Source organism: Marinobacter sp. B-21 (genome assembly GCF_056857895.1).
The window spans coordinates 342,810-394,752 of record NZ_JBSXNZ010000088.1 but is presented as its reverse complement, the minus strand read 5'-3'; the positions used below and the strand labels follow the sequence as shown (position 1 = coordinate 394,752).

42 protein-coding genes, 4 tRNA genes and 1 pseudogene (1 of these 47 running past the window's edge) are annotated in these 51,943 nt (G+C 59.6%); 32 read left to right on the top strand and 15 right to left on the bottom strand.

Translation table 11 applies throughout. The features are described from left to right. Positions 1-137: 137 nt before the first annotated feature. Both AC13C0_RS19950 and gspD read left to right on the top strand, forming a co-directional pair. A pseudogene (locus AC13C0_RS19950) lies at positions 138-677 on the top strand (type II secretion system protein N); the annotation flags it as partial. Between the two features lie 32 nt (positions 678-709). After that, positions 710-2,665, top strand: a complete 1,956-nt coding sequence (gspD, locus tag AC13C0_RS19945; protein WP_341582233.1) for a type II secretion system secretin GspD — start codon at positions 710-712, stop codon at positions 2,663-2,665. Between the two features lie 5 nt (positions 2,666-2,670). Here the strand turns inward: gspD and AC13C0_RS19940 are convergent, their stop codons facing one another. From AC13C0_RS19940 to purE, 6 genes are all read right to left on the bottom strand, one after another. Next, complete coding sequence (locus AC13C0_RS19940) at positions 2,671-4,668, bottom strand: M48 family metallopeptidase (RefSeq protein WP_482954912.1); 1,998 nt, start codon at positions 4,666-4,668, stop codon at positions 2,671-2,673. Positions 4,669-4,679: 11 nt separating this feature from the next. Then, a complete protein-coding gene (locus tag AC13C0_RS19935) occupies positions 4,680-5,267 on the bottom strand; it encodes a LemA family protein (RefSeq protein ID WP_341582231.1) in 588 nt (195 codons plus the stop codon). Between the two features lie 22 nt (positions 5,268-5,289). Then, positions 5,290-7,350 (bottom strand): putative bifunctional diguanylate cyclase/phosphodiesterase, encoded by a 2,061-nt coding sequence (locus tag AC13C0_RS19930; protein WP_482954911.1) that lies wholly within the window; start codon positions 7,348-7,350, stop codon positions 5,290-5,292. Between the two features lie 265 nt (positions 7,351-7,615). Beyond that, positions 7,616-8,194, bottom strand: coding sequence for a superoxide dismutase [Fe] (gene sodB, locus AC13C0_RS19925; RefSeq protein ID WP_117617646.1), 579 nt, complete (start codon positions 8,192-8,194; stop codon positions 7,616-7,618). Between the two features lie 71 nt (positions 8,195-8,265). After that, positions 8,266-9,384, bottom strand: coding sequence for a 5-(carboxyamino)imidazole ribonucleotide synthase (locus AC13C0_RS19920; protein ID WP_117617645.1), 1,119 nt, complete (start codon positions 9,382-9,384; stop codon positions 8,266-8,268). 395 nt (positions 9,385-9,779) lie between these two features. Beyond that, complete coding sequence (gene purE, locus AC13C0_RS19915) at positions 9,780-10,271, bottom strand: 5-(carboxyamino)imidazole ribonucleotide mutase (protein ID WP_117617644.1); 492 nt, start codon at positions 10,269-10,271, stop codon at positions 9,780-9,782. Between the two features lie 312 nt (positions 10,272-10,583). Here purE and AC13C0_RS19910 point away from each other — a divergent pair, with 312 nt between their 5' ends. The 6 genes from AC13C0_RS19910 to AC13C0_RS19885 all read left to right on the top strand — a co-directional run bounded on the left by AC13C0_RS19910 (position 10,584) and on the right by AC13C0_RS19885 (position 13,416). Beyond that, positions 10,584-11,564: a hypothetical protein gene (locus tag AC13C0_RS19910; protein ID WP_482954910.1), complete on the top strand. Its 981-nt coding sequence runs from the start codon at positions 10,584-10,586 to the stop codon at positions 11,562-11,564. Between the two features lie 141 nt (positions 11,565-11,705). Then, entirely contained in the window at positions 11,706-12,578 is an 873-nt protein-coding gene (locus tag AC13C0_RS19905; protein WP_117617642.1) for a DUF2846 domain-containing protein, read from the top strand. Positions 12,579-12,625: 47 nt separating this feature from the next. Beyond that, positions 12,626-12,883 carry a hypothetical protein gene (locus AC13C0_RS19900; protein ID WP_117617641.1) on the top strand — a complete coding sequence of 86 codons (258 nt, stop codon included), beginning with the start codon at positions 12,626-12,628 and terminating at the stop codon, positions 12,881-12,883. Between the two features lie 215 nt (positions 12,884-13,098). Next, positions 13,099-13,174 (top strand) — tRNA-Val (locus AC13C0_RS19895). 67 nt (positions 13,175-13,241) lie between these two features. Continuing rightward, a tRNA-Asp gene (locus tag AC13C0_RS19890) sits at positions 13,242-13,318 on the top strand. A gap of 22 nt (positions 13,319-13,340) precedes the next feature. After that, positions 13,341-13,416, top strand: a tRNA-Val gene (locus AC13C0_RS19885). Between the two features lie 166 nt (positions 13,417-13,582). Here the strand turns inward: AC13C0_RS19885 and AC13C0_RS19880 are convergent. Continuing rightward, positions 13,583-14,989: a 3-oxoacyl-ACP reductase gene (locus AC13C0_RS19880; RefSeq protein ID WP_482954909.1), complete on the bottom strand. Its 1,407-nt coding sequence runs from the start codon at positions 14,987-14,989 to the stop codon at positions 13,583-13,585. 310 nt (positions 14,990-15,299) lie between these two features. Here AC13C0_RS19880 and AC13C0_RS19875 point away from each other — a divergent pair, with 310 nt between their 5' ends. The 8 genes from AC13C0_RS19875 (at position 15,300) to AC13C0_RS19840 (ending at position 24,854) form a co-directional block, all read left to right on the top strand. Beyond that, positions 15,300-16,637 carry an acetyl-CoA C-acetyltransferase gene (locus AC13C0_RS19875; RefSeq protein WP_227539450.1) on the top strand — a complete coding sequence of 446 codons (1,338 nt, stop codon included), beginning with the start codon at positions 15,300-15,302 and terminating at the stop codon, positions 16,635-16,637. Between the two features lie 357 nt (positions 16,638-16,994). Continuing rightward, positions 16,995-17,071 (top strand) — tRNA-Met (locus tag AC13C0_RS19870). A gap of 222 nt (positions 17,072-17,293) precedes the next feature. Next, positions 17,294-17,500 (top strand): DUF2933 domain-containing protein, encoded by a 207-nt coding sequence (locus AC13C0_RS19865; RefSeq protein ID WP_117617638.1) that lies wholly within the window; start codon positions 17,294-17,296, stop codon positions 17,498-17,500. Between the two features lie 12 nt (positions 17,501-17,512). After that, positions 17,513-17,785: a DUF5676 family membrane protein gene (locus AC13C0_RS19860; RefSeq protein WP_117617637.1), complete on the top strand. Its 273-nt coding sequence runs from the start codon at positions 17,513-17,515 to the stop codon at positions 17,783-17,785. 42 nt (positions 17,786-17,827) lie between these two features. Then, positions 17,828-19,009: a Na+/H+ antiporter NhaA gene (nhaA, locus tag AC13C0_RS19855; protein ID WP_227539449.1), complete on the top strand. Its 1,182-nt coding sequence runs from the start codon at positions 17,828-17,830 to the stop codon at positions 19,007-19,009. A 90-nt stretch (positions 19,010-19,099) separates the two neighbouring features. Beyond that, the gene (gene glgP, locus AC13C0_RS19850) at positions 19,100-21,646 is read left to right on the top strand and encodes an alpha-glucan family phosphorylase (protein ID WP_341582226.1); all 2,547 of its coding nucleotides are present in this window, start codon (positions 19,100-19,102) and stop codon (positions 21,644-21,646) included. 73 nt (positions 21,647-21,719) lie between these two features. Beyond that, positions 21,720-22,385 (top strand): DUF998 domain-containing protein, encoded by a 666-nt coding sequence (locus tag AC13C0_RS19845; RefSeq protein WP_117617635.1) that lies wholly within the window; start codon positions 21,720-21,722, stop codon positions 22,383-22,385. Positions 22,386-22,427: 42 nt separating this feature from the next. Then, positions 22,428-24,854 carry a phosphoketolase family protein gene (locus tag AC13C0_RS19840; RefSeq protein WP_117620286.1) on the top strand — a complete coding sequence of 809 codons (2,427 nt, stop codon included), beginning with the start codon at positions 22,428-22,430 and terminating at the stop codon, positions 24,852-24,854. Between the two features lie 66 nt (positions 24,855-24,920). Here the strand turns inward: AC13C0_RS19840 and AC13C0_RS19835 are convergent, their stop codons facing one another. The 3 genes from AC13C0_RS19835 to AC13C0_RS19825 form a co-directional block, all read right to left on the bottom strand. Further along, complete coding sequence (locus AC13C0_RS19835; protein ID WP_117617634.1) at positions 24,921-26,159, bottom strand: SAM-dependent methyltransferase; 1,239 nt, start codon at positions 26,157-26,159, stop codon at positions 24,921-24,923. Between the two features lie 232 nt (positions 26,160-26,391). Then, positions 26,392-27,879, bottom strand: coding sequence for an amidase family protein (locus AC13C0_RS19830; RefSeq protein ID WP_117617633.1), 1,488 nt, complete (start codon positions 27,877-27,879; stop codon positions 26,392-26,394). A gap of 44 nt (positions 27,880-27,923) precedes the next feature. Next, a complete protein-coding gene (locus AC13C0_RS19825; RefSeq protein WP_341582222.1) occupies positions 27,924-28,931 on the bottom strand; it encodes a hypothetical protein in 1,008 nt (335 codons plus the stop codon). Positions 28,932-29,117: 186 nt separating this feature from the next. Here AC13C0_RS19825 and AC13C0_RS19820 point away from each other — a divergent pair, with 186 nt between their 5' ends. Both AC13C0_RS19820 and AC13C0_RS19815 read left to right on the top strand, forming a co-directional pair. After that, positions 29,118-30,872 (top strand): autotransporter assembly complex protein TamA, encoded by a 1,755-nt coding sequence (locus AC13C0_RS19820; protein WP_205422270.1) that lies wholly within the window; start codon positions 29,118-29,120, stop codon positions 30,870-30,872. Beyond that, positions 30,869-34,630 carry a translocation/assembly module TamB domain-containing protein gene (locus AC13C0_RS19815; RefSeq protein WP_482954908.1) on the top strand — a complete coding sequence of 1,254 codons (3,762 nt, stop codon included), beginning with the start codon at positions 30,869-30,871 and terminating at the stop codon, positions 34,628-34,630. Before AC13C0_RS19820 ends, AC13C0_RS19815 begins: the two co-directional genes overlap by 4 nt. A 2-nt stretch (positions 34,631-34,632) precedes the next feature. Here AC13C0_RS19815 and AC13C0_RS19810 read toward each other — a convergent pair whose 3' ends face one another. The 3 genes from AC13C0_RS19810 to AC13C0_RS19800 are packed head-to-tail and all read right to left on the bottom strand — an operon-like array spanning position 34,633 to position 37,085. Beyond that, positions 34,633-35,319, bottom strand: coding sequence for an SIMPL domain-containing protein (locus AC13C0_RS19810; protein WP_117617630.1), 687 nt, complete (start codon positions 35,317-35,319; stop codon positions 34,633-34,635). A gap of 31 nt (positions 35,320-35,350) precedes the next feature. After that, positions 35,351-36,091, bottom strand: a complete 741-nt coding sequence (locus tag AC13C0_RS19805) for a gamma-glutamyl-gamma-aminobutyrate hydrolase family protein (RefSeq protein WP_482954907.1) — start codon at positions 36,089-36,091, stop codon at positions 35,351-35,353. Beyond that, complete coding sequence (locus AC13C0_RS19800) at positions 36,084-37,085, bottom strand: amidoligase family protein (protein WP_117617628.1); 1,002 nt, start codon at positions 37,083-37,085, stop codon at positions 36,084-36,086. Before AC13C0_RS19800 ends, AC13C0_RS19805 begins: the two co-directional genes overlap by 8 nt. Positions 37,086-37,304: 219 nt before the next feature. Here AC13C0_RS19800 and lexA point away from each other — a divergent pair, with 219 nt between their 5' ends. Further along, positions 37,305-37,913, top strand: coding sequence for a transcriptional repressor LexA (lexA, locus tag AC13C0_RS19795; protein WP_117617627.1), 609 nt, complete (start codon positions 37,305-37,307; stop codon positions 37,911-37,913). Positions 37,914-37,955: 42 nt separating this feature from the next. Continuing rightward, positions 37,956-38,447 carry a cell division inhibitor SulA gene (locus AC13C0_RS19790; RefSeq protein WP_341582220.1) on the top strand — a complete coding sequence of 164 codons (492 nt, stop codon included), beginning with the start codon at positions 37,956-37,958 and terminating at the stop codon, positions 38,445-38,447. Between the two features lie 4 nt (positions 38,448-38,451). Here AC13C0_RS19790 and AC13C0_RS19785 read toward each other — a convergent pair whose 3' ends face one another. Together AC13C0_RS19785 and AC13C0_RS19780 are read right to left on the bottom strand one after the other, a co-directional pair. Next, positions 38,452-38,712 (bottom strand): hypothetical protein, encoded by a 261-nt coding sequence (locus tag AC13C0_RS19785; protein ID WP_117617625.1) that lies wholly within the window; start codon positions 38,710-38,712, stop codon positions 38,452-38,454. A 51-nt stretch (positions 38,713-38,763) separates the two neighbouring features. Further along, a complete protein-coding gene (locus AC13C0_RS19780; RefSeq protein ID WP_482954906.1) occupies positions 38,764-39,276 on the bottom strand; it encodes a DUF6586 family protein in 513 nt (170 codons plus the stop codon). Positions 39,277-39,538: 262 nt separating this feature from the next. On the opposite strand from AC13C0_RS19780, the gene fliT reads away from it, so the two are divergent. From fliT to AC13C0_RS19720, 12 genes are all read left to right on the top strand, one after another. After that, on the top strand, positions 39,539-39,868 hold the full coding sequence (gene fliT, locus AC13C0_RS19775; protein WP_341582218.1) for a flagellar protein FliT: 330 nt from the start codon (positions 39,539-39,541) through the stop codon (positions 39,866-39,868). Positions 39,869-39,938: 70 nt separating this feature from the next. Beyond that, entirely contained in the window at positions 39,939-41,390 is a 1,452-nt protein-coding gene (locus tag AC13C0_RS19770; RefSeq protein ID WP_117617622.1) for a sigma-54 dependent transcriptional regulator, read from the top strand. Positions 41,391-41,621: 231 nt separating this feature from the next. Next, the gene (locus AC13C0_RS19765) at positions 41,622-42,860 is read left to right on the top strand and encodes a sensor histidine kinase (protein ID WP_117617621.1); all 1,239 of its coding nucleotides are present in this window, start codon (positions 41,622-41,624) and stop codon (positions 42,858-42,860) included. A gap of 12 nt (positions 42,861-42,872) precedes the next feature. Continuing rightward, the gene (locus AC13C0_RS19760) at positions 42,873-44,324 is read left to right on the top strand and encodes a sigma-54-dependent transcriptional regulator (protein ID WP_117617620.1); all 1,452 of its coding nucleotides are present in this window, start codon (positions 42,873-42,875) and stop codon (positions 44,322-44,324) included. A gap of 252 nt (positions 44,325-44,576) precedes the next feature. Beyond that, the gene (gene fliE, locus AC13C0_RS19755; RefSeq protein WP_341582217.1) at positions 44,577-44,945 is read left to right on the top strand and encodes a flagellar hook-basal body complex protein FliE; all 369 of its coding nucleotides are present in this window, start codon (positions 44,577-44,579) and stop codon (positions 44,943-44,945) included. 15 nt (positions 44,946-44,960) lie between these two features. Further along, positions 44,961-46,661, top strand: coding sequence for a flagellar basal-body MS-ring/collar protein FliF (gene fliF / locus AC13C0_RS19750; protein WP_341582216.1), 1,701 nt, complete (start codon positions 44,961-44,963; stop codon positions 46,659-46,661). Continuing rightward, complete coding sequence (gene fliG / locus AC13C0_RS19745) at positions 46,654-47,697, top strand: flagellar motor switch protein FliG (RefSeq protein ID WP_117617617.1); 1,044 nt, start codon at positions 46,654-46,656, stop codon at positions 47,695-47,697. The genes fliF and fliG overlap by 8 nt, the downstream gene beginning before the upstream one ends. After that, positions 47,697-48,590, top strand: coding sequence for a flagellar assembly protein FliH (locus tag AC13C0_RS19740; RefSeq protein WP_341582215.1), 894 nt, complete (start codon positions 47,697-47,699; stop codon positions 48,588-48,590). The genes fliG and AC13C0_RS19740 overlap by 1 nt, the downstream gene beginning before the upstream one ends. Beyond that, positions 48,571-49,962 (top strand): flagellar protein export ATPase FliI, encoded by a 1,392-nt coding sequence (gene fliI, locus AC13C0_RS19735; RefSeq protein ID WP_341582214.1) that lies wholly within the window; start codon positions 48,571-48,573, stop codon positions 49,960-49,962. Before AC13C0_RS19740 ends, fliI begins: the two co-directional genes overlap by 20 nt. Further along, the gene (gene fliJ / locus AC13C0_RS19730; RefSeq protein WP_117617614.1) at positions 49,962-50,405 is read left to right on the top strand and encodes a flagellar export protein FliJ; all 444 of its coding nucleotides are present in this window, start codon (positions 49,962-49,964) and stop codon (positions 50,403-50,405) included. The genes fliI and fliJ overlap by 1 nt, the downstream gene beginning before the upstream one ends. A 122-nt stretch (positions 50,406-50,527) precedes the next feature. Next, positions 50,528-50,833 carry an STAS domain-containing protein gene (locus tag AC13C0_RS19725; protein WP_341582213.1) on the top strand — a complete coding sequence of 102 codons (306 nt, stop codon included), beginning with the start codon at positions 50,528-50,530 and terminating at the stop codon, positions 50,831-50,833. 24 nt (positions 50,834-50,857) lie between these two features. Further along, positions 50,858-51,943, top strand: partial view of a PP2C family protein-serine/threonine phosphatase gene (locus AC13C0_RS19720; RefSeq protein WP_341582212.1) — the 5' portion only. It continues 678 nt past the right edge of the window; 1,086 of the gene's 1,764 nt are visible here — the first part of the coding sequence; it begins with the start codon at positions 50,858-50,860; its stop codon lies beyond the right edge, outside the window.

Genomic DNA, 51,943 nt, shown 5'->3' with positions numbered 1-51,943 from the left:
GGTCTTTAACCGCCTGTCTCTGGTAAGCTTGTTGGATACGATGACTCGGCTTCAGAGCCAGCCATGAACCGCCGTATACGGAACCGTACGTACGGTGGTGTGAGAGGACGGGGGAGGTAACTCCCCCTCCTACTCGATCGCAGCGTCCGGAGGACTCCGGTGCTATAGTTGCAGGAAGCAATGGTGAGACAGCGTATTACCGGGTGGGAGAGGTGTTGCCCGGTAATGCCGAACTCGCTGAAGTAGAACCGGGGCGTGTGCTGATTCGCCGGGGAGGGCGTTATGAATCGCTTACCTTTGAAGAATCGGTGTCCCCGGACCTGGTTGCAGAGGTAGCGGCGAGGCCGGCAGACTCCTCTCCCGATGTGTTTCTGGCCAACGCCCGTGAACAGATTGATAGCCAGGGCATGGCGGCACTTGCACCCTTTGGGCTTGGCCCGGTGGATGAGAGCGGCATGTCCGGGTATGTATATGACGGCTCTAACGCCATGCTGAATGCCGTTAATCTGCAGGCCGGTGACGTGATTACCGCCATCAACGGTCAGCGGCTGGGTGATATCGATCAGGACAAGGCCTTGCTTGAGAACTGGCGTGACCAGTCTCAGTTGGAGATAGAAATAGAGCGTGACGGATCCATCCTCACCATCAGTTATGCCATACCCGAGCAGTGGCGCTGACCGGGTTCATCGAAACAGGAAGAAATCGCCAGATGTATAACCACAAGACCAATCTGTTACGGGCCATTGCTCTGCTTATTTTGATGCCGATGATGTCATTGGCGTACGGGCAGGAAGAAACCTGGCGGCTGAACCTGAAGGATGCGGATATCCGTGCCTTTGTCACCCAGGTGGCGGACATTACCGGTTACAGTTTTGTGGTGGATCCGAGGGTGAAGGGCAAGGTGACGGTGCTTTCCAGCGCACCCATGAACAAGGATGAGATTTACGACCTGTTCCTGGCCGTTCTGAACGTACACGGCTTTACCGCAATTCCCGGCGAGGAGGTGATCAAGGTGGTGCAGCAGGTGGACGCCAAGCAGTCCGCTGAAATCCTGTCCCGCTTCGAGGAAACACCCTCGGAACAACTGATTACCCGGGTTATTCAGATTGATAACGCCAACGCCCTCGAACTGGTGCCGATTCTTCGGCCGCTGGTCGCGAAGTACGGGCACCTGGCCGGTGTCGCTGCCGCCAACGCCCTGATCATCAGCGATCACTCTTCCAACATCGCGCGTATTGAACAGATTGTCCGGGAACTGGACAGCCCCTCTAAATATGAGGTTGAAGTTATCCAGCTCGAGGAAGCCTGGGTGGGGGACATGGTTACCTTGCTTCAGGAACTGGCACCAGACGAGCTGGGCCGGGCCGGCGGTGACAACGCTGCCCGCAAGTACAGTGTTACCGCGGATGAGCGCTCCAACCGGCTGATTCTCCGTGGTGATGAAACGTTCCGCGATAAGATGCGGGGGTTGATCCGCCAGCTGGACCAGCCGTCCGCGACCGGCGGCACCACCAAGGTTCTCCGCTTGAAGCATGCCGATGCCAAGAACCTGGTGGAGATTCTCAAAGGCGTGATGGGTGAAGTGGCGAAGGAAGGTGCCGGTGCAGCAGGCTCAGCATCTGGCGGCAGCAATCCGGGTGGTTCATTTACTGTATTTTCCGATGAGGGCCTGAACGCACTGGTGGTTCGCGGTGAGCCATCGTTGATGCAGGAAGCGGAACAGATTGTGGCGGCTCTTGATGTGCGTCGGGCTCAGGTAATGATTGAAGCGGCGATTGTTGAGATCAGCGATGAAATGGGCCGTGACCTGGGTGTGCAGCTGGCCGCCGGCGACGAGTCGGGCGGTTCCACGCCAGTGCTTGGCACCAGCTTCGGCAATGTCGGGCGAAGCTTGGGGGATGTGCTGACGGCCATCCTGTCTGATACCCCAATCGCCCCTGCCGTAGGCGGGATCACCATCGGCGCTGGTGAGCGCAACGAAAACGGCGTGAGCTGGGGGGTGCTGTTGCAGGCCCTGTCGACATCCACGGCGGCCAATCTATTGTCCACGCCAAGCATCATTACCCTCGATAACCAGGAATCGGAGATCACCGTGGGCCAGAACGTGCCCTTCCGCACGGGCCAGACAGCGGTCGTCGGCGATGGCCTGAGCAATCCGTTTACCACTATCGAGCGCCGGGATGTGGGCCTGACCCTGAAGGTCACGCCGACCATCAGTGCGGATGGCCTGGTACGGCTGGTGGTGGAGCAGACCACCGAGAGCGTCGCAGACAGCATTGAAAATGCCTCCGACATCGTAACCAACAAACGTGAGATCAAGACTACCGTCCTGGCCGATGACGGCGAAACCATCGTGCTCGGCGGGCTGATTCGCGAAGATACCCAGGTAACCAGGAGTCAGGTGCCACTGCTTGGGGATATTCCATATCTGGGGCGTCTGTTCTCATCGGAAAACACCAGCCGGATCAAGCGCAACCTGCTGGTATTCCTGAGGCCTACGATCATGCTGGGCAAGGCGGACGCGGTGACCGCCACGGAGATCAAATACCGGGCCCTGTGGGACGTTGACCTTGATGTGCGTAAAAAACTCGGGCTGCCCCGGAATGGCTCCCAGCCACCTATCGACGAGCTGTTCGATGCTGGTAGCAGCAGGCGGGCGCAATAGGCCGCTCAAACCATCAGTGGCGGCATCGGACAATCCATCTGATCCGCCACCAGTCGCATCAGCTCATATTCCCGGGTCTCAACCTTGCCATCGTGGGTGATGCAGTGCCCGCAGGCATCGATCACCGCAGGCTTCAGCAAGGGGGACAGGCCGTTAAGAGCGGTCAGGCCTTCCCGTAGCTGGCGCATGGTGACCTTCTCCAGCACCGGCTGGGTTCCATTACGAGTATCCATAAAGCCCGCCATCGCTTCCCGGTAAAGCGTTTCAGCGTCGGCCTGGGAGGGCGAGCCTGCGCGAGCCAGCAGGCTCAGAAGCCTTTGCAGGGCTGGTATTACGGGCCTGTAGCTTTTAAAACGAACAGGGACCACTCTGTCTGCCTCGGCACCCAGGTGCCGGGACAGGAAGCTGGTCAGCGCCAGCTCAAACAGGCTAACCCGGTTATCCGCCGCCACCAGTTTCTGAACGTTGGTAATCAGCCCTTCCCGCTCTTCCGGATCCAGCTTGCGCAGAGCTGGCATGGCCAGCTCGAGGGCCGGGAACCGGACACCGTCGCCAATGGTCTTCAGGGCGGGCAGCAGTTTTTTCAGCAGATCCGGCTGGCTGCCCAGTACCGGGTGAGGGGGTAGCAGGGTGAGCCTCTGCACCTGCTGTTCCCGGGAAAGTTCACTGATCAGCATGGCATAGCAAAGCTGCACAGCGCCGGCCCGGGTGTACAAGAGATTCCGGAAGGTGGCCGGGAGCCGGCTCAGAAAGCGGAGGGCGAAATCCTCGCTTTGCCGGTTGATGGTGCCAACCTGGTCTGAAAATTTCCGGGCTGGCTTCGTTGGTGCTTCAGTGCCGGAAGCCAGTGGCGATGTTCGCGCGCCTTTTCCGGATACTGGCCCGAGTATTTCCGGGGCGGCTCCGGTGAATCCCGACGTTCCAGCCGCTGGTGCCGGGCCTGAACTCCGGTAAAGATCAGCCCCCGGCTCGGTGTCGCGGAGCCGGCTGCGCAGTCTGGCCAGCATGCCGGGCTGAATCGCGTTAATGCGTTCATCGATAGGAGGATGGGACGCCAGCAGGGCGGTAAATTTCATTCGGGCGCTTTCGCCAAAACACATATGGTTCATATCGCTGGCGTGGCTGGTGGTGTCCAGGTATCCGCCCTTCAGGCCAATCTTGAACAGCGCTCCCGCGATGCCTTCCGGGTTGCGGGTGAACTGAACGGATGAGGCATCTGCCAGCATTTCCCGTTGCCGCGAGACTGCCGCCTGAATAAGCCGGCCGAAGAAAACCCCCACGTAGCCAATCACAAACAGCGCCAGGCCGATGATGCCCATGGCGGCCTGGGCCCGCCCGTCCCGGGACCGTCCGACCCGGTGGCCCCGGTAGAAGGAGGTCCGAAGCAGGAAACCGCCAATCTGACCAATCATCAGAATGCCGGCAAGCAGGGCAATGAGCCGGACGTTCAGCCGCATGTCGCCGTTAAAGATGTGGCTGAACTCGTGGGCGACAACGCCCTGGAGCTCGTCCCGCGACAGCTGGGTGATGGCGCCATGGGTGACCACCATCACCGCTTCGCCGGGCGTGTAGCCGGCCACGAAGGCGTTGATGCCGGTTTCCTGGTCCATTACGTAGAGTTCTGGTACAGGTACGCCGCTGGCGATGGCCATTTCCTCGACAATGTTGCGCAGTTTGCGCTCGTCGCTATCCCGGGTGTCCGGGTCAACCGGCCGCGCGCCCACCATCTTGGCAACCCGGCTGCCGCCGCCGGCCAGATCGACCCAGCGCAGCAGGGAGCCGAGACCAATCAGCAGCACGACCGTTGCGGCCGTCAACAGCCCGTGACTGGAAAGCAGCCAGTGATGAAAGGCGAGGCCGGAGGATTCGCTGCGGGTAACGAAGTAACCCACGAGAGCAACCGCCAGGGTGATAAGGGCGACCGCTGTGATGAACAGGAGTACCAGCAGGCTGGTGTTGCGCCGGGCGTGGGCCTGGCGCTGAAAGAAACCGGGATGAGCCATGCCTCAGGGCCTCAGAAGGCCACTTTCGGGGCCTGGCGGGCTTCCGGTGAATCCAGTTCCAACTGAGCCGTTTCCTTGAAGGCAAACATGCCCGAAATGATGTTGTTGGGGAACTGCTCCCGGAAAATGTTGTAGCTCATGATGCCATCGTTATAGGCCTGGCGGGCGAAGGCAACCCGGTTCTCGGTGCTGGACAGCTCTTCCATCAGTTGCTGGATGGTCTCGTTGGCTTTCAGCTCCGGGTAGTTCTCCGCAACGGCATAAAAGTTGGCGAGGGCCTTGGTCAGGAGATTTTCCGCACTACCGAGCCGTTGGATCCTGGTGCCGTCACCGGGATCCCTGGCGGCGTCTTTCTGGGCACTGACTGCGTTGTTACGGGCTTCCATGACCTGGGTGAGGGTGCTCTTCTCGTGGGTAAGGTAGGCCTTGGCAGCCTCAACCAGATTTGGAATCAGGTCGTGGCGACGCTGCAACTGCACATCAATCTGGGCAAAGCCGTTTTTGAATTGATTACGCAGGGAAACCAGGCGGTTGTAGATAAAGGCCAGATAGGTTATGACGACGGCAATAACAATCAGGCCAATGACGGTAGTTCCCATGGCAACTCCTCAGGGTGATGAATCAGGCGTTATTTTCCACGATTTGCTTGTGAAAACCTTTTACAAAAGTCTCAAAATCTTTCGGTAGAAGCGGTTTGCTGAAGTAGTAACCCTGCGCCAGCTGGCATCCGCGCTGGCTGAGATAGTACTCCTGCTCTGCGGTTTCCACGCCCTCCGCAACCACGGACAGGTTCAGGCTCCTGCCCAGATCAATGATGGTGTTGGCAATTCGGGTATCTTCCTCATTCACCAGCAGATCGCGAATGAACTGCTTGTCGATTTTCAGGTGCTGAACCGGCATCTGCTTGAGGTAAGTGAGAGACGAATAACCGGTGCCGAAATCGTCCACGGCAATGCTGATGCCTGCCTTGTGCAAGCGGTGCAGTTTGGCCACGGCATCTGAAAGGTTGGTCATGAAGCTGGTTTCGGTCACTTCCAGCTCCAGCCTGCCGGCGGGGATTTTGTGCCGCTTCAGAGTATCGAGAATGTCGTCAACGATGGTTTCCTGGCGTAACTGAACCGCCGAGAGATTAACGGCAATGCGCAGCGGGGAGCCATCGGACGCCCATCGGGCCGCCTGCCAGCAGGCCTGGTTCAGTACCCATTGGCCGATCTCGACGATGGAACCGTTGGATTCGGCCACGGGAATGAAAAAGTCGGGTGGTACCAGACCACGGGTCGGGTGCTCCCATCTTAGCAGTGCCTCGGCACCGATCACCCGTTTGCTCTCCAGGTTGATCTGGGGCTGGTAGACCAGATGGAACTGGTGATTGGACTGGGCCTGGGAAAGCTCTTTTTCCAGTTGTTTCCTGTCCCGGATTTCCTGGTCAATACTGGCTACGTAGAACTGGAAGTGATTGTGCCCGTTTTGCTTGGCCAGGGTCATGGTCTGTTCGGCACTCTGGAGCAACCGGTCGGCCCGGTCGGTATCGGAGGGGAACAGCGCAATGCCCATGGTTGCGGTCATGGTGACGTTCTGGTCGTCAACCAGCATCGGACTACTGATGCTGGCAAGGATGCGTTCGGCGGTGTCGGCGGCCTGGAATCCGTCCCGGAGGCCTTTTTCAACAATCACGAACTGGTCACTGCCCAGGCGGGCAATGGTAAAGCGGGCGTTATCGAGTTTGCTGGTAAGCCGGTCGGCCATCGTTTGCAGAATGAGATCACCGGTGCGGAAACCGCATTGCTCGTTCACGGATTTGAAATCGTCAATGCCGCAGACAATCAGGGACAGCGAGGTATTCCGTTTGTTGGCCTCTTCAATGTCCCGAATCAGCAATTCCATAAACGTATCGCGGCTGGGCAGGCCGGTTAGCTGGTCATAGCGAGACAGGCGGCTGACCCTGTCCTCGGCTTCCCGGTGGCGTGTCTGGCTGTCGCCAATGGCGACAAGGAGATTGTTGGTAGCGTTCACCCAAAGGCCGAGCTCATCGCTCTGGTGGCCGGAGGGGGTGGTTACCAGACGATCGTCCGGGTGGGCCGGATCAACCTGCTTCACGGAGCGGACAATTCTCAGCAGTGGCCGGGTGAGTAGCAGGTGGAACACATAGAACAGCACCAAGCCCAGAATAAGAGCGGTGGCTATGCCTGAGGCAAAGGTGACGGCAGCCCGGCCCAGCCAGGTGCCTGCCGCGGGTGCGGTGTCGTAGTGAACATCCAGGTAGCCGTAAATCGTCTCCGGGCTTCTTTCCCGGATCAGCGGCTCGCGAAACAGCCGCTCGGTGCCAAAAATCGGGTCGGTCACGGGTCTGAAGGCAGTTTCCTGTAGGGGGCGGCTGCGACTGCCCAGGGGCTCGCCTTCCGGATGGGCGATGTGGGCCTTGTGAATGGCTTCCTTGGCAAAAAGACCGTCGACCACCTGCTGGGCCAGTTCAGCATCAATGCTGAAGACGGCCTGGGCGGCTGCGTCTTTCACCATGGCAATGGTCTGGCGGGCGTCGTGGTCCAGACCCCTGGACACGCGCCGGGCGTCCAGGATCACCTGAACGGTGCTGACAATAACACCACTGACAAGGGCCACGGCAAGGATCCACCGTAAGATTCGATAGCCCAGGCGATGTTCAACCTCGAAGGAGTTTTGCATTCAGCCCTGTCTTTAATCCGGTTTTTTCAGGACGACAGCGTCGCGTAGGGGGCGATGCGCTCGGAGTCTCACCCTGATGGTTACTTGTAAGTATGGTTCAGAGTTGGCGTAACTTCGTAGAGTATCGGTGATTTTCCCAAAGATTTCAGTGCGCGGTTGTGTCAATTTGTAATTGTTTCTGGGTGACAGATACACGAACGCCCGCGCAGGGCGGGCGTTCGTGTGCTGCCGTTTTTTACGGCTACACCTGGAAGTCTGGCTTCGATCAGGCCAGGTTTTCGTTCACGAAATCCCAGTTGACCAGGTTCCAGAAAGCTTCCAGGTAATTCGGGCGGGAGTTGCGATAGTCGATGTAGTACGCATGCTCCCACACGTCGACAGTCAGCACCGGCTTGTCGGCACCGGTCAGCGGGGTTTCCGCGTTGCTGGTGTTGGCAATCGCAACGCTGCCGTCAGCTTTCTTCACCAGCCAGGTCCAGCCGGAGCCGAAGTTGTTGGCGGCCTTGTCGTTGAACTCTTTCTTGAAGTCTTCGAAAGAACCAAAGGCTTTTTCGATGGCTTCCCTGGCAGCGCCGGTCGGCTCACCGCCACCGTTCGGGCTCAGGCAGTGCCAGTAGAAAGTGTGGTTCCAAACCTGCGCCGCGTTGTTGAACAGCGGGCCGCTGGCGCTCTTGATGATGTCTTCAAGAGACTTGTTGGCGTTGTCGGTACCTTCTACCAGGCCATTCAGCTTGGTGACGTAAGTGTTGTGGTGCTTGCCGTAATGGTACTCAAGGGTTTCCTCAGAGATGTGCGGTTCCAGTGCGTTTTTTTCATAAGGCAGTGCGGGAAGTTCAAATGCCATGAGGTCGTTCTCCCTGTCTCTCTGTTTATGTGGATGTACGTAAATTAAATATAAGGTCGATTTGAGTCAGATCAACCCTTTGTCGTTAAAGAACTTTTAAACTCCGGGCTGCCGGGCAGGAACTGCGCGCAGTTCTTTACCCGCCACACCAGCTCTTCGTAGCTGTCTGCAAGAATGTTCACGTGGCCCAGCTTCCGGCCCGGCCGTTCGCCTTTATTATAGAGGTGAACGTGGGCATAGGGCAGTTCGAGGATGCGCTCAATGTCGCCATGCTCGCCGATGATGTTGATCATGCAGCTTACGCCACGGGGCGCGACATTCCCAAGGGGGTGGCCGCTTATCGCGCGGATGTGGTTCTCGAACTGGCTGGTCATTGCGCCTTCGATGGTCCAGTGCCCGGAGTTGTGGACCCTCGGGGCCATCTCGTTGGCTACCAGGCCATTGGCAGTCTCGAACAGCTCAAGGGTGAGTACGCCAACATAATCCAATTCGTTCAGTAGCGCCCTGATGTAACGCTCGGCATCTTCCTGGATATGCTTCTCAAGCCTCGGGGCTGGCGCAATCGAGTAGCGCAGGATGCCTTCGTGGTGGGTATTCTCGGTGATCGGGTAGAAGGCCAGTTCACCGTCTTCGGCTCTTACCGCGATCATCGATACTTCCCGGTGGAAGTCGACAAACTTTTCCACGATCAGGCGCGGATGGCCGATGGAATCCCAGGCCGCATCGGCATCCTCCGGACTTTTCAGGACTGCCTGGCCCTTGCCGTCATAGCCTTCGGTATTGGACTTTGCCACTACCGGGCAACCAAGTTCTTCCGCGGCGGCTTTCAGGGAGGTGGCGCTGTCGGCAATTTTCCACTCCGGCGTCGGAATGCCCAGCTGGCCAAACAGGGTTTTCTCCGCTTCGCGGTTCTGGCAAACCCGGAGGGCCCTGGGGCAGGGGTGCACGGGTTTGTGGGCGGCAATTTTCTCGGCCACGTCTACCGGCAGGTGTTCAAATTCGTAGGTAACCCGGTCAACCCGGGAGAGGAAGTCATCCAGGTATTCGCCGTCGCGGTCGATAATGACTTCACCGAGCCCGGCACTGGGGCTGCCGGACATGTCATAGAAAACAAAGGTCTTGGCCAGTGGGTATCCGGCCAGTGCCAGCATTCTTCCCAGTTGGCCGGCGCCCAGTACACCAATTCTCATTTGTGTTCTCCTGCCTTGTGTTCGGCGTTTAGCGTCTGACTTTTGGAGTGTGAGCGGGGTGGAAACCCTTTTCCAAAACACGCTCCTTGCGGCACGTCCATGTGACGCTTGGGCTCCGCCATCCATGGCTCCGCACAGTTTTGGAAAAGGGTTTCCACCCCGCTCAGCAGGCTTGGGAGTCAACGCGTGGCTTAGTTTGTTTGACCATGGTGCCATTTATGATGAACCACCCAAAGCTGGGGGAGCCTTCGGGAGATGCCCTTCCAAAACTGTAGAGGGCCATGGATGGCCCGAAACAAGCGCACATGGACGTGCTTGTAGCGTGTTTTGGAAGGGCATCTCCCGAAGGCTCCTTTCTCCGGAGTTTGGCTCCGGGGCCTGGCACCCAGTTCTGATTACTGATCCTGAGGGTCAGGATTGTCCAGTATCGTCTGTGTTTGAGTAGAGCGAAATTCTTCTACGGCTTTGCGGACATTGTCGTCGGACGTGCCGATAATCTGTGCTGCCAGCAGGCCAGCGTTGGTGGCCCCGGCTTTGCCGATGGCCAGTGTGCCAACGGCGATGCCGCCGGGCATCTGGACGATGGACAGCAGGGAATCGAGGCCATTCAGGGTTTTGGACTGAACAGGCACGCCCAGGACCGGCAGGGCGGTTTGCGAGGCAATCATGCCCGGCAGGTGCGCTGCGCCGCCGGCACCGGCAATGATGACTTTCAGGCCGCGGTCCGCGGCGGTTTTGGCGTAGTCAAACAGCAGATCCGGGGTGCGGTGGGCCGAGACGACTTTGGTTTCATAGGGTACGCCAAGTTTTTCGAGCATGTTGGCGGCGTGTTCCATGGTGGGCCAGTCGGATTTGGAGCCCATGATGAGTCCTACAAGCGGCTGCATATGCAACAGTCCTGTGATAATTGGAAAGCCGGCCATTGTATGTTTTGCCTACCTGCCATGCAACAAAGCCCGGAGCATGGCGGGGTTGGGGTTCCTTTTCCAGAAACCGCTACGAGCACATCCCTGTGCGCTTGACTCCGGCCATCCTTGGCCTCCGACATTTCTGGAAAAGGAACCCCAACCCCGCCCCAGGGCTCTGTGCGGTGTTCCTGTAACAAGCCTTCATTTCACCCTGCTTATAAGTACAGGTATTATCGGTCCTTATTGTTTAAACCGTCCATTTGTTTAAACCGCCTATAGTCAGGAGCTGTAATGGAACCCATCCGTCCAGGTGATGATGAGCTGAGAGCCGAACGACCGATTGGTAGTGCCGGGCCCAGGGCAGCGGCTGAGAAAAAGCCCAAGCCATTTTCCGCCGGAAAGGGGGAGCCGCCGCGGCGTGAGAGGCCGGCTGTCGGGGGTAAAAGCGGCAAGGGCGGTAGCGGCGGCAATGGCCGTGGGAGTGTGGCGATGCTCTGGTTGCTGGTGATTGCGGTGGCCGTGGCAGCGGGTGCTGGCTGGTATTCGCAGAACCAGAGGGTTCAGGCTTTGGAGAGCCAGTTGGAGGAGGCGGACTACTGGGCGCGGCAGAGCAAGCTGGCGTTGGCGCGGTTTGAGGGGGATCTTTCCGAGACCGGGGAGACTCTTCAGGAGCGTGGTGCGTCGCTGGCGGATCAGATTGCTGCGCAGAAGAAGCGGCTGGATACGGCGGACAGTGAGATCAGGAAACTTTGGGCCATTGCCAATGAGCGCAACAAGAAGCGCCTGGACGAGCATCAGGAGCGGATTGCCGCAGTTGAGTCCGGCCTTGCTGAAAGCAAGAAGGCCGTTGGTGCGCTGGAGGCTTCAGCCGAGAAGGTCCGGACGTCGCTTTCGGCAGATATTGCGGCCGTGAAGCAACAGACGGAGACGTCGATAACGGCCCTGCAGGACGCAAACCGGCAGGCGACGAATCAGCTTACCAAACTCAGCCAGCAACTGGCGGATGTGGATCAGGTGATTGAGAGCCGTATCCGGCGGTTCGAGCGGGAGCAGAAGCTGGGGGTCAGCGGTATGGAAGGGCGGGTTGCGGCCCTCGAGCGGAAGACCGAGGCGCTTTCCGATGGCGGCCGGGTTCAGGCGCTTCGGAATGAGCTCGCAAGCCTGAAAAGGACGGTGGAGTCCATTGATGCCTCCCGCTCGCAGCTGACTTCCCGTCTGGTAAGGCTTTCCGAGGAGTTGAACCAGCTTCGGACTCAGGTGAGCCGGCAGTAGTCTGAGGTTTTCGGTTCATTAAACGGTGGTATTTCGGGTTTTGTAACGGTTTGTAGTCATCCCTTGCGGTAGCTCTCATTTCTGCTGTTTTGCAGTTGTTATGATCAGGCAACTCGCAATCAGGATGAAGAGTTAACAACAATGAAAACCCGGGTGCCCTCTGCTTTGTCTGTTCTCCGGCCGCTGGCTGTGTTGTCTCTGTTGCTGGTGATGTCGGGTTGTACGGTTTACCAGTCCATCGGCAAGAGCGTGGGCTCGTTCCTGCATCCGGTCTCCGGCCATGACTTCGTGCATATTGATAACGACCGCTGGGACCGCCGGAATGCGGTGCTGTACTTCTACCGGACCCATTCCCAGTGGGCGGCGGACGAGATTGAGGCCCCCAGTGTCTACATCGACGACACGCACTACTTCAATATCCGCAACGACAGTTATACCTGGCTGGAGGTCAGCCCGGGGGAACGTCACATTGCCATGCGCCGGCCGTTGCTAGGGCTGGAGGGGATGAACTCCTTCAGTCTGAGCCTGATTGCGGACGCCACGCTGGAGGTTGAGCCGGGCCAGATCTATTACCTGCGGTACAACGAGCTTACGGAGCCAGGTCAGCGGCATCCGGATCTGGATCCGGATCATCCGCTGGCTCGGGGCGACCTGCAGCTGGTGACCCGGGATTATGCAATGCAGGCGGAGGAGATTGTCTCAACCCGTTTTCTGAACAGCGATCTGCTGGCGCCAAATCACGCAGCTACGTCTATTGTCGAAGTTAATGAGGATATGGATTATGAGCGTCGGCTGGTGCTGCTCGAGGAAGAGCGTGAGCTTGAAACCGAGCGTCTGAAGCAGGAGGGCAAGTACGAATCTGCCTCATGGTTCTGGCCCTTTGGCGGTGGTCCCACGGTTCCTTTGGAAGCGGATCGCAAGATCGAGAAGCTGGAAGCCGAATACGCGGAGCTGGAACTGGAGCGCGAGCGCCGTGAGGAAGCGGAATCCGGTGGTCGCTGGTGGATTTTCTGAGGGCTGACTACACTGTCTGCAGTTGAAACGCTCGGGAAGTGAAAACAATGTCGCTCAAGGATTCTCTACGCCATCGTTTGGAAAAACTGACGGATGATGTTGTTCCGCAACTGCTGGAAACTTGGGGTGATCTGCGGAAACGTCTGGACGATCTGAATTGCTCCCTGGCGAATCGCGCGGTTCCGGAAGACAGGCGCAGCCGTGTGAGTGAGTTGTCTCTGCAGGAAAAGGCCAAGCAGGCGGGCCAGAATCGTCCGGAAATGAGGTTGGTCCGGACCGCCGGCAGGGCCTCCGGCAAAAAGTAGGATTGCTCAAAAACTGTCCTTTTTTTAGAGGCTTGCAGGTTTTCCCGGAAAATTTCCGGAAAATATTTGACACCGCCAGCCAAATGCTTAAAATGCGCCTCTCACTTGATTGAGACAGCGTCGCTGGCCAGCAAGTGAGCGCCTTTGGAAGGTTTTACGCCTTTGTCAGGTTTGTTTGTACGCCTTTGTCAGGTTTGAGAGAAAGGCTTGAAAGTGGGTGGTTAGCTCAGCTGGGAGAGCATCGCCCTTACAAGGCGAGGGTCACTGGTTCGATCCCAGTACCACCCACCACTTTCAAATGCATCACCGGATCCCCCCATCCGGTTTCAGGTTCAGGCCCACGGGCCGGGACTGATGCGGAGCGGTAGTTCAGTTGGTTAGAATACCGGCCTGTCACGCCGGGGGTCGCGGGTTCGAGTCCCGTCCGCTCCGCCACTTTTATTTATGAAGTATTCCCGGGTGGTTAGCTCAGCTGGGAGAGCATCGCCCTTACAAGGCGAGGGTCACTGGTTCGATCCCAGTACCACCCACCAGAATTCCGAAAAGGGCCGGTCCGCAAGGACCGGCCCTTTTTTCGTGCTGAAACCGGGGTCAGATGTGGAATCGGTGAAATCGGTGAAATCGGGGTCAGATGAAAGCTTTCATCTGACCCCAGGTTAATGACCCCAGGTTCATGACTCCCGGTTCATGAACCCAGGTTCACTTGCCGATCAGCGACTGCCCGCAAACCCGCACCACATTGCCATTCACGCCGTTCGACGCAGGGCTGCAGTACCAGGCGATGGTTTCGGCAACATCGACCGGTTGACCACCCTGAGACAGGCTGTTCATGCGGCGCCCGGCCTCGCGGATGGTGATGGGCATGGCGGCGGTCATCCGGGTTTCGATAAACCCGGGGGCGACGGCGTTGATGGTGATGCCCTTTTTCACCTGCCGGGCCATGGCTTCCACGTAACCGATGACCCCGCACTTGGCGGTGGCGTAGTTGGTCTGCCCGAAATTACCGGCAATGCCGCTGATGGAGGAGATGCAGACAATACGCCCGTTCTCTTTCAGTAGCTCCCGGTGCATCAATTCCTCGTCAATCAGCTCTTCCGCAGTCAGGTTCACTGCGATGGTCATGTCCCAGAAGTGTTCGGGCATATTGCCGAGGGTTTTGTCGCGGGTGATGCCTGCATTGTGGATGACCAGATCAATGCCCCCGAAATGTTCTTCAAGAAAATCAGCGATCAGCTTCGGGGCTTTGCCGTCGGTAATGTCACAGGCCAGGGCCCTGCCGTTGATGGCGCCGGTAACTGTCTCCAGCTCCTCCCTGGCCGGAGGGATATCCAGCCCGATCACGGTGGCGCCGTCCCGGGCCAGGGTTTCGGCGATGGCGGCGCCAATACCCCGGGATGCGCCGGTGACCAGCGCAACTTTGCCGGTCAGCGGTGCAACGGGGTTGGTTGCCGGTGCGGCATCGCTCTTGCCGATTTTTACGATCTGTCCGGATACGTAAGCCGAGCGGGGAGACAGGAAGAAGCGCACACTGGAATCCAGCTGCTTTTCGGCCCCCGGGGCTATCCATAGCAGGTTGGCGGTGGAGCCTTTGTTTCCGATTTCCTTGCCGACACTGCGGACAAAACCTTCGAGTGCCCGTTGCGCGGCGGCCTGCGGCGCCTTGCGGCAATTGGCGGGATTCTGGCCGATTACCAGAACGCGGGCGTTGCTGCCCAGTTTTTTGATGGTGGGGTGGAAGAAGTCGTACAGGGCCCGTAGGTCGGCCGGACCTTTCAGGCCGGTGGCGTCAAACACCAGGGCCGAAAACCGCTGGTTGATGTCGGAGCCCAGGTCCAGCGGCCGGGCTTTGTTGCCGGCTTTCGATGAGTCCGCCAGGCGATTGCTTTCGCTGGCGTGATGAAGGGTGGCCGCGCTGGCGCCGAGAATACTGCCTAAAGTGGCAATGGCTTTTCCGCCGTTGGCGGCGCCGATGAGCACCTCGCCTTCGATAAACGGCTGGTCGGTGCGCTTCAGGCGCTTCAGTGGCGCGGGCGCGGGGAGACCAAGGGATTGTGCGGCGGTTTTACCGACGGGGGTGTTTACTAGTCTAAGATAGAGGTCGGACATGGGGGCTTCCTTGTGGTTGCAATCGGTTCTCTGGATGCGGATCGTCTACAGGGTAAAGAATCGGACAGTTTTTGGATTGACTCAATGCCTGTAAGGTGTTGTCAGGGGTGCCAATGAGGCATTGTGCGTTGTCGCTACACTTGTTGCCAGCCTGGGTGCAGGGAGCATTGGGGGCTGGCCTCCCAAAACACGCTGTGAATACGTCCTTGTACGCTCGGCTCCGCCATCCATGGCTGCGAACGGTTTTGGGAGGCCAGCCCCCAATGCTCCATCCGGCAATGAAATTTTCCGCAAAAGGATTGGATTGATCATGGCAGAAGCATCGAAAACTCCACGCAAGAAAACCGCTACTTCAAAAAAGTCCAGCACAGCCCCTTCGGGTATTCGCCGCGTAGCGGTGCTGGGTGGTAACCGGGTTCCGTTTGCCCGGTCCAATACCGCCTATAGCAAGATCAGTAACCAGGAGTTGCTGACGTCCGCGCTGCGGGGGCTGGTGGATCGGTACAGTCTTCAGGGCAAGCGGCTGGGGGAAGTGGCGGCAGGGGCGGTGATCAAGCATCCCCGGGATTTTAACCTTACCCGGGAGTCGGCGATGAGCTGTGGTCTGGCGCCGGAGACACCGGCTTATGATATTCAGCTGGCCTGCGGGACGGGGCTGGAGGCAGCCATTCTGGTGGCCAACAGGATTGCCCTGGGGCAGATCGAATGTGGTATTGCCGGTGGTACCGATACCACGTCCGATGCGCCGATTGGTGTAAGCGAGGGGCTTCGGGAGATTCTGCTGGATCTGAACCGGGCCAAAACCACCGGCGAGCGGTTGAAGATTCTGGCGCGGTTCCGGCCCGCGCACCTAAAGCCCGAGGTTCCGGAGAACCGCGAGCCTCGCACCGGCATGTCCATGGGGGAGCATGCCCAGGTGATGGCCAGGGAGTGGGACATTCCCCGGGAAGATCAGGACAGGCTGGCCTGGGAGAGTCATCAGAAGCTTGCCAAGGCCTATGAAGAGGGGTTCTTTACAGATTTGCTGACGCCGCTGGCGGGGCTGGAGAAGGATAATATTCTGCGGCCGGATACGACCCTTGAGAAGCTGGCGACGCTCAAGCCGGTGTTTGACCGGGACAACGGCACCATGACGGCGGCCAACAGCACGGCGCTGACTGATGGCGCCTCCTGCGTGCTGCTGGCCAGTGAGGAGTGGGCGAAAGAGAATAACCATGAGGTGAAGGCCTGGTTGACGTTCTCCGAGGTGGCAGCGGTGGATTTTGTGGACAAGAAAGAGGGGCTGCTGATGGCGCCAGCTTACGCCGTGCCCCGGATGCTGGAAAAAGCGGGGCTGACACTTCAGGATTTCGATTTCTACGAGATCCACGAAGCCTTCGCCTCGCAGGTGCTGTGTACTCTGAAAGCCTGGCAGGATCCCGCCTTCTGCAAGGACCGTCTGGGGCTGGACAAGCCGGTGGGCGGCATCGACCGGGACAAACTCAATGTGAAAGGCAGCAGCCTGGCCACCGGCCATCCGTTCGCCGCCACCGGCGGGCGCATCATTGCGACCCTGGCCAAGTTGCTGGAGGAAAAGGGCAGTGGCCGCGGCCTGATCTCCATCTGCACGGCAGGCGGGCAGGGGGTAACGGCGATTCTGGAGCGGTAAGTTTCCGAAAAACCGGAACTTTCCTTTGACAGTGCCAGGCTCACCCCTTATCATGCGCGCCACGTTGATCAGGGGTTCTCTGAGAAACAACCAGTTTGATGCGGGGTGGAGCAGTCTGGTAGCTCGTCGGGCTCCCAATCCCGAGAAAGCCGAAGGGAGTCATCGACCTTCGGCTTATGAGCCCGACCAAGAGGCGGACTCTGAAGAAAAAATTGATGAAAAGTTTGATGCGGGGTGGAGCAGTCTGGTAGCTCGTCGGGCTCCCAATCCCGAGAAAGCCGAAGGGAGTCATCGACCTTCGGCTTATGAGCCCGACCGAGAGGCGGACTCTGAAGAAAAAATTGATGAAAAGTTTGATGCGGGGTGGAGCAGTCTGGTAGCTCGTCGGGCTCATAACCCGAAGGTCGTTGGTTCGAATCCAGCCCCCGCTACCATATAGAAGAAAGGCAGATCAGTAAGCTACTGGTCTGCCTTTTTTTTGTCCGGCAGAAAATTCCCCATTCCTGACTTGATCGATATCAAGTCCGATCCGGTTCGCTCCAATAATTCAGGTTGGACTCAGGTAGCTGTGGTTTGCTTGTACCGGTGGAGATGCGTGCCCGCACCGGAGATCACACAATGGCAGTCGGGTGCAACCGCAGACGGAGGAGGGTTATATGGAATGGTTAGCGGAAAACTGGTTCTGGGTGGTTATCGGCATCCTGTTCGTGGGCATGCACATGTTCGGCCACGGAGGGCATGGTGGTCACGGTGGGGGCGGGCACGGCGGACATGGCGCGCCAGACAAACCGGACAATCCAGACAAACCGGATAAGCCAGACAAACCGGACAAGCCGGACAGGCCCTCGGGCCATCAGCATTGACGGGGGTGGAACATGCTTAACACAAGACTGGTTACCTGGGCGCTGGGGCTGTTCACAGCGGTCACCTTCATTGTCTGCGTTATCTACGGACTGGTGACGCCCCAAAGCCTGCATATGCACACGTTTCTTGAGCAGGTGCTGCCAGGGTTCAAGTGGCTGACCTGGTGGGGATTTCTGCTCGGCTTGATTGAGAGTTTTCTGTATGGCGCCTATGCCGGGCTGGTGTTCTGCCCGATCTACAATCGACTTCACCGCCACTTCGGTGCCGGGCGAAGTGGGGACTGAGTCTGTGCTCGTCCACGCTGTAAGCTCGGCGGAGGATCTCCGGTGAGTTCTGGAGCCTTGTCGCGCTCGCAGCTTGTCGCCGGCCTGACCACGCTCGGGGCGATGTTGCTGGCGCTATTGCTCGACAACTCGCCCGTGCGAGCCTGGTATGACATCGTCCACCACGTGCCGGTGTCCCTGCGCGTAGGTGAGTTTGCCATCGACAAGCCGCTCATCCTCTGGATCAATGAGGGGCTGATGGTGTTCTTTTTCCTGCTCATTGCCCTGGAGCTGAAGCGCGAGGTGGTGGAAGGGCAACTGGCGACACCCAAGGCGATCGCCACACCCGGTTTCGCCGCCCTGGGCGGCATGGCAGTCCCCGCGCTGATCTACACTGCGTTCAACGCCGGCGATCCGGAGGCCATGCGTGGCTGGGCGATCCCCGCCGCCACTGACGCCGTGCTGGCGCTGACCGTGCTGGTGCTGCTTGGTCCGCGCGTGCCGTCTTCGCTCAAGGTTTTCCTGGTCGCGGTGGCGATCTTCGACGACCTGGGCGCGATTTTGGTTATCGCGCTGTTCTACACGGAGCAACTCTCCACACCGTCGCTGGTGATGGCGGGTTTTGGAATTACGGCCCTGGTGGCGCTCAATGTCTTCAAGGTCACTCGCACCGCAGCTTACGTCGTTGTCGGCGTGTTTCTCTGGGTCACGGTGCTCAAGTCCGGTGTGAATGCGACGCTCGCCGGGGTGGCCATTGGCCTGGCGATTCCCATGCGGGCCACGCAGGGAGGCCGCTCCTTCTCGCCGCTGCGGGACACGGAGCAGGCGCTCAATCCCTGGGTGGCGCTTGGCGTGGTGCCGGTATTCGCGTTCTTTAACTCGGGTATTGTGCTGTCGCTGGCGAGCGCAGCCACGCTGGGCTCTCCGACCTCGCTGGGGATAGCGCTCGGACTGTTCGCCGGCAAACCGCTCGGCATCCTGGGCTTCACCTGGCTCGCGGTCCGGCTTGGGGTGGCACGGCTTCCAGAGGCGGTGAGCTGGCGTCAGCTCGCCGGGGTCGCCCTGGTCGCCGGCATTGGCTTCACCATGAGCCTGTTCATCGCCGGCCTCGCCTTTCCCGATCCGGAGGCGTTTCGCAATGCCCGTCTCAGTGTGATTGCAGGCTCGCTGCTGTCGGCAGCCGTCGGCGTGGTGGTCCTGATGAAGACCACGCAACCACGGTTTAATCCCCCGGAGCACAGCTGATCCCGGCAGAGACAGCGTTACTCTGGTTGAGCGGCAGCGCAAGCGCTGCCAACGGGCGCAGGCCCCGGTCTTAATAAGGAAGGAGACCCCATGAACAATGAAACCCCTGTCAGTCAACCGCTATACGGCCTGTTGCATACGGATGTCGAGGGATTTGATGCCCTGGCTGAGCTGGCTCTGGATATGCGTTCGTCGTGGAATCACGCGACCGATCAGGTGTGGCGGCAGTTGGATCCCGGGCTCTGGGCGTCCACGCATAACCCCTGGGTCGTTCTGCAGACGGTTTCGCGGGAGAAGCTCCAGGGCGTTCTGGCCGATCCCGTGTTCCGTAAAGACGTCGGGGACCTGGTGCAAACCAGGCGGGATGCCGCCAGCGCACCGGCGTGGTTTCAGCAAGCCTACCCGCGGCCGCCTTTAACCTGTGCCGCTTATTTCAGCATGGAGTTCATGCTGAGCGAGGCGCTGCCCATTTATTCCGGCGGGCTGGGTAATGTGGCGGGCGATCAGCTCAAGGCCGCCAGCGATCTGGGGGTTCCGGTGATCGGCGTGGGGCTCCTCTACCAGCAAGGTTATTTTCGCCAGCTGATCGACCGGGACGGCGCGCAACAGGCTCTTTACCCGTATAACGATCCCGGCCAGTTGCCGGTCACGCCCTTACGCCATTCCAACGGGGAGTGGTTGCGGATACAGCTCGACCTGCCCGGCCACCCGATCTGGCTGCGTGCCTGGCAGGTCCAGGTTGGCCGGGTGAAGCTTTACCTCCTGGACAGCAATGATGCGGCGAACTATCCGCCGTACCGGGGAATAACCAGTGAGCTATACGGGGGCGCGCCGGATCAGCGCCTGATGCAGGAGGTGATCCTCGGGATCGGCGGCTGGCGGTTGCTCGCCGCGCTCGGCATCGAACCGGAAGTCTGTCACCTGAACGAAGGGCATGCGGCTCTCGCCGTGCTGGAGCGCGCGCGCCATTTCATGCAGCAGACCGGGCAGCCCTTCGACGTTGCACTGGCCGCCACGCGCGCGGGCAATCTCTTCACCACCCACACGGCGGTGGCCGCCGGCTTCGACCGTTTTGCACCAGGCCTCATCGAACACTGTCTGGGTGGATACGCGAGCAACCAGCTCGGCATCAGGCTCCACGATTTGCTGGCGCTGGGCCGCCGGAATCCGGACGATCCGGCCGAGGATTTCAATATGGCGTATCTGGCGATCCGCGGCAGCGGGGCGGTGAATGGCGTGAGTCGCCTGCATGGCAAGGTGAGCCGGCACCTGTTTGCACCGCTGTTTCCGCGCTGGCCGGTGGACGAGGTGCCGGTCGCACACGTGACTAACGGCGTTCACATGCCGACCTGGGATTCGGCGGCGGCGGATGATCTTTGGACGGAGGCCTGTGGCAAGGATCGCTGGCTGGGGACGACGGACGCCCATGAACAGCACATTCGCGCGCTCTCCGACGCCCGTCTCTGGCAATTTCGCACGGCGGCCAGCAAGGCGTTGGTTGAATACGTCCGTGATCGGCTGTCCCGGCAACTGGCCGCTTCCGGCGAGGCGCCCGAGGCCGCTGATACAGCGAAACAGCTGTTTGATCCCAGTGTATTGACGCTGGGGTTTGCCCGCCGCTTCGCCACCTATAAGCGGCCGAACCTGCTGCTGCACGACCCGGAGCGCCTGCTGCGCCTGCTGACTGATCCGCAGCGCCCGGTACAGCTCATTATGGCCGGCAAGGCTCATCCGCAGGACCGGGCAGGCCAGGCCCTGATCCAGCAATGGATGCATTTCATCCGGCGGCCCGAGGTACGCTCCCGTGTGATCTTCCTCAGTGACTATGACATGCACTTGGGTGAGCGCCTGGTGCAGGGCGTGGATGTCTGGCTCAACACGCCGCGCCGGCCCTGGGAGGCGAGCGGCACCAGCGGCATGAAGGTGCTCGTCAATGGTGGCATCAATCTGTCGGAATTGGACGGCTGGTGGGCGGAAGCCTACACTCCGGATGTGGGGTGGGCACTGGGGGACGGCCAGGAACATGGCGACGATCCGTCCCGGGATGCGGCCGCAGCCGACGCGCTCTACGACCTGCTCGAACACGAAGTGATCCCCGAGTTCTATACTCGTGATGAACAAGGCATTCCCGCCGCCTGGGTGAACCGGATGCGCGAGAGCATGGCGCGGTTGACGCCGCGCTTTTCCACCAACCGTACGGTGCGCGAATACACCGAGCAACACTACCTCCCGGCCGCCGCTGCGTACCGTGAGCGCGCTGCCGGCAAAGGCGGAATCGGCGTGGAACTGGTTGAATGGCGGCACGCGCTGGACCACAAATGGGCTGCGATACGCTTCGGCGACGCGAAGGTCGAGCCTGAGGGCGAGCAACACGTCTTTGAGGTTCAGGTGTATCTCGATGAGCTTGATCCAGAGGCCGTGCGGGTTGAGCTGTATGCCGACGGCACGGACGGCAGCGCACCCGAACGGGTGGAGATGCAGCGCGTAGGGCAACTGACGGAGGGAAAAGGTGGCTACACCTATCGCGCAGGGGCGCCCGCGGCCCGCCCGGCGACGGACTATACGGCGCGACTCATACCGCATCACGATGGCGTGGTGACTCCCCTGGAAGCGGATCACATCCTGTGGCAGCGGTGAGGGGCGGGTGTGGCTGCCCCGGAAGACGGGGAGCCGGGGCAGCGTCCGGGCACACAAGAGGCACGCAGGAGAGATGAAATCGAATATGATCAGGGAATACACATTTTCATGGCCGGTGCGCCGGCTTGCGCTGCTTGGGTTGGCGGGGGTTGCGGTATTCGGGGCGTCAATTATTGCCCTGCACCTGACCGGCAGCGGGGTCGACTGGACGTACGATTATGTCAGCGACCTGGCTAACCAGCCGTTCGGCTGGCTGTTCATGGTTGGCGCCTTCGTGCATGGCTGGGGCAACCTGGCGCTGACCCTGGCCCTGCGCGGCGCGCTGCGCCCGGGGCCGCCGCGGACCTGGGCAGTACTGCTGTTCGGACTGGCTTCGGTCGGTATTCTGCTGGCGGCGCTGTTTCCCATCGAGGCACCCGGTCAGGCACCGAACCTGCCCGGGCAAATACATCGGGGGGCAGCCAGCCTAGCGTTTGCACTGGAACTCGCCGCGCTGTTCGTGTTTTCGGCGGCCTTTCGCCGTCAGCGCGTCTGGCGCCGCCAGCGCCCTGTCTCGCTGACGCTCTCGGTGATCGCGGCGACGGCGGTGACGGCGTTCGTGATCGCCATTCAGCTGGATATCGCGCCGGGGCTGGCGGAGCGTATCGCGCTGGCGGTTTTCCTGGTCTGGGAAGTTTGGGCTTGCCTGCAAATCATCCGGCCGCAACAGAAACCTGAGCCTGCCCGGGTAGGGCCCTGACCTGACGCACTCCTATCCCTGACCTTTGTGGAGGAACTGATCTTGAAACAATCCATACAAACCGAACAAGCCAGTGCCGGGCCGACTCCGCTGGCGGCGGACGAACTCCGCCGGATGGATGCCTACTGGCGCGCGGCCAACTACCTCTCGGTGGGGCAGATCTACCTGCGCGACAACCCCCTGCTCACCGAGCCGCTGACCCTGGCGCACGTCAAGGCGCGCTTGCTGGGGCACTGGGGGACCACGCCTGGGTTGAACTTCATTTATGTGCACCTGAACCGGATGATCAGGGCGCAGGATCTGAGCGTCATTTACATCACCGGCCCCGGACACGGCGGGCCGGGTCTGGTTGCCAACACCTGGCTGGAAGGCAGTTACAGTGAGGCTTATCCGAACATTCCGCAGAACGCCGTCGGCATGCAGCGGTTGTTTAAGCAGTTCTCGTTTCCCGGCGGCGTGCCGAGCCACGTGGCGCCGGAAACCCCGGGCTCCATCCACGAAGGCGGCGAACTCGGTTACGCCCTGTCCCATGCCTTCGGTGCGGTGTTCGACAACCCGGATCTCATCGCCGCCTGCGTGGTCGGTGACGGCGAGGCCGAAACCGGGCCGCTCGCCACCGCCTGGCATTCAAACAAATTTCTCAACCCCGCGCAGGACGGCGCGGTGCTGCCGATCCTGCACCTGAACGGCTACAAGATCGCCAATCCCAGCGTGCTGGCGCGCATTCCCCACGAGGAGCTGGAGAGCCTGTTTATCGGCTACGGCTACCGGCCTTACTTCGTCGAGGGCGACGAGCCCGCACTGATGCACCAGCGTATGGCGGCGACCCTGGACACGGTGATCGGCGAGATCCGGGCGATCCAAAACGAAGCCCGCACCAAGGGAACGGCCGTGCGCCCGCGCTGGCCAATGATTATCCTGCGCACCCCAAAGGGCTGGACCGGCCCGAAAGAAGTCGATGGCCGGAAGACCGAAGGTACCTGGCGTTCGCACCAGGTGCCCTTCGCGGAACTGGCTAGCAAGCCGGAGCACCTGGAGCTGCTTGAGCACTGGATGAAGAGTTACCGTCCCGAAGAGTTGTTCGACCGGACCGGGGCCCTGAAACCGGAGTTGGCGGCACTGGCACCGCAGGGCGAACGGCGTATGGGCGCCAACCCGCATGCCAACGGCGGTCTGCTGCTCAGGGACTTGCAACTGCCCGACTTCCGTGAATATGCCGTCGCGGTGAGCGGCCCCGGCACGGAACAGGCGGAATCGACCCGGATCATGGGCGGTTACCTGCGCGATGTCATGCAACTGAACACGGAGACGCGGAACTTCCGCGTTATGGGCCCGGACGAGACCAACTCCAACCGGCTTGGTTCGCTGTTCGAGGTGACCAACCGTGCCTGGATGGGCGAGACGCTGCCGGGAGACGATCACCTGGCGCCGGACGGCCGGGTCATGGAGATCCTCTCCGAGCACACCTGCCAGGGCTGGCTGGAAGGGTATCTGCTGACCGGCAGGCACGGGCTGTTTTCCTGCTACGAGGCATTCATCCACATCATCGACTCGATGTTCAACCAGCACGCCAAGTGGCTCAAGGTTACCAGTAAGGAGATCCCCTGGCGCCGTCCCATCGCCTCGCTTAATTATCTGCTGACCTCGCATGTCTGGCGCCAGGACCACAACGGCTTCTCGCACCAGGACCCCGGCTTTATCGATCACGTGGTGAACAAGAAGGCCGACGTTATCCGCGTCTATCTGCCGCCTGATGCCAACACCTTGCTGTGGGTGACCGACAGCTGCCTGCGCTCGCGCAATTTCGTTAATGTGATCGTGGCCGGCAAGCAGCCGCAGCCCCAGTGGCTCGACATGGACGCAGCCATCAAGCACTGCAGTGCCGGTATCGGCATCTGGGGCTGGGCGGGTAACGACCAGGGCAGCGATCCGGATGTGGTGATGGCCTGTGCCGGTGACGTGCCGACCCTGGAGATCCTGGCGGCGGTGGATATCCTGCGCCGCCACCTGCCCGAGCTCAGGGTGCGGGTGATCAACGTGGTGGATCTCATGACCCTGCAGGACCAGGCGGAACACCCGAGCGGGCTGTCACACAAGGACTTCGACACCCTGTTCACGACCGATAAACCGATCATCTTCGCCTATCACGGGTATCCGTGGCTGGTCCATCGCCTGACCTACCGGCGCACCAATCACAAGAACCTCCACGTGCGTGGCTACAAGGAGGAAGGCACCACCACCACGCCGTTCGACATGGTGGTGCGCAACGACATGGACCGTTTCCACCTGGTGGCCGATGTCATCGATCGGGTTCCGCAACTGGGGTCACGGGCCGCCTATCTCAAGCAGTGGCTGCGCGACCGGCTGATCGAGCACCAGCATTACATTATCGAGTACGGCGTGGATATGCCGGAGGTTACCCAATGGCGCTGGGGGGCAACCGCGGATCGCACCCGAAGTCAAGAATAATTCCCATGGCTGCAGGCTCCCATGCCTGCAGCCAATAACGCTCGTCGCTGCGGAAAAGCCGGGTCGCTACTCCCGGCTTAACTCCACCTGCATCACATTGATACCTCCGGCGCGAAACATGCCGGCACAACTGGCCAGGTAGAACCGCCACTTTCGCACGAACATCTCGCTGTACCCCAGCGCCCGTATCGCCGGTATCTGTTCGTCGACGTTCGCCAGCCATTTTTCCAGCGTAATGGCGTAATCCTGCCCGAATTCGAACACATCGTTCACCACCAGGCCGCTATTGGCGGCAACAGCTTCAAAACGCTCTCTGGAAGGCAGCATACCACCGGGGAAAATATGTTCCCTCAAAAAGTCGTTGCCGGAGCGATATCGCTCAAATCGCTCCTCGGCGATGGTAATGGTCTGTATCATTGCCTTGCCGCCCGGTCTCAGGTAGTCGTGCACATCCCTCATGTAAGCGGGCCAATACGACTCGCCAACGTGCTCAAACATCCCGATTGATACCAGGTAATCAAAGGGGCCGGACAGGTCCCGGTAGTCCTGTAAACGAACCTCGGCATTTTCCGCCAGTCCGGCGGATTCGAGTCGCTGGCGGGCATAATCCGCCTGTTCGCCGGACAGGGTAGCACCGGTCACATAACATCCGTGTGTGGCTGCGATTTCCATGAAACCACCCCAGCCACAGCCTATTTCCAGAATGCGGCTTCCCGGTTCCGGTGCCAGTCGCTGAAGGATGCGTTCATATTTCGCTTTCTGGGCCTCGTAAAGCGGGAGGGACGTATTGCCGTCAAACAGGGCGCAGGAGTAAGTCATGCTCCTGTCCAGCCAGAGCTGATAAAAGTCGTTGCCTAAATCATAGTGCTCCTGAACGTTCTTACGGCTGCGTTTCAGTGTATTGGAAGACAACCGGTACTTGCACCAATGCCACAACCTGAGCCATACGCTGGTATGCAAAACCCGCTCAAAAACAACGATATTGCCTGCGGCGAGGCGCATCAGGGCAAGCAAGTCGGGTGTGGACCATTTGCCTGCCATGTAGTCTTCTCCCAATCCCACGTCACCGTGGGTGATCAGGCGATCAATGACATCCCACTGCAGCAATGTCATTTCCGCATGCACACCGTCTTGTTTTCCTTCATGGCGCGTCGTCTTTCCATCTGGCCATGTAAGCGATAACGAACCGAACTGGAGAGATTTCAACGCCTGCAGAAAAAGATTACGGTGAATTGCGCTCGTCTTTTCCGTTAACTTTTCCCGGGACACCAGGTGCCCGCCTTCCGGCAAGGATTCCCTACTCATGCCTTTCCATCCTTACGCTGTTCCCAGCAAGTTTCAGTGGGTTAAAAAGTAGGTAAACTATCATTTATTAGGCAACTGCTGTTCGTCAAACCTTATCGGAAACTGCGACGCTTGCAGGAGTTACCGGAACTACGGAAGTCTTTTCCGGCCATCCGGACTTACTCCTGTATTTCCGGATGATCTTGGCTTACTTCGGCCCGGGTCGGTAGCTCTGAAATTCCCGGAATCCCTCTCACAAACCCTCCGGCTTCACAAACCCTGCCAGCCCGGCCTCCTCCAGCAACCGCGCAAACCGGATCGTGGTCAGATCCGTCCCCGGTGCGCCGATGACCTGCACATTGAATGGCAAGCCATCCGTGGTACGCCCGATGGGTACCGAAGTGGCCGGCAGGCCCAGCAGGGTGGCGAAGGCGATCCAGCAGAACTGGTCCATATAGGCCCGTGGCTGGCCGGCGACGGTGATGCGCCGCTTGAATACCGGGTGGCTATGGTCGTGCCGGATGGCGGTGGTGGGTGTGACCGGGGTGAGCAACACATCCACCTCCCGGAACAGGGATTCGATTTCCGCCCGCATTTTCTCACGCATTTCGCTCCAGGCCACCCACTGGTAAACGGGCTGATTCACACCTCGCCCGTATTCACCGATAAACGGGGTCATGGGTCCGAGAAACTTCAGCCAGGGTTCGAGCCGGGCGATCCATCTCATCTGCCGGCGCTGGGCGGGTTTCAGGGAGGTGCTGAGCAGGCTGCCCAGCAGGTTGAAGTAGGCGGGCAGGATATGCTCCAGGCTGAGCAGGGGGTGGCTGGCTTCGGTCACCAGGGCGCCCCTGTCGGCCAGGGACTTGCCCAGGGTGCGATAACCCCCGGTGAGCTCATGCTCCACTGGGCACAGCGGATCCTCCAGCCATAAACCGACCCGGGCCTGATCGAGGGTCTGCAGTCCGGACGGCGCCATGTTCAGGGCCCAGCTGCGCTCCTCCGAGGGCCGGGGCCCGGCAATGACCTTCAACAGCAGCTCGAGATCCCGGGCATTGCGGGCCATGGGGCCGCCCTCGACCAGATCCGGTCGGGACTGGGTGCCGGGCGGGCCGGGAATGTGGCCGCGGAAGGAAACCAGCGAGCGTGTGGGCTTGTGGCCGAACACTCCGCAGAAATGCGCAGGTGTGCGGATGGAGCCGGCCAGATCACTGCCCACTTCCAGGGGCGTCATGCCGGCCGCCAGTGCCGCAGCGGCACCACCGGAGGACCCGCCGGGTGTGTGGGCGGGGTTGTGGGGGTTGTTGGTTACCCCAAACAGCTTGTTGTAGCTCTGCAGGTCGGTGGCATAGATCGGCACATTGGTCTTGCCCAGTATGATCGCCCCGGCGTCCTCCAGGCGTTGCACTACATCAGCGTGGGTTTCCGGCCTGTGGTTGCTGAGCGCCGGCGCACCTGCGGTACAGGCCATGCCTGCCACTTCCCAGGTATCTTTCAGGGTAAGTGGTAAGCCATGCAGTGGGCCCTTAACAGTATTTGCCGCGCGTTGCTTATCCGCTTCGCGGGCGCTGGCCAGTGCGCTGTGTTCATCCAGCGCCACAATCGCGTTGATGGCAGGGTTCTGGTCCCGGATTCTGTCCAGTAAGGCGGTAACCAGTGCTTCGCTGGTCAGGGTCCCGGCCTCCAGTTGTCCCAGGAGTTCATGGGCCGGCTGATAGTGCAATTGAAGGTGCAGTGCATCCATGAGTGCTCTCTTTATTGTGGATTTAACGGACAAATACCGGTTGCTCAGGGCAATTCATCACGCCAGTGTTTTACTTTCACCTGTCCCTTGATGGCATCGATGACTTCAATAATCAGGTTGATCAGAGCTTCGTTCTGAGCCTCATCTTCCCGTGCCTCACCGGGGTTTGGCAGGAAAACATTGACAATGTCCTCAATGAAGGCGTGATTGGAGGCCGAGGCGAGGTCTTCCAGAATCTGGTGGATGACATGGGCAACGATGTCTCCCACGGCCTCTTCAAGGGTTTCCTGGATGGTGGGGCCAACCACCGGCAGAAATTTCAGCCGTGACAGCTCCAGATTCTGTTTAAGGGCATTATCGACCCTGTCCTCCAGATAGCTTCTGAGGGCGCCGCGGTTGGGCACATACCCCTCCTGGGCCGCCTCGGCAACCCGCCTGGAAATCCAGTCGGACAGCATGTCGCGCCGGGGGTAGAGAATGTCCAGTTGTATCTTTTCAAACAACGGAGACCCGCGCTTGACCTCTTCCTGCACACCGCTGAGCACCTTGAGTACGATCCGGTCCGACAGTTCTTCCATAAAGGCTTCGTAGTAGAAGTTAACGAACCGGTAGATTTTGGTGTTGGTAACATCAATGATCTTGTACTGATGCAGGCGGTAGATGATGGAGATCACCCGCAGAATACGAAGGAACCGCAGGCTGCCAACGGGGATACAGCCCACCAGGTCGTACCAGTGGATAAAGGGGTAAAAATACCAGCGGTCATAGATCCTGGCCTTGATGGCGTAGCCCCAGCGGACGAAAAATTCGGTCAGGAAGATGGCAACGAAGATCAGATCGTAAAAAATGAATCGTTCGTGGATCGGCTGGTAGAGGGACTGGATCGCCGGTGCCTGCTCTTTCAGCAGATTCTGAATGGCGACAAAGCTGTAGATCGAGTCCCAGATGATAAACGCCAGGTTGATAATCAGCAGGCCCAGCATCAGGAAATCGATGATGAACCAGATGAGCTGGTGGCTGGATTTGAGGTTGTCCCGATTTATCTTCAGCATTCGCCAGGGTCCGGTTTGTAGCTAAGTATCTGACAGGTTAGCTTATTTCAGCGCCACAAACGACTCGCCCTGACGCCAGTGCCCGGAGGCCGTTCGGCCAACGGCGGATTAACTTGACCGTGCGCCATTAAACTCCCACGCTTGAACGGAAATCCTTCTTGTTACCACCAACACTGAAATAGCCGGATGCTATCAATCTACCAAGCTGTGAATTCGGGCCGGATCCGGCTTTGTGTGGCTCTGCTTTTCTGCATACCTGCGTGGGCTTCCGCGCAACAGGTGGACGTGCGGATGGAGGGGGATTACCCGGACCTCAGGAAAAATGCGGAGGCTTTTATCGGTGAAGTGGAAGGCCGCAGTGCCGGAAATCTTCGCCGGTATGCGCCCACGGCGGTCAGTCAGGCGCGGCAAGCGTTGCGGGCTCTCGGCTATTACAGCCCGACGATTGATTGGCAGCTTAAGGAAGGTGACGCGGACACAGCCGCAAAGCTTGTATTGACCATCAGTCCCGGAGAGCCCGTGAGGGTCACCTCCCGGACGGTTGAAATCAGGGGCGCGGCGGCGTCCGATGAGCGGTTTGGCGCCGATCTCCCGGTTACCCCCGCGGAAGGCGATATTCTCAATCACGGCCAGTATGCAAACCTCCGGGACACCATCCAGACACGGGCCCGCCGCCGGGGGTATTTTGATGGCAGGTTTGTCACCCGCACCCTGGAGGTGGACCCGGCAACCCGGAGTGCTACTGTCACCCTGATTTATGACAGCGGCGAGCGGTACCGTCTCGGCGAGGTCACGTTTGAGGAAGACCACTGGTTCGAAACCGGTCTTCTGAGGCAGTTCGTCACCTTCGAGCCGGGTATTCCCTACCATTCCGACGAAATTGCCAGACTCAACAGCAACCTGCAGAACAGCGGCTACTTCAGTGGTGTGGATATTGACGCCTCTCCGGCCCGTGCCGAAAACGGGACAATTCCGGTGCGCGTTGCGCTCACCAGGCGGGAGGCTCGCTCGGTGGCGGCGGGTGTCGGCTTTTCGACCGATGTGGGTCCCCGTTTCCGGGGCACCTGGAGGGAACACTGGATCAATCCCATGGGCCACAAGCGCGGTGCCGAGACGGAACTTTCGGTGCCGAGACAGAACCTGAGCACCTGGTATGAATTGCCGCTGGATCCGCCGATGACAGATCTGATCCGACTCACCGCTGGCTATCAGCGAGAAGATATCGAGAATGTCGAATCGGAACTGCTGACCCTGGGCCAGCAGTGGCAGCATCAGCTTGATAACGGCTGGTTGCAGGTGTTGTCTTTGCGCTGGGAGGGTGAGCGTTTCAACATCGGAAACGATGAGAAAGGCACGAGTACGCTTCTTCTGCCGGGGGCCGGGTACTCCAGAATTCATACCGACTCGCCGCTGGATCCGTCCCGGGGATACCGGTTGCAGTTCGATGTCACGGGTTCCCACCGGGCAGCGTTGTCCGATGTGGATATCCTGCACGTGAATGCTCTGGCAAAGGGGTTGTTTACCCTGGCGGACAAACACAGATTCCTCGCCCGGTTTCAGGCGGGCTTGGTGGCTACCAACCGGTTCGAGGATGTGCCGCCGTCGTTGCGGTTCTTCGCGGGGGGGGACCAGAGTGTCCGCGGGTATGGCTATGAAACCCTGTCGCCGGAGAACGATAATGGTGTGCCGGTGGGCGGGCGTTACCTGATGGTTGGCAGTGGCGAGTACCAGTACCAGTTTGCCGACAAGTGGCGTGCAGCCCTGTTTGTGGATCACGGTAACGCGATCAACGATTTGAGCGACCCACTGGCGACCGGCGCCGGTGTTGGCATTCGCTGGATCAGCCCGGTCGGGCCGCTGCGGCTGGATATTGCCAAGGGGCTGAACCCCGAGTTTGGCGGGGACTGGCGCATTCACTTTTCCATGGGGCCCGAGCTGTGACGCAGACACCGGAAACATCGGCAGACAACAATCAGGCGCCGCAGACCAGACCCCGTCGCTTCCGGTTCTGGCTGCTTCTGGGTCTGGGCATCTTGCTGCTGGTGCCCGTGTTACTGCTGGCGGCTGTTCTGCTTGCCCTGCGATCGGAGACGGGTACTGCCTGGGTGATTGACCAGATTCCGGGCTTGCAGGCCGAAAATGACCGCGGCTCGCTGTTTGGCCAATGGCAGGCCGATCACCTGGAATGGCGGGGTTATGGGGTTGAGTTGATTGTCGAGGCGCCGCTGGTGGACTGGTCGCCCTCGTGCCTGTTCAGTAAGCAGTTGTGCCTGGAAATGCTGCAGGCGGAAAAGCTCGAGGTTACCCAGCTGCCTCCGGCCGAAAAATCCGGGGCTGGTGGGGTAATATCCCTGCCTGGAGTTGATCTGCCCCTGGGCCTGAAAATCAGCAACGTAAGAATGGGGCCGTTCAACTTTAATGGCACCAGGATATGGGACCGGTTTGAACTGGATGCCGGTGGTTCCGGGGCCGACTGGAACATTGATCATGCCTGGTATCAGCTCGATGACACCACCGTTGCTGTGTCGGGACGGATCGAAACCCGCAGGGAGTGGCCCGTCAGTCTGCAGGTTACGGCAGATCTGCCGCCACCCTACGGTGACGACTGGACCCTGGATGCCACGCTTTCGGGCAGCGTCCGGGATTTGATGGTCACGGGCAGCAGTCGTGGTTATCTGGATGCCGAACTGTCGGGCAAAGTCGAGCCGCTTGATCCGGCGCTGCCAGCGCGGATCAGGGTGACTTCGAAGCAGTTCCTGGCGGTTGAGGCGCTGCCCGCGACCCTCACGCTCAAGGACTGGTTTGTCGAAGCCAATGGCAGTCTGCGGAAAGGCTTCCGTACCCGGGGGCAGGCCAGACTGCCAGGTACAACCGGACCGGTGCAGCTTTCTCTGGAAGGCCTGGTGACCACTCAGAGTGCAAAGAATATCCGTATTGAGCTGGCCACTGACAGGGAAGCCGGGACAGGTCAGGATACCGTAGTGGCGACAGGTACTGTGGACTGGCGCCAGGGCCTGGCTGCCAATGCGGATTTACGATTGCGCGGGTTTCCCTGGTATACCCTGGTTCCCGGCCTTGAACCACCAGCGGTTTTGCTTCGCTCGCTGGATGGCTCGGCGTCCTGGCGCGAGGGAAGCTACCACGCGGAACTGACCGCAGGTGTTGATGGCCCTCAGGGCAGCGCCGAAATATCGACTACCGTAGACGGCGACACGCAACAAACCACACTGACCGATCTGATGGTCAGCACCGGCGCCGGTTCCCTGACCGGCAATGGCTCGGTGAATTTTTCCGGGCCCCTTGCCTGGCAGGCGGCGCTTCAGCTTGAGGGATTCAATCCGGGGTACTGGATGCCGGTTCTCGAAGCCAGTCTCAGCGGTGATGTAACTACCGAAGGGCAGTTCCGGGACGGTTCGATCCCCGCCATGAATGCGAGCTGGAGCCTGGAGGGTGACTGGCGCACCCATCCGGCTGTCCTGGCAGGCCGCCTTGATACCTCCTCAGGAAGCTGGGAGCTGTCGGGCCTGGAAATGTTAATAGGCGACAACCGGTTAGAGGGTAGTGGGACCTGGGGCAACGCCATTCGCGGTGACCTGGCCCTGAGCATGCCAGAGCCCGAAGCATTACTGTCCGGCCTGGCGGGGCGTCTGGAGGCGAAGCTGAAGGCAGGAGGTACGCTGGAAGACCCGACCGGAGAGCTGACGGCAAATGCCCGTGACCTGCGCTGGCGGGACGAATTCTCTTTAGAAAACCTGAATCTGGAGGCGCGCCTCGAATCTGGCCTTCGGCTCATGAGCCAGGTGGAGGCGGGTAACCTCCGCGCATTCGGGCAGGAACTGGAAACGCTTGTCCTGGAAGCGAGTGGCAAACAGGAACAGCACAGGCTGACCATCAGCGCCAGCCACACCGAGGCAAATCTGGAGCTCGGATTTGAGGGTGGCGCCGGGGCGGATTGGAGGACCTGGCAGGGGGCGCTGTCCACGGGTGTTATCGCCCTTCCCGGGCAATCCCAGCGCTGGCAACTGGAATCGCCGGCGGCTCTGGACTACAGCGCAGGAGGCGAGCTTACCTTTGGCAATCACTGCTGGCGCTGGCAGCAGAGCGCGGTCTGTGCTGACGATCAGACACTGCTTCCCGTGCCCCGTCTTGCCTATCGTATAGACCGGTTCCCGGCGCAGGCCCTGGCGCCGCTGCTGCCGGAGACCCTGCGCTGGAATGCCCGGATAAACGGAGAAGTCAATTTTACGACGACCGATGCCGGACCTGATGGGCGGATCTTCCTTGATGCCGGAGACGGCGAGTTTCAGTTGCTGGTGGATGGTGAATGGGAGTCCCTCTCCTATGATGCGCTGACAACTGAGGTTGGTCTCAAGCCCGGGCAGGCCAGTCTGGCGGCCCGTCTCTCCGGCCCGAAGCTGGGTGACGTTGCCCTCGATATGGCGATGGATCCAAACTCGGAAGATCGTATTGTCGACGGAACCTTCCAGCTCGACGGGCTCGATATTGCCCTCGCCGGTCTGCTCTCGGGACTCCAGGAAGTTGCCGGCCGGGTGGATGGTAGAGGCCGTATCTCAGGCCCCCTGATGGGACCCGCTGTAAACGGGGTGCTGCACCTGACCAACGGCAGGGTGTCGGATCCCCGGCTACCAGTGCCAATGGAAGAGGTGGTTGCCAGCCTTGATTTTGCGGGCTATTCCGCCAAGCTCAGCGGCCGGATTCAAAGTAATTCCAGAAGCCGGACGATCATCGATGGTGAGTTTGACTGGCAGCAGGCACCCCGGGGTGAAATCACCATTTCCGGCAGCCGTTTGCCGTTTAACCTGGAGCCCTATGCCCAACTGGAGGTGGAGCCTGATCTCACTATTGCGTTCCGGGAGGGCTCCCTTCAGGTGTCCGGAGCCATTGGGGTTCCGAGAGGCACTATTGAGATCAAGGGATTGCCGGCGCAGGCGGTTTCGGTGTCGGAGGATGAAGTCATCGTGGGGGTTGAACGGGAGGCGCCCGTTGTTCGCTCCCTGAACATGGATGTCAAGGTTGTGGTGGGCGAAGACAAGGTCACGTTCGCGGCATTCGGGGTAACCGGTGATCTTGAGGGAACTCTGCGGATCGGTAATGACATGGACGCGCGCGGCACACTTCAGTTGGTTAATGGCCAGTACGAGGCTTATGGTCAGGAGCTTGAGCTGAGGCGGGCCCGACTGCTGTTTGTCGGTAATCTGACCCAGCCTTATCTGGACATTGAAGCAGTGCGGACCGTTGATACGGTTGTTGCCGGCATTCGCCTGAGCGGACCCGTGCAGTCGCCCGAGACGGAGGTCTTCTCCAATCCCGATATGCCGCAGACAGACGCGCTGTCCTATGTCATTCTGGGCAGGGCACCCCAGAGCCGGGGCGATGAGGGGCAGATGAGCCGGGCGGCGCTGTCGCTGGGGCTGACCCAGGCGAACAAGGTTACAGGGCAGATTGGTGAGGAGTTTGGCATTCGACAACTGACGCTCGAGGCAGAGGGTTCGGGTGAGCAGACATCGGTGGTGGCCAGTGGCTATCTGACCGATGAACTGAGTGTCCGGTATGGCGTGGGGATTTTCGAGCCGATTACTACCGTCGCGCTGCGGTATGACCTTGGCAAGAATATTTACCTGGAAGCCGCCAGTGGTCTGGCGGCTTCTCTGGATATCTTCTATACCCGGGATTTCTGAGCTCAGTCCAGCTCAAAGGTGGCACTGACCGAAGCCCGGATTTCCCGTTCACCCACGCTGGATACAGTATCCGACATTGCTTTGGCTTCCGCCATCATCATTGGCACGGGACGATGGCCGCCATTGACGTTGATGGTTACGACATCCCCGCAGGTCTGGTCCAACTGGCCTGCCACGAAACTGCAGCGGGCTTTGGCGTCGGCAATGGCCCTGGCCAATGCCTCCTGTTCCAGGCCCGTTTCATCGGAGTGGAAAAACTGGTGTGGCCCCAGGCTATAGTCCAGTCCCAGGGCCTGAGCCTGCTGCAACAAGGGGTTAAGCAGCGTCAGGTCATTGATGCTGAAGCTGATGGTCTGGGAGGCCACGGCCTGCTTTTGCGGATCTTCGCCCCGTGCTTCGGGGGGCAGGGTGCGGGTATAAAGGTGGACGGTGGAGTCGGAATATTCCCCGAGCTGGTCCCGATAGCGGCGGATGCCGTCTCGCCATTGGGCCACCAGAGCCGCCACCTGTTCCGTCGCCTTCCGCGGGAGTGCATGTTCGGCGCTGGCGGTAAACTGAAGCCGTGCACTGTCCGGCTCATAGCGAACACTGCCCTCGCCGGTAAGGGTGACTTCCCCCGCCAGGGTCAGAGCCGGCACCATCAGTGCCAGGGTAAGAAGACAACGGGACTCTTGGTTCCGTCCGGCCATGGAAGTTCCTCCTGTGCATACAGCATTGATATCAGGCCTCGCCGGTATCCGGTTCCAGGCGTGCCAGTTTGAATCGGCGGGCGGCGTCCACAAAATTGCGGAAGATGCGTCTGTGCCCACTGTGGTAAAGCAAATACTCTGGATGCCACTGAATGCCCATCAGCCACTGGCCCCGAGTGTTTTCAATGGCCTGAACAAACAGATCGTTGTCGACGGCGGTAACGCGCAGGTTTCGGCCCAGGCGCTTGATGGTCTGGCTGTGAATCCGGTTGGCACCGATCACCGGGGAATCCATCACCTGCCGTAGCCGGCTGGGTTCAACCAGACGAACCGTCTGTAGTGGTAACAACAGAGGGCGATGCCGTGTGTTCACTCGCAGAGGTGTCACGTTCTGGCACAGGGATCCGTTGTGGAAAACGTTGATGAACTGGGCGCCGCGGCAGATGCCGAGCACAGGTATGCCAATTCTTTCCGCCTGCTCCAGCAGCGCCTGGTCGGTGGCATCCCGTTTGCGATCATAGCGCGCGGTTACCTGCGACTCCTGGCCATAGCGCTCCGGATGAACATGGGTGCCGCCGGAGAGCACCAGTCCGTCCAGTAGTGAGACGTCCACCCGGGAGCCCGGACGAATGTAGTAGGTCCGGGCACCATGCAGTCTCAGGCCGAGGCCGATCAGCCGATGTGCCAGGCTCTTTCGTGCGGGGCCGCTGATGCCGATGGTCAGTCCCGGTATTTCCGGTTCCCGGTCGGGGGTTTCAGGCGGCTCAGACATAGCCCTTCCTGGCCAGCCAGTCTTCGGTGGTTTCCTGCCAGCTGTGGGTCAGATTATGCAGGTTGAGTTTACCGCCTTCACGGAACAGAGCGCGCATCTCCGACAGATCGTCCGGATTGCTGGCTAATTGTTCGAGCACCACCCAGTCATTCCAAACGGATGAGAAATGCCAGCCCGGGTTGTTGATATCGCAATCCGGAAGCCGGTAATGCAGGGTTGGCCGGCTTTTGATTCTCGGGTCCCGAACGTGGCGATCCAGCCGTTCATGATCGAGATGGGCAAACAGGGGCAGAAGGTCCAGGGCCCTGTTCCGGGTTGGATTGAACTCCAGGTAATCGTCCATCAACTGCGGCAGTTCCGGCTGGTAGTCGTCTTCCATGAGCAGTTCGGTATATCGGCTGTGCCAGGGTTCGATATAGGTCGTGAACTTGCGGCTGACATCAAGCTGGTGCCTGGCCTTGAGCCAGTCGTACAGCAGGGTGAAGGCCTGGAAATAACGCACCAGCGTTGCCGGCCTGAGGTCCGGCAGCTCGGGATTGAGCTGGAGGCCGAAGGCGAAGTAGATCGCCTCACGGCTGCCAAGGGCGCCGGCCTCGCGGAGATTATCGACCAGAGATTCGACCGTTTCCAGACTGGTAAATGGCAGCGGCGGGCTGATGATTTCCAGTGGCACGATCCGTTCCGCGGCGGCATCGATCACATCCATGGCCTGGCCGCCCAGTTCCCGAATCGAACGGGGAAGCCGCTCATCGGCCAGATCAAGCTCCTTGATGGGGGCGGAATCCAGTTCAATCGTGAATTCACCCAGCTCTGTCTTCAGTGTTGTCACGTACCGCGACCGGAGGACCGGTGTTCCTCCCAGAAGCTTTGCGGCAAGAGCCACCAGTTCGTCGTAGCCCAGACCGGACATTTCAATTTCAACGCCAACCCTGCGCTCCTTTCCATCCGCGGTTTTCAGAACATCGGGCATCCTGCAGGCCTTGGTCCGTGTCATGGTGCTCCCTGGTAGGTAGTGAGTCATGGCCCCACCATATCACACCGGCATTGATCGTCATCCTTAAGCACTGGCAAGAAAATCAGGGTGTCGACTTTACACTGGATAAAACACTGTATATAGTCAAATGACTGTATATAAAAACAGGTTGGCCGGCGCCCCACGGGGCACCCCTCTTTCAAAACCGAAATACCGGCCCTGATCAAGCGGAGTCGCTCAATGAAGCTTACAGCAAGGCAGTCCCAGGTACTGGACATCATCCGCCGATACGTTGACGAGACCGGCTATCCGCCCACCCGGGCAGAAATTGCGGCCGAGCTGGGTTTTCGTTCAGCCAATGCCGCCGAAGAGCACCTGCGGGCGCTGGCCCGCAAGGGCGCCATTGAAATGGTGCCCGGGGCAAGCCGGGGCATCCGTCTGCCCGAGGCAGAAGAGGATCTGGGTTTGCCGGTGATTGGTCAAGTGGCCGCCGGCAGTCCGATACTGGCGCAGGAGCACATTGAGGATCACTGCACCCTTCGGCCGGAGTTCTTTTCACCACCGGCTGATTACCTGCTCCGGGTACGGGGTATGAGCATGAAGGACATTGGTATTCTGGACGGCGATCTGCTGGCGGTTCACAGCACCCAGGATGTCCATAACGGCCAGGTGGTCGTTGCCCGGGTGGGTGATGAAGTCACGGTTAAGCGTTTTCGCAAGGAAGGCCCGAAAGTCTACCTGATCGCCGAGAATGACGAGTTTGCGCCCATCGAAGTAGACCTGAAAGAACAGGAACTGTTCATTGAAGGTCTGGGTGTGGGTGTTATCCGTCGCTCTGATCTTCACTGATCAGGCCGGATAACCACGGATTTATTGAGAAACGGGTGAATTATGGAACAACTGAGCTTTAACCAGAATCTGGCATACCAACACAACGCTCTGTCCTGTTCAGTGCCGGCAGCGGCCGCCGGCGAGCGGCGTTCCGTCATTCGCGCCCGACGCACCCCGGACGCCACGGAAGCGCCTGCTGCCGGAAATGTGACTGAAATTATCCTGCCGCAGGGGCAGGTGGAAAACTTCCAGTTGCTGCTGCCTATGCTGACTCAATTGAACCAGGAGAACCGCTGGCTGGCGTGGATTGACCCACCTCAAGCTCTGGTCAGCAAATGGCAGACGATGCACGGGATTATTGCCGGAGAGCTGCTGGTGCTCCGCTCAACCACGGAATACCCTGCGCAGGAACTGGCTGAGCGCGCCCTGAGCGCAGGTACTTGCCATGCGGTTGTCATGTGGACCCGGAAACTGGGCCGTGTCGCCTTCAATTCCCTGCAAAAGGCGTCCGCACAGGGTAACAGTCACGGTGTGGTGTTAAGGCAGCGTTAATCGCTCAGTGCAGGGTGTAGGAGGGCTGGGCGTCCGGGGCGTCCAGTTCGTCGTCTTCCCAGTCGATATCGTGTGCAACATTGCCGACAGCTTCAATACCCGCGGCGATCATCGCCTTGGCAACGGACAGGTCGCGGTCTTCCATCATTTCCCGCGCTTCTTCCGAGAACGAGATCTTTACCAGCGGCGCACTGTCGTCGTCGATGCGGCGCAGGGCATAGTCGCCATTGGTCAGTTGTACAATTTCAAAAAACGATGGTGACATTCAGTAAACCTTTCAGTTGTTGGGATCCGGATAATGGACAGCCTTATGCACTTACCACTCGCTATGCTGTTCTTCCAGATCGTCGGCAAAGTGTTTGACGGCATTGAGTGTGTTCAGCAACGCCGGGGCAGACCGGTCCGGACCTGAGTCGGCGGATACCGCAATGACATTTTCCGTACTGACCGTTTTTCGGGTTGCCGGCGGCCGGCTCTGGGCCATTTCCAGCTGATCCAGATGGTTCCACCAGCTTCCGGCTCTGTGCTCAATCGCCCGCAGCCGGTTTACTTCGCTGGGCTCCTCTCCGATTGCCTTGGCCAGCTCGTCCAGTGTTGAAGGCTCTTCAGACTTTTTCTGGTATAGCCGGGCAATCATTACCAGCAGCAGGCGTCTGGACCTCAAGAGTAACTCCGTGGCCCCCTGTATCGCCGCTTCGCGACGTAACGCCTGCTCTGCTTCGTTGGGTGCGTGTTCCTCATTCCGGGCCGTTGCACGGTCAAGTTGACCGAGCAATGTCCGGGCAAGGAACAGTTTCTGCGAAACCAGTGAATGCCATTGTGAGGCCATGAAACACCTGCAATCCCGGAACCTGGGCTTAACCCCGGAAAATTAATCCGCCACTATACCATTTCTGACAGAAAATTTCTGCAGCTGTCTTTCGCAAAGGGTAGCGCAAAGGGTGGTCGCAAAGGGTCGCAGAGAGGATTTACAATATCAGTTATTACCGTGAGCCGGTATTCTGGACTACCATGGAAACGACTTACCACCTCAAGGCGGAGCGGTACTGCACCGACGGCCTGGCGCGACGTTGATTTGAAAGGAGAATTCAATGGCAGATCCTCAGGCTCAACTGGAACACCTGGACCGGCTGATGGCAGATCTCGGTCGCGCGCTGGCGGACAGGGACTGGGACGCACTGGCACAGCTGAACAACAAGGTTCAGCCTGCAGTTGAGCCTCTGATGGCTGCCCTGGAGGCTGGAGAGCTGGAACCGGAGCCGGTGCGGCACCGGCTGGAGCAACTGCAGCAGTTTATTGACGCTGCGGATGAATCCGCCCGCACTGCCCGCAAGGAAGCGGAAGCCGGCCTCAAAGGTGTCAACCGGAACCGCAGCGCGGCCAGGGCCTATCAAAACATATCTTCAAATCCGCGAAAATAGCGTCATAAAATTGACTCAGTCGTCCTTACAGTCTTAAATACCGCACAAATCCCTCAAGAGATTCTGTTGAATGTCTAAAAATAACAAAGTGCTGGTGCTGAGCGAGGATGATTCAAGATTGCGGGACATGGTCACCATTCTTGAATTCATTGGTGAGGAGCAGGTCCTTGCCGGCGACGAAGCGAAGGCGCTTTTGAGCAGTGGCGACGAGGAGAGCCTTTCGGATATTTCCACGGCGGTGGTGAACGGCGAAGATGCCGGTGCCGCCGACAACATTACAGCTCTGTGCAAGGCGGTTAAGGGGGTTCCTCTGCTTTTGCTGGGCCATCCGGAGCTCAGGGGCGTGTCCGATGATGACAGCGCCCGTATTATTGCCCGCATAGAATGGCCGCTGAACTATACCAAGTTCGTGGATTCGCTTTACCGTGCGCAGGTCTACCGGGATCAGTTCAGCCGTTCCCGGGAGCGCGGCCAGCAGCGAGGCCTTCAGCTTTTCCGGAGCCTTGTGGGCACCAGTCGCAAGGTTCAGCATGTACGGCAGCTGATGGAGCAGGTGGCCGACAAGGACGTGAGTGTCCTGATTACCGGTGAATCCGGTACCGGCAAGGAAGTAGTGGCCCGCAACCTTCATTATCATTCTTCCCGCCGTGACAAACCATTTGTACCCGTGAACTGTGGCGCCATTCCCGCCGAGTTGCTGGAAAGTGAATTATTCGGCCATGAGAAAGGCGCCTTTACCGGGGCGATTACCGCCCGGGTGGGGCGTTTTGAGTTGGCAGAGGGAGGCACCCTGTTTCTGGATGAAATCGGGGATATGCCGCTCAATATGCAGGTTAAAATTCTGCGGGTTCTGCAGGAGCGCACGTTCGAACGGGTGGGTAGCAATCGCACCCAGTCGGCGGATGTCCGGGTCATTGCAGCAACCCACAAGCACCTCGAGGACATGATTGAGGCCGGGGATTTCCGGGAAGATCTTTATTACCGGCTGAACGTGTTTCCGATCGAAATGCCGTCGTTGCGTGAGCGGGTGGAAGACATTCCCCTGTTGATTAACGAGCTGATCTCCCGGATGGAAAAGGAGAAGCGCGGCTCCCTGCGGATGAATTCGGCGGCGATCATGAGTCTCTGTCGCCATGAATGGCCGGGCAACGTGCGTGAGCTGGCCAATCTGGTGGAGCGACTGGCCATCATGCATCCTTACGGCGTCATCGGTGTGCAGGAGTTGCCCAAGAAATTTCGGTATGTTGACGATTACGATGAGAACCGGCCGGTTGAGGACACCGGAATGCCTTCGGGTATACCCGGGCTGGTGGGGCTGGATGCACCAGCGCTGCTGCCAGTGAACGGGATTGATCTGAAGGACTACCTCTCGAACCTTGAGAAGCAGCTGATCCAGCAGGCTCTGGACGAGGCGGGCGGCGTGGTCGCTCGGGCCGCCGAAAAGCTGCGAATCCGGCGCACAACCCTGGTGGAGAAGGTGCGCAAGTACGGGCTTCGGGAGGAGGAGTCCGAAGAGTCCTGAAACCTTTTTTAGGGGTGACAGCGTTTCCAGCAATGGCGTCAAAGGTTCGTAACCTGAGGCGCCGTTCTCGTTTCTGGCCGACGTAAAATTGTCATCCCCCTTCCAGGTAATTCCCTTTCTGTCTGAAATATATAGAAAAATTCAAGTTGGCACGGTGCTGGCTTAACAACCTGCAAACGAAGCATCCGAACAATACGGCCCAGGCCGATGGGCCGATCGGGGAGTCAGGTTATGAGTCAGGCACAGTTTGTGATTCAGTCCGAAGCGGGCGGCGCAAAGGCCAACGCGGCGGCGGACGTTAACGACAAGGTTACAGCGTTGTTTCCGCAACAGGACGATGAGGCGGTGGATTCCGCCCTGGAACTGTTTAACCGGATGTCGCGCCAGATCACCGACTCTTACCGCACTTTGGAATCCCGGGTTAACCAGTTGTCCGGTGAGCTGACCCAGGAATCGCTGCAGCGCCAGCAGGAGCTGGAGGAAAAGGAGCAGCTTGCAGACCGGTTATCTACCCTGCTCAATGCGCTGCCCGCCGGTGTGGTTGTGCTCGACAGCCAGGGCGTGGTGACCCAGACCAATCCCGCTGCCATCGCCTTGCTGGGGGAACCCCTGGACGGCGCCCGCTGGGTTGATGTGATCCGGCGCTGCTTCGCGCCGCGCCGGGATGACGGCCACGAGGTATCTCTGAGTGATGGCCGCCGGGTCAGCATTGAAATCCGGACCATGGAAAACCAGCCCGGGCAGCTGATTCTGCTCACCGACCTGACTGAAACCCGCCATCTGCAGGCACAGCTGGCCCACGCCCAGCGACTGACCGCCATGGGCAGGATGGTGGCGTCTCTCGCTCACCAGATTCGCACGCCGTTGTCAGCCGCCATTCTTTACGGTGGCCACCTCAGCCAGGAAGACCTGGATGAAGAGATGCGCCAGCGTTGCGCATCCCGTTTAATGTCCCGCCTGACCCATCTCGAGCAACAGGTGCGGGATATGCTGATTTTCGCCCGCGGTGAAACCCGGCTCGCCGAGGAGCTCTCTGCCGGCAAACTGGTTTCCGCATTGGCCTCAGCGGTCGAAGGGTTAAGGCCGGTACCCGGTGCGGAGGTGACCCTCCAGGATGACGTTTCCGACGAGTGCCGCCTGATGTGTAACCGCGACGCTCTTGTTGGCGCCTGCACCAATCTTGTCAATAACAGTCTCGAAGCCGGCGCCAGTCGCGTTGCTGTGCAGGTGGCGGAGGAGGCCGGAGAGCTGGTGATCCGGGTCCGGGATAACGGCCCGGGGTTTCAGCCCGCTGAAGCAAGCCGGCTGGCAGAGGCCTTCTACACCACCAAATCCCATGGCACGGGTCTCGGGCTTGCGGTGGTGCAGGCAGTCGTCAAGGCGCATCAGGGGCGCTTTGCCATTGAATCGCCGGAGCAGGGCGGTGCTGTCGCCACTTTGCGTTTACCGCAACTGCGTAACAAATACTGATCGGAGGCAACCATGGCCAAGGCCCAGATTCTGATTGTTGAGGATGACCATGACCTGCGGGAAGCGCTGGTCACCACGCTGGAGCTGGCGAAGTTCCGTGTCCGGGAAGCGTCGAGCGCCAGTGAGGCGCTGGAGCGGCTGGCGGAGTCCCCGGTCGATATGGTGGTCAGTGACGTCAACATGCCGGGTCTGTCCGGGCATCAGCTGCTGGCTGAGGTGCAGCGTCTTTATCCCGGTTTGCCGATGATGCTGATCACCGCCTATGGCCAGATCAGCGATGCGGTGTCTGCCATGCAGGCGGGCGCCACCGATTATCTGGTCAAACCGTTCGAGCCGCAGTTCCTGGTGGATGCGGTCAGCAAGGTTGTAGGCGGCGGACGCCAGAAATCCGGTGATGAACCGGTGGCTGAAGATCCGATCAGCAAGCGCATGTTCCAGCTCGCCACGAAAGTGGCCAGCAGTGATTCCACGGTGATGATCTCCGGCGAAAGCGGAACCGGTAAGGAAGTGCTTGCCCGTTTCATCCACCAACAGTCCCCCAGGGCCGGTCAGCCATTTGTGGCCATTAATTGCGCGGCGATTCCCGAGAATATGCTGGAAGCGATTCTGTTTGGCCACGAGAAGGGCGCCTTTACCGGAGCCGTGGCTTCTTCGCCGGGTAAGTTCGAGCAGGCCAACGGCGGCACTATTCTTCTGGATGAAATCTCAGAAATGGATCTGGGGCTTCAGTCCAAGTTGCTGCGGGTGTTGCAGGAACGGGAAGTGGAACGTGTGGGCGGTCGAAAGACCATCAGCCTGGATGTGCGGGTGGTGGCTACGACCAACCGGGATCTGGCGGATTACGTTCGCGAAGGCAAGTTCCGGGAAGATCTTTACTACCGGCTGACTGTCTTCCCCATGCATTGGCAGCCCCTGCGGGAGCGGCCGTTGGACATCATGCCGCTGGCCACGTCGCTGCTGAAAAAGCATTGTGGGAAAATGAAGCTTACCGGGATCACCTTTGCACCGGATGCAAGGAACGCTCTGATGAACCATCGGTGGCCCGGGAATGTCCGGGAGCTGGATAATGCCATTCAGCGCGCCCTGGTGTTGCATCAGGGCAACGTGATTCACGCCGGCGATCTGTGCCTGGAGCTTGGTATTACCGGCCGGCCGGATATGCACAGCGCTGCGCCGGCTGAGGTTTCCCAATTCCGGCCGGTGGAGGATGTTTCCAGCCATTACGTGGCTGCAGTGGAACAGGCGCAGCCGCGGCACGATGAAGACTCTGAGGCGGCGGGATCTTTGGGCGATGATCTGAGGCAGCAGGAATTCCGTATTATCATCCAGACACTCCGGAAAGAGCGTGGGCGTCGCAACCGGGCCGCGGAGCAACTTGGGATCAGCCCCAGAACGCTCCGGTACAAACTGGCCCAGATGCGTGATGCCGGAATCGATCTGGATGCCGAGATGGCCATGGCCTGACCCACTGCAAGACGAACTCCTTCACTGGCACCCTTTTGGGTGCCGTTTTTCTTTGTCCTTTCTGTCATGGGCTCAAGTAACTCCCGGCGCGTCGTCAAAAGTCCGTCATTGATCCCCCGGTCTCCCAGAGAATATATCGTAACTGTCTGACGTATAATAATAAATTTCAGTTGGCCTGCTGATTGCTTAATTCGGAGTAACAGAGTCCCAGGAGCAATTCCGTCCGTGGCAGGACGGAGCCAGGAGAGAGTTATGGTTCAGCGCGCCGACATCAACAGTGTTTTGTCCGATATCCGGTCCCTGCGTTCACAAATGATGCAGAACCAGCGAGTCGAGCAGGATCAATCGGTTCGTGGCCGCGTCGACGGCCCCCGCCAGGTTCAGGAAACCCAGGAAACCCCCAGCTTCAGCGATATGCTGGGCAAGGCTGTGAACAACGTGAATGAACTCCAGCAAACCGCGGGTGAACTTCGCACTGCTTACGATATGGGCGACCCGAATGTGGACATAACCCGTGTTATGATCGCCGCCCAGAAATCCTCTGTCTCCTTCGAAGCACTGACCCAGGTACGCAATCGGGTGGTCCGGGCCTACGAAGACATTATGAACATGCCGATCTGATAACGGAGCAGAGTCATGGCCAGCGTACCCGCAGAAACCAACGCCTCCAATGTTCCGGCAGCCCGGGATGGCGACGCGCCGGAGAGCCGGAGCGATCTGTTCCTCGGGTTCAACCGACTGAACCTGCTGCGCCAGATTGGCCTGATGGTTGGTCTTGCTGCCAGCGTGGCACTGGGGCTGGCCGTGGTGCTCTGGGCTCAGGAGCCGAATTACCAGCCTGTGGTGGGGGATCTGTCCTCCTACAACCCGCAGGACGTTACCTCCATCCTTGAAAGCAATGGCATCGACTACAAAATGGACCCGCGCACCGGCGCTTTGCTGGTACCGTCGGATCAGGTCTACAACGCGCGGCTGAAGCTGGCGGCCGAGGGTGTGACCGACCGAAAAACCATGGGCTACGAGTTGCTCGACCAGGAGCGCGGACTGGGCACCTCCCAGTTCATGGAAACCATCAGCTACCGCAGAGGCCTTGAGGGTGAGCTGGCCCGCACCATTGCCAGCATGCGAGGTGTGCGCAATGCCCGGGTTCACCTGGCCATTCCCGAGCGCTCGGTTTTCGTCCGTGATGCCCGGGAGCCCTCTGCCTCTGTGTTTCTTGAAGTGTTCGCAGGCCGCCGGCCGGAGCACGAGCAGATCAGCGCGATTGTGAATCTGGTTGCTGGCAGCATTCCGATGATGAGCAAGGAACACGTGACTGTCGTGGATCAGAACGGCAACCTGCTCACCGGCAAGAAAAGCCAGGGTGATGCTGACAGGATGGCAGATCAGTATGACTACACCTCCAGGATTGAAGAACGGCTGACGCGCAGTGTCGCGTCCCTGATCTCACCGATTGTAGGCGATGGCCGGTATCGGGCAGAGGTCTCCGCGGATCTTGATTTCTCTTCTGTTGAGCAGGCGGAAGAGCTTTTCAATCCGGAGCAGCAAGCCGTACGAAGTGAGCGGGAGCTTACCGAACAGCGCGCGGCCGGGGCCTCGGGCGGGATTCCAGGTGCGCTGGCCAACCAGCCTCCGGCAGATGCGACGGTGCCAGAGCAGGCCGTCGGAGGAAATGGCGAAGGCGCTGCGCCCCCGCCGGTGAATGTTCGTCGCGAGTCGACACGGAATTATGAAATGGACCGCACGGTCAGTTACGTGCGCCAGGAGCTCGGCCGGATCAAACGAATTACCGTAGCACTGGCCGTGGACGACATGAGAGTGGTCGATCCCCAGACCGGTGAGGTCAGCTATGAGCCCTGGCCTGAGCAGGAATTGCAACGCCTGAGTATGCTGGTGCGGGATGCAGTGGGTTATTCAGCGGCAAGGGGCGACAGCGTTACCGTAATGAACACCGCATTCGCACCGGAAGAAACCGTTGAATTCGAGGCCCCGGGATTCTGGGAGCAGCCCTGGTTCTGGGATCTGATGAAGCAGGTGCTGGCCGGGCTGGTTGTTCTGGTTCTGGTGCTTGGCCTGCTGCGCCCGACCCTCAAGAGCCTTTCTGGCGGTGGCCAGCGGGAACGGGGCATGGATTCCGGTGATGGCGGTTATGGTGGTCTGGGCCAGATTGAAGGCGGTGATGAACTGCGCAAGGCCATGTCCTCACAGGATGACCTGCTTTTGCCGGGCGCGACAGACAGTTATGATAGGCAGCTGAATGCACTGAAAGGCCTGATCGCGGAGGACCCGGCGAGGGTCGCACAGGTGATGCGCCAGTGGGTGAACGTCGATGACTGAACAAGCCAACCAGCAGGGCACCAGCGCACCGCAGAAACCCCAGCGGAAGATTCCGAGGGTTGAGCAGGCAGCCATTCTGCTGATGTCCCTGGGCGAGGCCGATGCTGCCGAGGTTTTGAAACACATGGGGCCTAAAGAGGTTCAGCGTGTCGGCGTTGCCATGGCCCAGATGAAAGACGTCAGCAAGGACGACGTGACCTTTGTACTGAATCAGTTTGTCGATGCCGTGGGTGGCCAGACCGGTCTGGGCGTGGGCAATGACGATTACATCCGGGCGATGCTGACCCAGGCTCTGGGCGACGATAAGGCCGCCAGCCTGATTGACCGCATCCTGATCGGCGGCAACACCACGGGGCTGGATACCCTCAAATGGATGGAACCCCGGGCCGTGGGTGACATCATTCGTTACGAGCACCCCCAGATCCAGGCCATCGTTATCTCCTACCTGGATCCGGACCAGGCGGCGGAGATTCTTGGCACACTCGATGAAAAAGTCCGCCTTGATGTGATGATGCGGGTGGCATCGCTGGAGAGCATCCAGCCCCAGGCCCTGCAGGAACTGAATGATATTCTGGAGAAACAGTTCTCCGGTGGCGCCGCCTCCCAGACCAGCCGGATTGGCGGCGTGAAGCGGGCGGCGGACATCATGAACTTCATGGACCGGAGCATTGAAGGCAACCTGATGGATTCCATCAAGGACATGGATCCGGATCTTGCCAGCACCATCGAAGATCTCATGTTCGTGTTCGACAACCTCAAGGAGGTCGACGATCGCGGTATCCAGGCGCTGCTGCGGGAGGTGTCCTCGGAGGTTCTGGTGGTGGCGCTCAAGGGTGCCGACGACCAGGTGCAGGAGAAGATCTTCAAGAACATGTCCAAGCGTGCGGCGGAACTGCTTCAGGATGATCTGGAGGCCAAGGGGCCGGTTAAGGTCAGCGAAGTTGAATCCGCACAGAAAGACATCATTACCATCGCACGCCGCATGGCGGAGGCCGGTGAAATCTCCCTCGGCGGCGCTGGCGAAGAAATGATGTGATGAAAGATTCCACCCGCGACCTCAACCGGATTCCGAAAGAGCAACTGACAGCCTATGAGCGCTGGGAGCTGCCCTTGCTGGATGCGCGTGGCAACGAAGTGGCCAGGGAAGAGGAGAGGGACGTCAAACCCCTGACGGTGGCGGACATTGACGGGATCCGCCAGGCCGCGCGGGAAGATGGCTATAACGAAGGCCGGGAGCAGGGCTATCAGGCCGGGCTCACGGAAGGACGTAAACAGGGCCATCAGGAAGGCCTGGAAACCGGGCTGGCGGAAGGTCGGGAGCAGGGCAAGAGCCAGGGCTACGAGGATACCCGAAAGGAAACTGATACCAAACTTGACCGGCTTGAGCATCTGCTGGGCGAGCTGCTGCTGCCCATCCGGCGCCACGAAGACGAGCTGGAAACCGCCCTGGTTAATCTCACCACCGTTCTGGCCCGGGCGGTGGTCTACCGGGAACTTACTATCGATTCCTCCCAGATTCGGCATGTGGTTCGCCGGGCACTGGATGCCCTTCCCTCCACGGCAGAAAACATCCGCATCCATATTCATCCGGAAGATTGTGAAATGGTCCGGGAAGTTACTGCACGCCTCGAAACATCCGCTTCGGTGATTGAAGACGACAACATCCTGCCCGGTGGCTGCAGGGTGGAGACTCGCCATAGCCTGGTTGATTTCACCGTGGAGAAGCGTTTCCAGCGAGCCGTTCAGAGCATGCTGGACCAACAGATGAGCGAGAGCGAAAGCGGAGAAACCGAAGAACTGGATTCGCTGATGGAGGATCTGACCGGTTTCCATCGCGATGTCCTGAGTTCGCAGGAGCCGGAGGACTCCCGGGAAGGCCCGAAGCCGGTGCCGAACGAAGGTGACGGCGATGACCTCGAACCTCGCTGACCGCCTGAGCCGCTTCAAGGGCTTTCTTGGCAATGAGCCCGAACCGGAGCTATCCGGCCGGCTGACCCGGATGGTCGGTCTGACCCTCGAATGCGTTGGCTGTCCCATGGTGGTGGGTGACCGATGTGTGATCTTTGGCCAGGGTGCCGGCAATGTTGAAGCCGAAGTCGTGGGGTTTGAGGATGACCGGGTTTACCTGATGCCCCTCACCGCGATTGAGGGCCTCAAGCCGGGGGCAAGGGTGGTGCCCCTGTCGGCGGCAAGCCGCGTACCGGTGGGCCCGCAACTGCTGGGCCGGGTGGTCGATGGCAGCGGTGAGCCCCTTGACGGCAAGGGCCCCTTACAGGCGGAAGCCCGGGTGCCCCTGGCCGGCGATATTATCAACCCCCTGAACCGTGCGCCGGTGCGCCAGTCCATGGACGTCGGCATTCGCGCCGTCAATGCCTTGCTGACCGTTGGCCAGGGTCAGCGCCTGGGCCTGTTTGCCGGAAGTGGCGTGGGCAAGAGTATGCTGCTGGGCATGATGACCCGGTTTACCGATGCCGATATCACCGTGGTCGGCCTGATTGGCGAGCGGGGCCGTGAGGTCAAGGAGTTCATTGAGGACATCCTTGGCGAGGAAGGACTTTTACGCTCGGTGGTGGTGGCCTCACCGGCGGATGATTCACCGCTGATGCGCCTGCGCGCGGCCATGCTGACCACCCGGATTGCCGAGTATTACCGGGATCAGGGCAAGCGAGTGCTCCTTTTGATGGATTCCCTGACCCGGTACGCCCAGGCGCAGCGGGAAATCGCCCTGGCCGTTGGTGAGCCCCCAGCGACCAAGGGTTACCCGCCATCGGTGTTTGCCAAATTACCGCAGCTCGTGGAACGAACCGGTAATGGCCGCCCGGGTGGTGGGTCCATTACTGCGTTCTATACCGTACTGACCGAAGGCGACGACCAGCAGGATCCGATCGCCGATGCCGCCCGTGCAATTCTCGATGGCCATATTGTGTTGTCCCGCCGGCTGGCGGAAGAGGGCCATTACCCGGCAATCGATGTCGAAGCCTCGATCAGCCGGGTGATGCCCCAGGTCACCGACACCGAGCATTTCGCCCGGGCCCAGCGGTTCAAGCAGGTGTATTCCCGCTATCAGCAGGCCAGGGACCTTATATCGGTTGGTGCCTACGTGAAGGGTTCCGATCCGGAAACCGATTTTGCCATTACTCACATCGGCAATATGCGACAGTTTCTGCAGCAGGGGCTGAACGAGAGTGCACCGCTGAAAGACAGTATCGAGCAGTTGCTGGCGGTTGTGCCTGAGCGCCGATCTCCTGAGCGGCGCAAGTCTGCCGTACCGAATCCCGCCAGCGGCGCAGGTGACGGCTGATGCTGAGGTCACAGCGACTGGCAGTGGTTCTCTCCCTTGAGGTGCGCAAAGAGCAGGAGGCCCTGGAGCGGATGGGCGAAGCCCGCAAACTGGTTGACCAGCAGCGTGAACAGGTGGAAAACCTGAACCGCTACCAGCAGGAGTATCGCCAGCAGATCCGGAACAGCCAGCAAGGGGTGGTGCAGGTGTCTCGCCTGCAGGCCTGGCAGGCCTTCATTGCGCAACTCGACCAGGTGATCCGGCAGCAGCAGACGCAGCTGGATCAAGCGGAGAAAGTGTTCGAGGTGCGCAAGCAGGAATGGCAGCAAGCCTGGGAGCGGCGCCGTGGCATGGAAAAATACATCGACACCTGCCGACAACAGGAACGCACAGAGCAGGACCTTCGTGACCAGAAGCTTTCGGATGAAGCGGCAGGCCGGGCCTTTAGCCGGCGGCAGCGCTGAATTTTGTCCTGCATCAAGCAAATGCGGATGCAATTTCAGGTCACTCAGCTATCCTTAACCGAAGAAGAGCCGGTGGGTAGGGCCGGTTGAATGCTGCTCTTGACGCCTTTGGAGGTTTGGGAATGCCGATTCAGACGCGCCGCGATAATAGCGGTCGGACCCTTGTTATCAGAATTGAGGGGCGCTTTGACTTCAGCACCCACCAGGCGTTCCGGGATGCCTACGAGCATGGCGATCCGGACATCCGGGGGTATGTCGTAGACCTGTCGGATACAACCTACCTGGATAGCTCGGCGCTGGGCATGCTGTTGTTGCTCAGGGATTATGCCGGCGGCGACAGCGCCCGCATTGTGATTGAGAATTGCAATAACGACGTCCGGCGAATCCTCTCCATCTCCAATTTCGAGCAACTGTTCAACATTCGCTGATGCGTACGAACTGGTGGAGCTCTCATGGATGATGCCGTTGCAGAACACCGCCCACTCAGAATTCTTATTGCCGATGATTCGGACAGCGATCGCCTCATCCTTAAAACCCTTTTAAAGCGCCTGGGCCACGAGGTCTTGGATGCCTCGAATGGCCTCGATGCCGTCTCCCTGTTCCGGCAGGAAGCGCCGGATCTCGTTCTGCTGGATGCCTTGATGCCGCTGATGGATGGTATGGAGGCTGCCAGGCAGATCAAATCCCTGGCCGGCGAACGGCTGGTTCCGCTGATTTTCCTGACGTCCCTGTCCGAAGCCGGGGCGCTGGCCCGGTGCCTGGAAGCCGGCGGCGATGACTTTCTGGGAAAACCCTACAACCGGATCATCATCGAAGCGAAGATCAACGCCTTCAACCGGATGCGGCTGATGCACCAGGCCCTGTCTGACCAGCGGGATCTGATCCGGGAGCGGAACCGGCAATTGACCGAAGAGCAGGAAATTGCCAAGCGGGTATTCGACAATGTTGCTCACTCCGGTTGCCTGGACGCGAGCAACATTCGCTACCATGCGTCGCCGCAATCCATTTTTAATGGCGACGTGTTGTTTGCGTCTCCGAGACCGGCCGGCGGCATGCTCATTTTCATGGGTGACTTTACCGGCCATGGATTGCCGGCAGCCATTGGCGCCATGCCGGTTGCAGAAATCTTTTACGGCATGGCCAGCAAAGGCTTTAACGGCCAGGATGTGTTGCGGGAGATCAACCAGAAACTCAAGCGCATTCTTCCCACCGACATGTTCTGTTGCGGCGCCATGATTGAGGCGGATTTCAAGCTCAATCAGGTTCAGGTCTGGAACGGTGGTTTGCCGGACGGCTGGCTGATTCGCTCTTCGGATGACCGGCAGGCGCTGCCTTCGCGGCACCTGCCCCTCGGTATCCTCGCGCCGGACCAGTTCAGTGCGGAGTTCGAAAGGCTTGGTACCGGCCCCGGCGACCGTCTGATGATGATGACCGACGGGTTTCTGGAAGCCGCGGACAGCACAGGAAACGTGTTTGGCGAGCAGGGTGTGGCTGATGCCCTGGCACATTCCGATAACAGTGAGCACCCGTTTGATATC

Bases quoted from the DNA above. Each gene is read 5' to 3' on its own strand.
- AC13C0_RS19805 (WP_482954907.1), bottom strand. From the start codon at position 36,091: ATGTCTGAGCCGCCTGAAACCCCCGACCGGGAACCGGAAATACCGGGA.
- AC13C0_RS19920 (WP_117617645.1), bottom strand. From the start codon at position 9,384: ATGAGAATTGGTGTACTGGGCGCCGGCCAACTGGGAAGAATGCTGGCA.
- AC13C0_RS19880 (WP_482954909.1), bottom strand. From the start codon at position 14,989: ATGTCCGACCTCTATCTTAGACTAGTAAACACCCCCGTCGGTAAAACC.
- AC13C0_RS19820 (WP_205422270.1), top strand. From the start codon at position 29,118: ATGCTATCAATCTACCAAGCTGTGAATTCGGGCCGGATCCGGCTTTGT.
- AC13C0_RS19940 (WP_482954912.1), bottom strand. From the start codon at position 4,668: ATGGCTCATCCCGGTTTCTTTCAGCGCCAGGCCCACGCCCGGCGCAAC.
- AC13C0_RS19935 (WP_341582231.1), bottom strand. From the start codon at position 5,267: ATGGGAACTACCGTCATTGGCCTGATTGTTATTGCCGTCGTCATAACC.
- AC13C0_RS19865 (WP_117617638.1), top strand. From the start codon at position 17,294: ATGGAATGGTTAGCGGAAAACTGGTTCTGGGTGGTTATCGGCATCCTG.
- fliF (WP_341582216.1), top strand. From the start codon at position 44,961: ATGGCCAGCGTACCCGCAGAAACCAACGCCTCCAATGTTCCGGCAGCC.
- AC13C0_RS19810 (WP_117617630.1), bottom strand. From the start codon at position 35,319: ATGGCCGGACGGAACCAAGAGTCCCGTTGTCTTCTTACCCTGGCACTG.
- AC13C0_RS19780 (WP_482954906.1), bottom strand. From the start codon at position 39,276: ATGGCCTCACAATGGCATTCACTGGTTTCGCAGAAACTGTTCCTTGCC.
- AC13C0_RS19800 (WP_117617628.1), bottom strand. From the start codon at position 37,085: ATGACACGGACCAAGGCCTGCAGGATGCCCGATGTTCTGAAAACCGCG.
- fliJ (WP_117617614.1), top strand. From the start codon at position 49,962: ATGCTGAGGTCACAGCGACTGGCAGTGGTTCTCTCCCTTGAGGTGCGC.
- AC13C0_RS19905 (WP_117617642.1), top strand. From the start codon at position 11,706: ATGAAAACCCGGGTGCCCTCTGCTTTGTCTGTTCTCCGGCCGCTGGCT.
- AC13C0_RS19900 (WP_117617641.1), top strand. From the start codon at position 12,626: ATGTCGCTCAAGGATTCTCTACGCCATCGTTTGGAAAAACTGACGGAT.
- AC13C0_RS19760 (WP_117617620.1), top strand. From the start codon at position 42,873: ATGGCCAAGGCCCAGATTCTGATTGTTGAGGATGACCATGACCTGCGG.
- gspD (WP_341582233.1), top strand. From the start codon at position 710: ATGTATAACCACAAGACCAATCTGTTACGGGCCATTGCTCTGCTTATT.
- lexA (WP_117617627.1), top strand. From the start codon at position 37,305: ATGAAGCTTACAGCAAGGCAGTCCCAGGTACTGGACATCATCCGCCGA.
- AC13C0_RS19835 (WP_117617634.1), bottom strand. From the start codon at position 26,159: ATGAGTAGGGAATCCTTGCCGGAAGGCGGGCACCTGGTGTCCCGGGAA.
- AC13C0_RS19790 (WP_341582220.1), top strand. From the start codon at position 37,956: ATGGAACAACTGAGCTTTAACCAGAATCTGGCATACCAACACAACGCT.
- AC13C0_RS19770 (WP_117617622.1), top strand. From the start codon at position 39,939: ATGTCTAAAAATAACAAAGTGCTGGTGCTGAGCGAGGATGATTCAAGA.
- AC13C0_RS19875 (WP_227539450.1), top strand. From the start codon at position 15,300: ATGGCAGAAGCATCGAAAACTCCACGCAAGAAAACCGCTACTTCAAAA.
- sodB (WP_117617646.1), bottom strand. From the start codon at position 8,194: ATGGCATTTGAACTTCCCGCACTGCCTTATGAAAAAAACGCACTGGAA.
- AC13C0_RS19765 (WP_117617621.1), top strand. From the start codon at position 41,622: ATGAGTCAGGCACAGTTTGTGATTCAGTCCGAAGCGGGCGGCGCAAAG.
- AC13C0_RS19830 (WP_117617633.1), bottom strand. From the start codon at position 27,879: ATGGATGCACTGCACCTTCAATTGCACTATCAGCCGGCCCATGAACTC.
- AC13C0_RS19860 (WP_117617637.1), top strand. From the start codon at position 17,513: ATGCTTAACACAAGACTGGTTACCTGGGCGCTGGGGCTGTTCACAGCG.
- fliI (WP_341582214.1), top strand. From the start codon at position 48,571: ATGACCTCGAACCTCGCTGACCGCCTGAGCCGCTTCAAGGGCTTTCTT.
- AC13C0_RS19725 (WP_341582213.1), top strand. From the start codon at position 50,528: ATGCCGATTCAGACGCGCCGCGATAATAGCGGTCGGACCCTTGTTATC.
- AC13C0_RS19910 (WP_482954910.1), top strand. From the start codon at position 10,584: ATGGAACCCATCCGTCCAGGTGATGATGAGCTGAGAGCCGAACGACCG.
- AC13C0_RS19740 (WP_341582215.1), top strand. From the start codon at position 47,697: ATGAAAGATTCCACCCGCGACCTCAACCGGATTCCGAAAGAGCAACTG.
- glgP (WP_341582226.1), top strand. From the start codon at position 19,100: ATGAACAATGAAACCCCTGTCAGTCAACCGCTATACGGCCTGTTGCAT.
- fliG (WP_117617617.1), top strand. From the start codon at position 46,654: ATGACTGAACAAGCCAACCAGCAGGGCACCAGCGCACCGCAGAAACCC.
- fliT (WP_341582218.1), top strand. From the start codon at position 39,539: ATGGCAGATCCTCAGGCTCAACTGGAACACCTGGACCGGCTGATGGCA.
- AC13C0_RS19825 (WP_341582222.1), bottom strand. From the start codon at position 28,931: ATGCTGAAGATAAATCGGGACAACCTCAAATCCAGCCACCAGCTCATC.
- AC13C0_RS19930 (WP_482954911.1), bottom strand. From the start codon at position 7,350: ATGCAAAACTCCTTCGAGGTTGAACATCGCCTGGGCTATCGAATCTTA.
- fliE (WP_341582217.1), top strand. From the start codon at position 44,577: ATGGTTCAGCGCGCCGACATCAACAGTGTTTTGTCCGATATCCGGTCC.
- purE (WP_117617644.1), bottom strand. From the start codon at position 10,271: ATGCAGCCGCTTGTAGGACTCATCATGGGCTCCAAATCCGACTGGCCC.
- AC13C0_RS19845 (WP_117617635.1), top strand. From the start codon at position 21,720: ATGAAATCGAATATGATCAGGGAATACACATTTTCATGGCCGGTGCGC.
- AC13C0_RS19785 (WP_117617625.1), bottom strand. From the start codon at position 38,712: ATGTCACCATCGTTTTTTGAAATTGTACAACTGACCAATGGCGACTAT.